This is a genomic window from Stenotrophomonas sp. TWI377 (genome assembly GCF_039674525.1).
Lineage (GTDB): Bacteria > Pseudomonadota > Gammaproteobacteria > Xanthomonadales > Xanthomonadaceae > Stenotrophomonas.
Window position 1 is genome coordinate 1 of sequence record NZ_JBDJNT010000011.1, and the last position, 54,352, is coordinate 54,352.

Sequence of the window (54,352 nt, forward strand, 5' to 3'; positions counted from 1 at the left end):
CCCTTGGTGTTGGGGCGCGGGGGCCTGCAAAACTAACGCCCCGTGCTGGCGCCGGGGGCCCCCCCCCCCCCCCCGCCACTACCCGTCATGACGTGCCGAACGACGGTCGGCCGTGCCCGTGATCGCGTGCTGACCAACGGTCGGCACCTACCGGTGTGGTTGCGCAGGCGTTACGCCAGCGCGCGGGCCTTCAGTTCGCCCTGTTCGTGCACGGTGCCGAAGCGGCCCTTCTCATCGCGTGACACCTGGGCCAGCGCGCACTGCGGGTCGTGGGTGAAGAACAGATGGACGTTACGGGCCAGCTTGTCTTCCAGGAAGCTGCGCTTCTCGTCGATCAGCAGTTCGGCGTTGCGGTCGTAGCCCATGGTGATCGGCACATGCACCCACGAGCGGCCCGGGATCAGGTCCGCACAGAACACCACGCCGCCCCGCGCCTGGCCATCCACCGTCTCCGGCCCGATGATCTCAGCCAGCATCAGGCCGGGCGTGTGCCCGTCGCTGAAGCTGAAACGCACGCTGTCGCCCAGGGTGGTGGAATACGGACCGTCGACGATCTCCAGACGGCCACTGGCCTGCAGCAGGCCGGGCAGTTCCGGGATGAAACTGGCCCGGTCGCGCGGATGCGGATGCAGCGCACGTGCCCAGTGCTCGGCCCCGACCAGGAAGGTCGCATTCGGGAACAACAGTTCCGGCGAGCGCCCTTCGCTCCACGGTGCCAGCAGGCCGCCGGCATGATCGAAATGCAGATGGCTCAGCACCACCACGTCGATGTCTTCGTGCTCGAACCCGGCCTCGCGCAGGGATTCGATCAGCACATGGCTGGGCTCCTGCACGCCGTATCGGTCCCGCAGTTTCGGCTCGAAGAACGCCCCGATCCCGGTTTCGAACAGCACCGTCTTGCCGGCCAGTGGGCTGGCGAGCAGTGCACGGCAGGCCAGTTCGATCCGGTTGAGATCGTCCGGCACTGCCCATTTTTCCCAGACCGCGCGCGGCGCATTACCGAACATCGCGCCGCCGTCGAGTTTCTGCGAGTTACCGCGGATGGACCATAGTTTCATTGGCAAATTATCGTCGCGCCCCTGTTAAATATTCGCTAGCCATCGCCCATGAAAAAACCCCGCCACTGGGACGGGGTTTCTCGTTTCTGCGGTCAATCAGTGCGCCTGGCTGACCGCGGCGCTGCCGACCGGATTGCGCGGGTCGCTGCCACCGCTGAGGACATTGCTGCGGCGGTCCCATTCCACGGTCTGCAGGTTGCCCCAAACATGGCTGGAGCCGCGGCCACCCGCGGCGGTGTCGCCGGGCAGATCGATCCTGTGGCCCATCGCCTGCAGCTGTTTGATGGTGCCCGCATCGAAGGTGCCGCTCTCGGCCTCGATCAGGTCCGGCAGCCACTGGTGGTGGTAGCGCGGCAGCGCGGCGACCTGCTGGGCGGTCAGGCCATCGTCGTAGCCGAGGATGCCCAGCAGCACCATGGTGATGATGCGGCTGCCACCGGGCGTGCCGAGCACCACGACCTTGTCGGCAGACTCCATGAAGGTCGGGGTCATCGAGCTGAGCATGCGCTTGCCCGGCTTGGGCGCATTGGCCGCATAGCCCATCACGCCGAAGGCATTGGGCGTGCCCGGCTTCAGCGCGAAATCGTCCATTTCGTTGTTCAGCAGCACGCCGGTACCCGACGGAATCAGGCCCGAGCCGTACAGCAGGTTCACGGTCTGGGTCGCGCCGACGCGGTTGCCCTCGCGGTCGATGATCGAGAAATGCGTGGTCTCGTCATCTTCCAGCGGGGTCGGGTTGCCCGAGAGCAGATCGCTCGGGGTCGCCTTCTCCGGATGGATGGTGGCACGCAGGCCCTGCGCGTAATCCTTGCTGGTCAGCACCTTCTGCGGGATATCCACGAAGTCCGGATCGCCCAGGAAGAAGGTGCGGTCGCGGTAGGCGCGGCGCATGGCTTCCACCACCAGGTGGGTGCGATGGGCCTGGTCGAGCGATTTCAGGTCCCAGCCTTCCAGGATCTGCAGCATGGCCGCCAGCGCGATGCCGCCGGAAGACGGCGGCGAGGCGGTGGTGATGGTCCAGTCGCGGTACTTGAAGGCGATCGGCTCGCGCAGCTTGACCCGATAGCCGGCCAGTTCCTCGGCGGTCCAATGGCCGCCGGCCTGCTTCACGCCCTTGAGCAGCAGCTTGCCGGTCTCGCCCCGGTAGAAACCATCGAAGCCCTGGTCGGCCAGACGCTCCATGGTCCTGGCCAGTTCCGGCTGGCGGAACAGGTCGCCCTCGGCGATCGGCTTGCCGTTGCGCTCATACACCTCGCGCGTGCCGGGATAGCGCTGCATCACCTCACGCCGGGACTGATAGCCCTTGGACATGCGCGCATACACCGGGAAGCCATCGCGCGCGATGCGCATCGCCGGCGCCAGCGAGGTCTTCAGCGGCAGCTTGCCGTGCTTGGAGGACAGTTCCACCAGCGCTGCCGGCAGGCCCGGGATACCGGCCGACCAGGCGCCATTGACCGAACGGTCGCGGTCCAGCTCGCCTTTCTTGTCCAGGAACGCTTCGGGCGTGGCGGACTGCGGCGCGGTTTCGCGCGCGTCCAGCATCACGTCCTTGCCGGTGGCTGCATCGTGCAGCAGGAAGAACCCGCCGCCACCAAGGCCGGAACTGATCGGCTCGACCACCGCCAGCGTGGCGGACACGGCCACGGCCGCATCGAATGCGTTGCCGCCCTTGGCCAGGATTTCCATGCCGGCTTCGGTGGCCAGGTGATGGCCACTGGCGACGGCTGCGCCGTCAGGATGCTTGGCCAGCGCCACCTGCGGGGATTCCGCAGCCCAGACGCTCGGGCTGACCAGCAGGACGAGCAGCAACCAACGACGCGACAGCGTTCTCATTTGGGCAGAAACTCCGTGACATACAATTCGGGATGATCGCGCTGCAGCCCGTGCAGCTTGGCCAGCAGGGCGTCCTGGGTTTCCGGAATGTCCGGATCGGGATCGATGCATTCGACCGGGCAGACGACCACGCACTGGGGTTCGTCGAAATGCCCCACGCACTCGGTGCAGCGGGCCGGATCGATCACGTAGATGGTTTCACCCATCGAAATGGCCTGATTGGGACAGGCCGGCTCACAGACGTCGCAATTGACGCAGAGCTCATTGATTTTCAGCGACATGGCGTTACTCCACGCCCGCGCCGGCGGATGAGAACCGACCCACGCGGGCGCGCGGGCCGATCATCGGTGACGCCCCTGCGGGCGCCACCCGGGCCGCGCACAAGGCGCAGCCGCCACTGCACGGGTTACTTGGCTTCGACGAAGATGTACTCGGCGCCGGTCGGCTGGATGATCGACTGGACGCGGGCGTTGTCGGCGGCCTTGCCGATGAACACCACGCGCACACCCTTCATCGAGTCCGGCGAGACGTCCTTGAACACGGCCTGGATCATGTCGGCCATCTTGGCCGAGGCCGAAGAACCGAAGGCCAGCATGTTGCCCGGCTGCACGCCACGGCCCACGGCCTGGGTGGCGCTTTCGACCTGACGCTCATACTTGGCCGCGAATTCCGGATCCGATTCCGGGGCAAGGTAGTACAGGTACGGGCTGTTGCTGATGTTGCCCATGTTCTGCACGGCCACGGCCTGCAGGTACTTCTTCCAGCCGGCATCGTCATCGGCAGCCGGGGCGACCAGCGCCTGCTGGGCTTCGACGACCGGTGCGGCCTCTTCCTTCTTGCAGGCGGTGAAGGCCAGCGCGAACGACGCGATCAACATGGCACGCATGGTGTTGTTCATGGAATTCCTCCCTTGGTGATTCTTGGTATGTATGGGTCTGACAGGTACTACGCTTGGCCCGACTTCGCTTCACGGACCTTGCGCAGCGCCTCAAGCACAGCGGACGGCACAAAGCCGGACACGTCGCCGCCCAGACGGGCGATCTCGCGGACCAGCGAAGACGAAATGAAGCTGTGTTGCTCGGCCGGGGTCAGGAACAGCGTCTCGACCTCCGGGATCAGATGGCGGTTCATGCTCGCCATCTGGAATTCGTATTCGAAATCGGACACCGCGCGCAGGCCGCGCAGCAGGATGCCGCCCTGCACCGAGCGCACGAAATGCGCCAGCAGGGTATCGAAACCACGCACTTCCACGTTGCGGTTGTGGCCCAGCGCATCGCGGGCCAGCTGCACACGCTGCTCCAGCGGCAGGGTCGGCCCCTTGGACGGACTCTGCGCCACGCCCACCACCACCTTCTCGAACAAGGGCGCAGCGCGGTTCACCAGATCGATGTGACCGTTGGTGATCGGATCGAAGGTGCCCGGGTACACGGCAATGCGGCGGTTGGCCACGGTCATACGTCAGCTACGCGTGTTGGTCTGGTGAAAGTGTAGCAGTGGCGCGGCGATACAGGGCAAAACGCACCTCCCGGGTCCCCCCCTCGCGGTGCAGCAGCCACGGCGCGGGCATCCTCGGCGCCTGATCGGCCGGGGACTCCACGTACAGCCAGGCATCGGCGGCCAGATGTGACGGCAGCCCGGTGATCACCGCCTCCCACAGCCCATCGGCGAACGGCGGATCGATGAACACGATATCCGCCAGCGCTCCGGCCGGCTGACGCAGCCACTGCAGCGCATCGGCCTGTACCACCGCGATCTGCTCCTGCGCGCCCAACTTGGCGACCGACTCGCGCAACTGGCGGGACAATGCGACATCGCGCTCCACCAGCGTCGCCTGCGCCGCCCCTCGCGACACCGCCTCCAGACCCAGCGCCCCGCTGCCGGCGAACAGATCCAGCACCCGCGCCCCACCCAGCCGCGGCATCAGCCAATTGAACAGCGTCTCCCGCACCCGGTCACTGCTGGGCCGCAGCCCCGGTGACAGCGGCACCGGCAGCTTCGTATTGCGCCACTTGCCCCCGATGATCCGCACCTGGCCCACGGCCCCCGCCGGCTGACGCGGCTTCATGCGTGGCTCCGGAGACAGATGGAAGCGGGATGGGCGAACGGTCGGAAGAGAGTCATGGGCACGGATGGCAGGCGGTTCAGGACGACATTCTAGGCGGTCCGGTCGCTGTCTCTGCCAGGCATCCCGATGCTGGAATGAAATGCAGCCACGCATGGCGTGGCTCTACCTGTCGCACGTCCGACCCACCTTGTAGAGGGTGGCGGGTACGGGGGCCGGGACCGTTGCGCAGCATGGATGCTGCCCACGAGGCCCCATGGATGGGTTCACGCCGCGTCCCGGCCCCCCGTACCCGCCGCCCTCCCACACGGACATGCAGGCGCCGCGCTCCTGCTTGCGATTCAGCCCCCGAGGCTGCCGACACTCTTGAATTCGGGACAATCCACCCCTACCCCTTGAGCCAGCCGCCGCGCCGGGCGCGGCAATGTCCCAAGGAGCAACACGACCCATGACCGTGCAGACCCAAAAAGAAACCCTGGGCTTCCAGACCGAAGTCAAACAGCTGCTGCAGCTGATGATCCACTCGCTGTACTCCAACAAGGAAATCTTCCTTCGCGAGCTCATCTCCAACGCGGCCGACGCCTCGGACAAGCTGCGCTTCGAAGCGCTGACCCAGCCGGCCCTGCTCGAAAACGACGGCGACCTGCGCATCCGCGTCAGTTTCGATGCCACGGCCAACACCCTGACCATCGACGACAACGGCATCGGCATGAGCCGGGATGAAGCGATCGCCCACCTGGGCACCATCGCCAAATCCGGCACCGGCGACTTCCTGCGCCAGCTCTCCGGCGACCAGAAGAAGGACTCCCAGCTGATCGGCCAGTTCGGCGTCGGCTTCTACAGCGCCTTCATCGTCGCCGACCAGGTCGACGTCTATTCCCGTCGCGCCGGCCTGCCCGCCAGCGAGGGCGTGCACTGGTCCTCGCGCGGCGAAGGCGAGTTCGACGTGGAACCCATCGACAAGCCCGAGCGCGGCACCCGCATCGTGCTGCACCTGAAGGACGACCAGCGCGACTTCGCCGACGGCTGGCGCCTGCGCGGCATCATCAAGAAGTACTCCGACCACATCGGCCTGCCGATCCAGATGGTCAAGGAACACCACGGCGACGACGCCCCGGCCGAGGTTGAATGGGAGACCGTCAACCGTGCCAGCGCCCTGTGGACGCGCCCGCGGACCGAGATCAGCGACGCCGAGTACCAGGAGTTCTACAAGCACGCCGCGCACGACCATCAGGATCCGCTGGCGTGGAGCCACAACAAGGTCGAAGGCAAGCTGGAGTACACCTCGCTGCTGTACGTGCCCGGCCATGCGCCGTTCGATCTGTACCACCGTGACGCGCCCAAGGGCCTGAAGCTGTACGTGCAGCGCGTCTTCGTGATGGACCAGGCCGAGCAGTTCCTGCCGCTGTACCTGCGTTTCATCAAGGGCGTGGTGGATTCCAACGACCTGTCGCTGAACGTCTCGCGCGAAATCCTGCAGTCCGGCCCGGTCATCGATTCGATGAAGTCGGCGCTGACCAAGCGCTCGCTGGACATGCTGGAGAAGCTGGCCAAGGACAAGCCGGAGGTCTATGCCGGCTTCTGGAAGCAGTTCGGCCAGGTGCTCAAGGAGGGCCCGGCCGAAGACTATGGCAACCGCGAAAAGATCGCCGGCCTGCTGCGCTTCGCCTCCACCCATGATGCCAGTGGCGAGCCCAGCGTCTCGCTGGCCGACTACGTGGGCCGCATGATCGAGGGCCAGGACAAGATCTACTTCCTGACCGGCGACAGCCACACCCAGGTCAAGGACAGCCCGCACCTGGAAGTGTTCCGCAAGAAGGGCGTGGAAGTGCTGCTGCTCACCGACCGCATCGACGAATGGCTGATGGGGTACCTGACCGAGTTCGATGGCAAGTCGTTCGTCGATGTCGCCCGTGGCGACCTGGACCTGGGCGCGCTGGAAAGCGCCGAAGACAAGCAGGCCCAGGAAGCCGTCGCCAAGGACAAGCAGGCGCTGGTGGACCGCATCAAGACCGCGCTGGGTGATGACGTCGCCGACGTGCGCGTCTCGCACCGCCTGACCGACTCCCCGGCGATCCTGGCGATCGGCGAGCAGGATCTGGGCCTGCAGATGCGCCAGATCCTGGAAGCCAGTGGGCAGAAGGTGCCGGACAGCAAGCCGGTGTTCGAGTTCAACCCTGCCCATCCGCTGATCGCCAAGCTGGATCAGGAAGGCGATGCCGCGCGCTTCGACGACCTGAGCCGCGTGCTGTTCGATCAGGCCGCGCTGGCCGCGGGCGACACGCTGAAGGACCCGGCAGCGTATGTGCGCCGGCTCAACAAGCTGTTGTTGGAGCTGTCGGCGTAAGTCGTGCTGCAGGTGGGTGCCGGCCACGGGTCGGCGCCCGCCGCGGTTGATGGTGCATGGCGCCGCGCGGCGGTCAGCGCGTGCGCTCGGGTCAGGCCCAGCGATCGAGCAAGGTGCCCAGCATCTCGTCCTGACGCCGGATCACGGTGGCGTTGGCGGCAAACGCCAGCGCAGCCTGCTTGGCGGTGAGCAGATCCGCGATGGGCGCGTTGGCATCGTCAGGTGCGGCGACCACGGTGGCGGTGACACCGCCCCCTGCCGTTGCGGCCTGCGCGATCCCCAGCCGCGTGGAATCAGCCACCGGCAATCGCGCCACGTTGGAGACGGCCGCCTGTACGCCCAGCGAAGCGGCACGCATGCCGGCGCTGGCAATGGACATCACGCTCATCGTTCACCGTTTCGCGGTCCCGGCCGCGCCCGCATGGCGCAGCCCTTCACAACCGGTAACGGCCGCATCGGCCATTACTTGAGTCCCGCCCCACCGCACCTGCACGCCCATGGGCATTCGGGGCGCAGTGGTAGCATAGCCCTCTGATTTCAGCGTCTTTTGCCAATGCTCAGCTTCTTCCGTCGCAAAAAGCCCCAGGACGCCCCGCAAGAGGCGGCCAAGACCCAGCATTACTCCGCCGAGGAGTTGGCTGCCGCGTTCCCGCAGGCCAGGACCGAGCCTGCTGCACCGCCGGCGCCTGCGCCGCTGCCGCCCGTGGTGGAAACCCCTGTTCCCGCTCCCGAGCCAGCCGCGCCGGTGGAGCGCGTGATCGCGCCGACCCCAGTGGTTCCCGCGCCGGTCATTCCCGCGCCCGTGGTGGCTGCACCTGTGGTGCCTGCCCCGGTGACCCCGGCGCCGGCAGCCCCTGCACCCGCGGTGGCCGCGCCAGTTGTTCAGGAGCCTATCTCCCCTGCCCCGACGGTAGCTGCACCGGTTCAAGAGCCGCCGCTGGAGGCCCGTGTCGCGCCCGCCGCGCCCACCCCGATTCCGGCCGCTCCCGTGAGCAACCCGGCGCCGGCCGTCGTTGCGCCGTCGGCTGTTCCAGCTCCGATCACTACGGTTGCCCCGGTCGCCCCGACCATCGTGACCGAGCGACCGACCTCCCAGGACATGGCCCCCGCCGCTGCCGGCAAGAGCGGCTGGCGCGAGCGCCTGCGCAACAGCGTGATCGCACGCAGTTTCGGCGGCCTGTTCTCGCGCAATCCCAAGCTCGATGACGACCTGCTCGACGAACTGGAAACCGCGCTGATCACCGCCGATGTCGGCGTCGGCGCGACCACGGCGCTGGTCGAAGGCCTGCGCAAGCGCATGAAGGCGCGCGAGTTCACCGATGCCAATGCGCTGCTCACCGCGCTGCGCGCCGAGCTGATCGCGATCCTGCAGCCGGTCGCCAGGCCGCTGGTCATCGACCGCACCGCCAAGCCGTTCGTGGTGCTCACCGTCGGCGTCAACGGCGTCGGCAAGACCACCACCATCGGCAAGCTGGCCAAGCGCTTCAAGGACGACGGCCACAGCCTGATGCTGGCCGCCGGCGATACCTTCCGTGCCGCTGCCGTCGCGCAGTTGCAGGCCTGGGGCGAACGCAACGGCGTGGCCGTGGTCGCGCAAGGTCAGAACGCCGATGCGGCCTCGGTCGCCTTCGATGCACTGCAGGCCGGCAAGGCACGCGGCACCGAGGTGCTGATCGCCGATACCGCCGGCCGCCTGCATACCCAGGCCGGCCTGATGAACGAGCTCGGCAAGATCCGCCGCGTGCTCGGCAAGATCGATGCCAATGCGCCGCATGAAGTGCTGATGGTCATCGATGGCACCACCGGCCAGAACGCGCTCTCGCAGCTGCGCCAGTTCCACGCGGCGGTCAACGTGACCGGCCTGGTGGTGACCAAGCTGGACGGCACCGCCAAGGGCGGCGTGGTGTTCGCGCTCGCCCGCGAGTTCGGCATTCCGATCCGCTTCTGCGGCATCGGCGAGCGCCCGGAAGACCTGCGCGTGTTCGACCCGGAAGCCTTTGTAGACGCCCTGCTGCCCGAAGCACTCGGCGCCTGATCACCGCCGGGCCAGGCAGCGGCTTCACTTGTAGAGCCACCCCATGGGTGGCTGCTTCACCTCCGTGACCGGTCTCCCCGGCTGCCGATGCAGCCACGCATGGCGTGGCTCCCGTCCTTCTCCGGAATCTGCATGACCCGCCAGCCTACCGCCAGCGCCCCGTTGCCGACCGACGATGTCTTCGTCTCGCGGCTGCTGCACTGGTTCGACGATCACGGCCGGCATGACCTGCCGTGGCAGCACCCGCGCTCGCCGTACCGGGTGTGGCTGTCGGAGATCATGCTGCAGCAGACCCAGGTCAGCACGGTCATCCCGTACTTCCTGAAGTTCCTCGCGGCGTTCCCGACCCTGCCCGACCTGGCCGCCGCCAGCAATGACGCGGTGATGGCGCAGTGGGCGGGATTGGGGTACTACGCCCGTGCACGCAACCTGCATGCCGCCGCGCAGCGCTGCGTGGACCTGCATGGCGGCGAGCTGCCGCGTGATTTCGATGCACTGCATGCGCTGCCGGGCATCGGCCGCAGCACTGCGGGCGCGATCCTCAGCCAGGCCTGGAATGACCGGTTCGCGATTCTCGATGGCAACGTCAAGCGCGTACTGACCCGCTATCACGGCATCGAGGGCTTTCCCGGCCTGCCGGCGATCGAAAAGCAGCTGTGGGCGGTCGCCGAGGCGCACGCAGCGCAGGTGCCTGGCACGCGCATGGTCGATTACACCCAGGCGCAGATGGACCTGGGCGCCAGCGTCTGCAGCCGCAGCAGGCCCGCCTGCGTGATCTGTCCGCTGCAGGCGACCTGCGTTGCCCGTCGTGAAGGCCGCACCGATCAGCTGCCGACGCCCAAACCGGGCAAGACCCTGCCTGAGCGCGAGGCGGTAGCGTTGCTGCTGCGCGACGCACGCGGCCGCGTACTACTGCAGAAACGGCCGGACACCGGCATCTGGGCGCAGTTATGGACCCTGCCCCAGGCCGACAGCGGGATCGCCCTGCAGGACTGGTTCGACGCGCACATCGACGGCTCGCTGGACGACGCCGAGCCGCTGCCGCTGCTGGAGCACACCTTCAGCCACTACCGGTTGCATCTGCAGGTGCTGGTGGCAACCGTACAGGGTGCGCGCGGCAACGATGCAGGGCGGCGCTGGGTCGCCGCCGAGGAACTGGCCACGCTCGGCCTGCCCGCGCCGATCCGCAAGCTGCTGGAAACGGGTGCACCGCCCGCTCAGCCCAAGCGCCGTACAATGCGGCGCGCAGCAACATCCCAAGACAACGAGTAACGCTATGCCCCGCACCGTTTTCTGCCAGTACGAACAACGCGACGCCGCAGGCCTGGACTTCGTGCCCTACCCCGGCGAACTGGGCCAGCGCATCTTCAACCACATCGGCAAGCCGGCGTGGGCCGCGTGGCTGGCGCACCAGACCATGCTGATCAATGAAAACCGGCTGTCGCCGCGCGATCCCAAGCACCGCGCGTTCCTGGAAGAAGAGCTGGTGAAATACCTGTTCAGCGGTGGCGCGGAGAAGCCGGCCGGGTTCGTACCGGAGGCCTGATCGCCGCTGATACCGACCCACGGACGGTATCTACCGCGAGGATGTGGCGACCGCGAGGTTGTGGCGATCGCGGGATCGTGGTGCCCTCGTCGGTATGCCTTGGCCGGCCAGCGGCCGGCACTACGGGGTCGGCGCCTGCTGGCCTTCTTCGCGCTCCTGCACCTGCGCCTGGCGCAGCTCCTGCTCGGACGCCCGCAACGCCTTGGTATCCAGCTTGCGGATGCTGCTGATGAAGCACGGCAGATTCACCGGGCCGGCCGTCGGGTCGCGCACCAGCACCTTGTCAAAGCGTGACGAAACGCGCCCGATCCGGCTGGTCAGGCCGATCGCCGAGGCGTAGTCCAACCCTTGGCACGGTCCGGCCAGATCCAGCAGATAGCCCTCGCTCGGGCGCGTCCAGACCGCCAGCGCACTGTCGCCGAGAGCCGTCCAGCCCGACAGCGAGCCGTACAGCGGCATGTCCTGCTGCGGCGGCCCGGCGTGGGCGCGGTAGAGATCGAGCTTCTGCGCGGTGGATAGGCGGCCGGTACTGGCGCACGCGGCCAGCCCAAGGCACAGGTCCGCGATGGCGAGGGTCTGCTTCATGACGCCTCCTGCTGGGGACTGTGCGCCGATCATGCGCCGCCCGGCGTGGTCCCGGCGAGAGGAACCCGCCGGGTGTTCAGCGCCCAGGCAGGCGCTGCTGCCTGCTCAGACCTCGCTGTGCGCCAGGCTGTGCAGCCGCCCTTCGCGCAACTCCAGCACGCGGTCCAGCTTGCGCGCCAGGGAGCGGTCGTGGGTCACCAGCACCAGGCTGGTGTGGTGCGCGCGGTTGAGCTCGAGCATCAGCTCGAACACGGTCGCGGCGGTCTTGTCATCCAGGTTGCCGGTCGGCTCATCACCGAGCACGCAGGCCGGGCGATTGACCAAGGCGCGGGCGACGGCCGCACGCTGGCGTTCACCGCCGGACAGCTCGCCCGGCTTGTGGTCCAGGCGATGGCCCAGGCCGACCGATTCCAGCAGCGCCTGCGCACGGGTGCGCGCGTCGACCACTTCTTCGCCACCCAGCAGCACCGGCATCATCACGTTTTCCAGCGCGGTGAATTCGGGCAGCAGGTGATGGAACTGGTAGACGAAGCCGAGCGCGCGGTTGCGCAGTTGGCCGCGCTGGCTGTCGGACAGGCCGGACATGCGCTGGCCGGCCACGTAGACCTCGCCCGCCGTCGGCGTATCCAGGCCACCGAGCAGATGCAGCAGGGTGCTTTTGCCGGCGCCGGAAGCGCCGATGATGGCCACGGTCTCGCCGGCCGCCACGCGCAGGTCCAGCCCGTTGAACACGGGGGTCTGCATGCGGCCTTCGGCATAGGTCTTGGCCAGCGCTTCGGCGCGGATGACTTCCTGGCCCAGGGTGAGTGCTTCATTCATAACGCAGGGCCTCCGCCGGCTGGGTACGTGCCGCGCGCCAGGCGGGATACAGGGTGGCAAGGAAGCTCATGACCAGCGCCACGGCGGTGATCACGATGATGTCCGGGGTCTGCATGTCGGTCGGCAGGCCGGTGATGTAGTAAACGTCCTCCGGCAGCAGCTTGACGTTGAACAGCGTCTCGATTGCGCCGAGGATGCGCTCCAGGTTCAAGGTCAGGGTGATGCCACCGATCACGCCGAGCACGGTACCGAAGATGCCGATCAGCGAGCCCTGCACCATGAACACCTGCATGACGCCGCCCGGGGTCAGGCCCAGGGTGCGCAGGATCGCGATGTCGGCCTGCTTGTCGGTGACCAGCATCACCTGCGAGGAGACCAGGTTGAACGCGCCCATGGCGATGATCAGCGAGAGCAGGATGCCCATCACCACCTTCTCCATGCGTAGCGAGTGGTAGAGGTTGGCGTTCTGCTGGGTCCAGTCGCTGACCCGGTAGGCACCGGTCAGGTTGTGGGCCAGATCGACGCCGACCTCCAGCGCCTTGTCCATGTCATGCAGTTTCAGGCGCACACCGGTGACGCCATCGACGCGCAGTACTTTTTCCAGATCGGCCATGTTGGCGTAGGCCACGCCGCGGTCGACCTCGTTGTAACCGGCTTCGAAGATGCCGCTCACGGTGAAGCGTTTCATGCGCGGGATCGCGCCGATCGGCGTGCCCTGCACTTCGGCCAACGTGACCAGCACGGTATCGCCGACGCCGACACCGAGGTAGATCGCCAGTTCCTGGCCGACCAGCAGGTTGTAGCTGCCCGCGGTCAGGCTGTCGAAGCTGCCTTTCTTGACCTTCTGGTTGATCACCGAGACGTTCGGCTCCAGCGCCGGGTCGATGCCCTGCACGATGGCGCCCTGCACGCGGGGACCGCTGAGCATGGCCTGGATTTCGATGTACGGCGCCGCGCCGGCAACCCGCGGATCCTTCTTGGCCACCTCCACCGCATGCGCCCAATCGGCCATCGGGGCGCCGTCGGTGGTGATGGTGGTATGCGCGGTCATCTGCAGCAGGCGATCGCGGATTTCCTTCTGGAAACCGCTCATGACGGCAAGCGTGGTGATCAGCACGGTCACGCCCAGGGCAATGCCGAGGATCGAGGCCATGGAGATGAAGGAGATGAAGCCGTTGCGGCGTTTGGCGCGCAGGTAGCGCAGGCCAATCGAGACAGGTATGGGTTTGAACATGCAGGTACGCCGGACAATTCAGGCTATGGTGCCACTGCAGGGGGTGAACGGGAAATGCAGTGTGCCCGGACGGCTAGTCGCAGTTCACGTGCCTGCCCCGGGGGAAGGGTATCGGGCCAGAACAGGCGCCAATGGCGGCGGCCGTCCTGGCGCCACCCCAGCTGCACCAGCAGCGGGCCGCGGCACCGCATCTGCAGCGCCTCGACCGGCTCGCCATCCACCTGCACCGGGTCTTCGTCCGCCGGAATCACGAAGACGCAGCCCGGGCGGCGCGCATATCGCCACGCCTCCCACCAGGTGCCGGCCATCGCCACCATGCCCAGCGGCACGCCCCACGGCGCGGGCAGATCGGTCGCCCACACTGCCCAGGGCATCACAGCGCCCATGGCGATCAGCGCGCGGCACTGCCAGCGCGAGGGATACCACTCACGCTGGAAGGGCGCGGATCCGGGCGATGAGGGCGGCGGGCGCGGCATGCGGGCACTCCTCGTAACCCATGAACCAGCGCCACAACTTATCGTCCTCGCTCTCGAGCAGGAACAGGAAAACCTCGCGCTCGTCTGTCAGTGCCTGCAGCCAGCAACGGTCCAGATAACGGCCGAACAGCTGGTCCAGCTCGCGCATGCCGCGGCGGCAACGCCAGCGCAGCTTTTTCAGTTCGGTTGCTTCGTCCATTTTCTGCGTTTCCAGATAAGGCAAAGCCACGCATGGCGTGGCTCTACCGTTTCGATCTTTTTCTGCAAAGCCACGCATGGCGTGGCTCTACCGTTTCGATCATTTTCTGCAAAGCCACGCATGGCGTGGCTCTACTGTTTCGATCTTTTTCTGCGAAGCCACGCATGGCGTGGCTCTACAGGACATACGTGGATCAGGCGCGGCGCGCCATCATCAGCTTCTTGATCTCGGCAATGGCCAGCGCCGGGTTCAGGCCCTTCGGGCAGGTCCGCGAGCAGTTCATGATGGTGTGGCAGCGGTACAGCTTGAACGGGTCTTCCAGCTCGTCCAGGCGCGCACCGGTGTCTTCATCGCGCGAGTCGATGATCCAGCGGTAGGCCTGCAGCAGGATGGCCGGGCCCAGGTAACGCTCGCCGTTCCACCAGTAGCTCGGGCAGCTGGTCGAGCAGCAGGCGCACAGGATGCACTCGTACAGGCCATCGAGCTTCTTGCGGTCTTCCGGCGACTGCAGGCGCTCACGATCCGGCGGCGGCGGGGTCTGGGTACGGATCCACGGCTTGATCGAGGCGTACTGCGCGTAGAAGTGGGTCAGGTCCGGCACCAGATCCTTGACCACGCTCATGTGCGGCAGCGGGTAGATCGGCACTTCAGCCTTGCCGCAATCGGCAATCGCGCGGGTGCAGGCCAGCGTGTTGGTGCCGTCGATGTTCATCGCGCACGAACCGCAGATGCCCTCGCGGCACGAACGGCGGAAGGTCAGGGTCGGATCGATCTCGTTCTTGATCTTGATCAGCGCGTCCAGGACCATCGGGCCGCAGGCGTCCAGATCGATCTCATACGTATCGGTGCGCGGATTGCTGTCGTCGTCGGGACTCCAGCGGTAGATCTTGAAGGTGCGGGTGTTCTTCGCACCGGTCTGGGCGGGGAAGTGCTTGCCCTTTCCGATCTTGGAATTCTTGGGGAGGGAAAACTCGGCCATGGCTGTTCTCGTTGGCTCAGGCGGCTCGCGCTGCAGAGCAGGCGCGGGTAGCACGGAAGATGAGGAAGTCGACACCACCGGCCCGCGGCGCACGCACCACCCCACCCGTGCGGGAGGTGGCGGTGGCGAGCGCTGCGTGGACGGAGGTCATGCCGCAGGTCTCTTAGTAAACGCGCGGCTTGGGCGGGACGACGTCCACGTCCTTGCTCAGCGTGTACATGTGGACCGGACGGTAGTCGAACTCGCACTTGCCGTTCTCGTCGACGTTGACCAGCGTGTGCTTCTGCCAGTTGACGTCGTCGCGGTCCGGGAAGTCCTCATGCGCATGCGCGCCGCGGCTTTCCTTGCGCTGTTCGGCCGAGTTGATCGTCGCCACCGCGTTGAGCAGCAGGTTGTTCAGCTCGTAGGTTTCGATCAGGTCCGAGTTCCACACCAGCGAACGGTCGGAGACCTTGACGTCCTGGAAGGAGTCGAAGATCTCGGCCATCTTGGTGCAGCCCTCTTCCAGCGTCTTGCTGGTACGGAACACCGCCGCGTCGTTCTGCATGGTGCGCTGCATGCGATCGCGGATGACCGAGGTCGGGGTGTCGCCGTTGGCGTAACGCAGCTTGTCGAGCAGGCCCAGGGCCTTGTCGCAGGCATCGGACGGCAGGGTCTTGTGCGGTGCCCCGGACTTGATGGTGTCGGCGCAGCGGTTGGCCACCGCACGGCCGAACACGACCAGATCCAGCAGCGAGTTCGAGCCCAGGCGGTTGGCGCCGTGCACGGACACGCAGGCCGCTTCGCCGATGGCGTACAGGCCCGGCACGACCGCATCGGGGTTGTCGCCGACCTTGCGCACGACTTCGCCGTGGTAGTTGGTCGGGATGCCGCCCATGTTGTAGTGCACGGTCGGGATGACCGGGATCGGCTGCTTGTGCACGTCCACGCCGGCGAAGATGCGGGCGCTTTCAGCGATGCCCGGCAGCTTGTCGTCGATCACGCCCGGGCCGAGGTGGGTCAGGTCGAGCAGGATGTGATCCTTGTGCTCGCCGACGCCGCGGCCTTCGCGGATCTCGATGGTCATCGAGCGCGACACCACGTCGCGCGAGGCCAGATCCTTGTAGTGCGGTGCATAGCGCTCCATGAAGCGCTCGCCGTTGCTGTTGCGCAGGATGCCGCCTTCGCCACGCACGCCTTCGGTGATCAGGCAGCCCGCGCCGTAGATACCGGTCGGGTGGAACTGCACGAACTCCATGTCCTGCATCGGCAGGCCGGCACGCATGACCAGACCGCCGCCGTCGCCGGTGCAGGTGTGGGCCGAGGTGGCGCTGAAGTAGGCGCGGCCGTAGCCGCCGGTGGCCAGCACCACGCCATGGGCGCGGAACAGGTGCAGCGAGCCGTCGGCCATGTCCAGCGCGAGCACGCCGCGGCAGACGCCTTCGTCATCGAAGATCAGGTCGAGCGCGAAGTACTCGATCATGAAGCGCGCGTTGTGCGCCAGCGACTGCTGGTACAGCGTGTGCAGCATGGCGTGGCCGGTACGGTCGGCCGCGGCGCAGGTGCGCTGCGCGGACGGGCCTTCGCCGTACTTGGTGGTCATGCCGCCGAACGGGCGCTGGTAGATCTTGCCTTCTTCGGTACGGCTGAACGGCACACCATAGTGTTCCAGTTCGATGATGGCCGGGATCGCTTCGCGGCACATGTACTCGATGGCGTCCTGGTCACCCAGCCAATCCGAGCCCTTGATGGTGTCGAAGAAGTGGTAGCGCCAGTCGTCTTCACCCATGTTGCCCAGCGCGGCGGAAATACCGCCCTGCGCGGCCACGGTGTGCGAACGGGTCGGGAAGACCTTGGTCAGGCAGACCGTCTGCAGGCCCTTGGCGGCAAGACCGAACGTGGCGCGCAGGCCAGCACCGCCGGCGCCGACCACGACCATGTCGTACTTGTGTTCCGTAATCTTGTAAGCGGACATCTAATCTGGATTCCTGTCTTGGTGCCTGGACTCAGGCGACGCCGAGCGCGATGCGGGCGACCGCAAAAACACTGACGATCCCGCCGAGCACGGCGATGAACTTCACCGTGGTCTGCAGCGCCAGGGCCAGCAGCGAATTGTGGATGTAGTCTTCCAGCACGACCTGCAGGCCGAGCTGGGCATGCCAGAACATCGCGACCAGGAAGCCGACCAGCAGCACCGCGTTCCACGGCTTGGACACCGCGTCGGTGGCGGTCACGTAATCGGCGCCGATCAGGCTCAGCACGAACACCAGGAACCAGATGCTCAGGCCGACCAGCGCGGTGGCGGTCAGGCGCTGCATCACGAAGTGCTCGGTGCCGGTCTTGGCGGCGCCCAGGCCACGCACGTTCTTCAGCGGGGTACGGTACTTGTTCATGCGGCCGCTCCCATGAAGACATAGGCCCAGATCAGGGCGGTGATCACCAGGCTGGCGAACACCGAGACCCAGCTGCTGCGCACGAAGGCGGGGATGGAGAAGCCGATCGCGAAGTCCTGCACGATATGGCGGATGCCATTGCACAGGTGGTAGGCGAAGGACCAGGTCCAGGCGAACAGGAAGAGCTTGCCGTACCAGCTACCGGCCTGGCCGGTGAAGCAGTTCCAGGATTCAGGACCCATCATCAGGGCGAGCAGGCCGCCGGCAATGATCAGGGCTCCAACAGACAGAAAGATGCCGGTCGCTCGATGCAGGATCGAGGTGGCCATCTGAATCTGCCAGCGATACACCTGAAGGTGCGGGGAAAGGGGACGTTCTCTGGCGGCCATTCGCTGGGCTCGTTATCTCGGCTGGGCGGCGCAATGCCGCGTTGGCTCAATGCTGATCAAAAATCGATGCAGCGTCCGTTTTTTTCCCAATCTCCGTACCGCACCGGATCAAGTCCGCCGCGGCCGCCGATTTCCAAAGGCACTGCCGGCGTCGCGGGGAGCGGTTGCTCCTCCGGTACCAGCGTGCCTTCAGCTTCAGAATCTGGAGTGGGGGTTGTTTGGCCTATCATGGGTGTTCTCGCAACGCACAAATTTTAGACCCCGTTCACGTGCCTGACAACCTGCCCTCCGATTTCGCCGGCTTTTCGCGCCTTTCCGGTCACCAGCTGCTCAGTCTCAGCGGTGCCGATGCGGCCGCCTTTGCCCATGCCCAATTCTCCAGCGATGTCACCGCCCTGCCCCTGCGGCATTGGCAGTGGAGTGCCTGGCTGACGGCCAAGGGCCGCACCATTGCTGTGTTCCAGCTGTTGCGGCTGGAGGAGGAGCGCATCGTGCTGCTGCTCGCCGACGGCGACGCCGATGCGATTGCGTCGCAGTTGCAGCGTTTTGTATTCCGCCGCAAGGTCCGGATCGAGGTGCGCAACGACCTGGCCGTGGTGGCGAGCTTCACCGCGCCGGAAGCGGCCTCCGGGGCCGCGATTGCGCAACTTGCCGGCGAAAACCTCGAACTGGACCTCGGCAGCGATGTGCTTCCGCGCAGCCTGCGGATCGGCGCGGCCGATGCCGTGGCCGCTGCGGCCGACAGTGCGGATATCGCGCTGGCCTGGCGCCAGTCCGACCTGCGCTACGGGCTGCCGCGACTGGACGCCGATCAGCGCGAGCAGTGGACGCCACAGCAGTTGGGGCTGGACCGCCTGAACGGGTACAGCGTCAAGAAGGGCTGCTACCCGGGCCAGGAAATCGTGGCCCGCACCCATTTCCTGGGCAAGGCCAAGCGCGCCCTGCAGCTGCTGCGGGTCGTGGAGGGCACGACCAGCGGCACGCAGGTACATCAGAACGAGGCGGCGATCGGCACGGTCGCGTCGGTGGCCGGTGACCTGGCCCTGGCGGTACTGCCGCTGGAGATCGCGCCGGAGCCGTTGAGCGTCGGCGGGGTCCAGGCCGCTCACCTGCCCTTGCTGGACGGTCTGGCGCGGTAGACCCGGTAGGCATCGACCGTTGATCGATGCGGCACGCCATGAACGTTGATGGGTGTACGGGGAGCCGGCCAGCGGCCGGCACTACCGGATCTGGTGGCACTGCCGGATCTCGTGGCACTGCCGGATCTGGTGACACTGCCGGATCTCGTGGCACTGCCGGATCTGGTGGCACTGCCGGATCTGGTGGCACTGCCGGATTCGGGCACGGGTAGTGCCGGCCGCTGGCCGGCAACCCCGTAACCCGGCCGCGTGTTACGCGTCGTTCAACCGCTCGCCGGTCTCTGCATCGAAGAAATGCAGGCCCTGCGGGTGGATCGCCACACGGATCGGCTCGCCCACCGAGGGCAACGCCTGCGGCGCCACGCGCATCACCAACGGCTGGCCGCCACTGGTCATGTTGACGAAGATCTCGTTGCCGACCGGCTCGATGCCATCGATCATCGCCTCGAACGCGGTCGCATCCCCGGCGGCGGCCGGCTGCAGATGCTCCGGGCGCACGCCCACGGCGATCGCCTTGCCGACCCACGCCTGATCGATCCGGGCCTGGCCCAGCGGCGCGGTCAGCCCGGTGTCCTGCACGGCATAGCCACTGTCGGTGCGCTGCAGGGTGCCGCGCAGCACGTTCATCGCCGGGCTGCCGAGGAAGCCGGCCACGAACAGGTTGGCCGGACGGTCATACAGCGCCATCGGGGTATCGATCTGCTGGATCACGCCGTCCTTGAGCACCACGATGCGCTGGCCCAGGGTCATCGCTTCCACCTGATCGTGGGTCACGTAGATCATCGTGGTGCCGAGCTTGCGGTGCAGCTGCGCGATTTCCGTACGCACGCTGTGGCGCAGCTTGGCATCCAGGTTGGAGAGCGGCTCATCCAGCAGGAACACCGCCGGCTCACGCACCAGGGCGCGGCCCAGCGCGACGCGCTGGCGCTGGCCGCCGGACATCGCCTTGGGGAGCTTGTCGAGCATGTCGGTCAGACCCAGCGTTTCGGCCGCCTCGCTGACCCGCTTGCTGATCGTCGCCTTGTCGTGGCCGCGCAGCTTCAGGCCGAAGGCCAGGTTCTCGGCCACGGTCATGTGCGGGTAGAGCGCGTAGCTCTGGAACACCATGGCGATGTCACGATCCTTCGGCGCCACGTCGTTGACCACGCGCTCGCCGATGGTCAGCGTGCCGCCACTGATCTCCTCCAGGCCGGCGACCATGCGCAGCAGTGTGGACTTGCCACACCCCGACGGCCCCACCAGCACCATCAATTCACCATCGGCCACTTCGAAGGTCGCGCCCTGCACGGCCACCTGACCGTTGTCGTAGACCTTGCGAACGCCCTGCAACTGCACTTTTGCCATATCACCATTCCAGTCCGCCCGGTCTCCGGGCTGTTATGCGGAACTGCCTTCGGCCCTCCCGATGGCAGGTCGATGGCGTGGTGCCGCATGACGGCGACCACTGCAATCGAATACAGTCTGCGCATTCTGCCATGTAAACGTTTTCACGTGGCACTATCCGATGGTCGGCCGTGATCGGGATGCCGGGGAGGATGCGATATCTCCCACGACACCCGGTCGGCAGGCCATCATGCCGGGCGGAATCCATGGGGCGTGCTGCACCTGCAACAAGCAGACAACGGACCCCGCCCGACCCCCGAGAACATAGACGAGAAGCGATTGACAACGATGTCACCCGGATCTGAAACTCGAGCGATGCACGACACCCTCTTCCTGTTTGGCGCCACAGGTGACCTGGCCCAGCGCTATCTGTTCCCCTCGCTGCTGCGATTGCTGGGCGACGGCCTGCTCCCCGAAGACTTCAAGGTCCGTGCGCTGGCGCTGTCGCCGCACGATACCGAGGCCTTCCGCGAGATCCTGCGCCCGCGCCTGCAGCAGGCCATGCCCATGGCCAGCCAGGACGACATCCACTCGCTGCTGCAGCGCATCGACTACCGTTCGGTGGATCTGCGCAATCCCGAGTCCGTGGCCGAATCGGTCCATGACCTGGTCGACCGCAAGTGCGTGAGCTACCTGGCGATCCCGCCGGGCCTGTACATCTCCACCTGCGAAGGCCTGGCCAAGGGCGGCGCCCTGGCCGCACCGCACCGGCTGATGCTGGAAAAGCCGATCGGCAGCGACAGCGCCAGCGCCGAGGAGATCATCTCCACCATCGGCCAGTGGATCGACGAAGACCGCGTGTTCCGCCTGGATCACTACCTGGGCAAGGCCGCGGTGCAGAACCTGATCGCGCTGCGCTTCGGCAACACGCTGCTCGAGGCGGTGTGGAACCGCAACTACATCGAATCGGTGCATATCCTGGTCGCCGAGAGCGAGGGCGTGGACGGCCGCGATGCGTATTACGCCCGCTCCGGTGCGCTGCGCGACATGGTCCAGAGCCACATCCTGCAGCTGCTGTGCCTGGTCGCGATGGAGCCGCCGGCCTCGCTGGAAGCCGATCGCATCCGCGATGAGAAGGTCAAGGTGCTGCGCGCCCTGCGCCCGCTCGATGCCAAGCACGCCGCGCGTGACAGCGTGCGTGGCCGCTACACCGCCGGCACCATCAATGGCCAGCCCGCGCAGGCCTACCAGCCGCCGGAAGGCAGCGATGTGGAAACCTTCGCCGGCGTCACCGCGCATATCGACAACTGGCGCTGGTCCGGCGTGCCGTTCCATCTGGTCACCGGCAAGCGCCTGGCCGAGCGCACCACCCGCGTGGTGGTCACACTCAAGCCGGTCACCCATTGGCTGTTCGAACGACCGCACCGCGGCAACGCCACCCCGAACCGGATCACCTTCCAGCTGCAGCCGCAGGAAAACATCGAGCTGGGCCTGATGAGTTCGCTGGCCGGCCCGGAATGGGGCGCGCTGGAACTGCACCCGCTGGAACTGGAACTGTCCGTACCCACCGGCCTGCACCGCCGCATCGCCTACGAGCGCCTGTTCCTGGATGCCTTCAACGGCAACCACGCACTGTTCGTGCGTGATGACGAAGTGCGCGCGGCCTGGGCCTGGATCGACAGCGTCAGCGACGCATGGAAGGAAGCCAAGCTGCCGCTGCAGCCCTACCCGGCCGGTGAATGGGGTCCGGAAGAAGCTGCCGGCTTCCTGCCCGCCGATGCCGACGCCGACGCTGCCCGTGGTGGCCAGGCATGACGGTGTTGTCCCAGCCGGTCCTCGTCGCGGATATCGGCGGTACCAACGCTCGCTTCGCGCTCGCCGACACCTCGCTGGCCGCGCCACTGCAGCAGGACAGCATCCGCGAATTCGCCGTCGCTGAGTTCCCTTCACTGGGCGAGGCCGCACGGCACTATCTCGAACAGATCGGCGCGGAAGCCAAGCGCGGCGTGTTCGCCGTGGCCGGCCGCGTGGACGGTGACGAAGCGCGCATCACCAATCACCCGTGGGTGATCTCGCGCATGCGCACCGCGCACATGCTCGGCTTCGATGAGTTGCACCTGATCAACGACTTCGCCGCCCAGGCGATGGCGATCTCGCTGCTGCAGCCGCACGATGTGATCCAGGTCGGCGGCGCGGCGTGGGTGCCGGGCAAGCCGGGCCAGCCGCGCAACTACGCGGTGATCGGCCCCGGCACCGGGCTGGGCGTGGGCGGCTTGATCCTGCGCCACGGCCGCTGCTATCCGCTGGAAACCGAGGGTGGCCACGTCAGCTTCCCGCCCGGGACGCCGGAAGAGATCCGCATCCTGGAAATCCTGTCCGAACAGTTCGGCCGTGTCTCCAACGAGCGCCTGATCTGCGGACCCGGCCTGGTCAACATCCATCGCGCCGTGTGCGAGATGGCCGACATCGATCCGGGCCAGCTGCAGCCGGTGGACGTCACCGCGCGTGCGCTGCATGGCGACCCGCAGGCGATGCGGACCGTGGATGTGTTCTGTGCGGTGTTCGGCGCGATCGCCGGTGACCTGGTGCTGATGCAGGGCGCCTGGGATGGCGTGTTCCTGACCGGCGGCCTGGTGCCGAAGATGCTCGATTCGCTGCAGCACTCCGGCTTCCGCCAGCGCTTTGAACACAAGGGCCGCTTCTCTTCGATCATGTCCAAGGTGCCGTCACTGGCGGTGATGCACCCCAGCCCCGGCCTGCTCGGCGCGGCCGCGTATGCGGCGGATGTGGAACGCGATCTGCCGGGAGGCACCGCATGAATACCCTGGATACGTCCGATCGTTTCACCCTGATCCGCCATGGCGATGCCGATGGCTGGATCGAGGCCGTGGCCGCCGAAATGGCCGCCGAGCTCAACCGCGACATCGCCGAGTTCGGCCGGGCGCGCATGCTGCTCTCCGGCGGCACCACGCCGGCGCCGATCTACCAGGCACTGGCCGAGCTGGACGTTCAATGGGACCGGGTGGAAGTGAGCCTGGTCGATGAGCGCTGGCTCTCGCCGCAGGATCGCGACAGCAATGCATGGCTGGTGAAGGAGAGCTTTCTCACCCGTGCTGAAGGCGCGCATTTCGATCCGCTGGTGCGGGTCGGCAAGCCGCTGCCCGAGTGCGTCTACAGCGCCAACCTGCAGGCCCGGCACAGCCAGCGTCCCTGCGTGAGCGTGCTGGGCATGGGCAATGACGGCCACACCGCCTCGCTGTTCCCGGGTTCGAAGGATTTGACCCGCGCACTGGAAAGCACCCTGCCCTACGCGGCGCTGGATGCCACCGGCTGCCCCGGTGCGAACCAGTGGCCGCTGCGCATCACCCTCACGCCGCACGGCTTGAAGCAGAGCCGCCAGCGCCTGTTGTTGCTGCGTGGCAAGCAGAAGCTGGAAGTGCTCAAGCACGCGCTGGAAAGCAACAATCCGCAGCTGTATCCCATCCTCAACGCGATCGATCTCGACGGCGCGAAACTGCGCGTCCACTGGTGTGACTGAGTTGCCCCGGTGTTGTTCCGTTCGCCTTCTCATAGCCGGTAGCCAATGAGCCTGCATCCCAAACTCCATGCCATCACCGAGCGCATCGTCCAGCGCAGCGTCGCCTCGCGCGCCGCGTACCTGGCCGGTGTCGACGCGGCGCTGCGCGACGGTCCGTTCCGTTCGCGCCTGAGCTGCGGCAACCTTGCCCACGGGTTCGCCGCGTGCGGCCCGACCGACAAGTCGCGCCTGCGCGGCGGCGTGACGCCCAACCTGGGCATCATCACCGCGTACAACGACATGCTCTCGGCGCACCAGCCGTTCGAGCACTACCCGGAGATCCTGCGCGAAACCGCGCGCGAACTCGGCGCGACCGCACAGGTTGCCGGTGGCGTGCCGGCGATGTGCGACGGCGTCACCCAAGGCCGCGGCGGCATGGAGCTGTCGCTGTTCTCGCGCGATGTGATCGCCCAGTCGACCGCGATCGGCCTGAGCCATGACATGTTCGATGCCAGCGTCTACCTCGGCGTCTGCGACAAGATCGTGCCGGGCCTGCTGATCGGTGCGCTCGCTTTCGGCCACCTGCCGGCGATCTTCCTGCCGGCCGGCCCGATGACCCCGGGCATTCCGAACAAGCAGAAGGCCGAAGTGCGCGAGCGCTATGCGGCCGGCCAGGCGACCCGCGAAGAACTGCTGGAAGCCGAAGCCGCCTCGTACCACGGCGCCGGCACCTGCACCTTCTATGGCACCGCCAACTCCAACCAGACCCTGCTCGAGGCGATGGGCGTGCAGATGCCGGGCGCCTCGTTCGTCAATCCGGATACGCCGCTGCGCGATGCACTGACCCGCCAGGCAGCTGTGCGTGCGCTGGAGATCAGCGCGCTGGGCGACGACTTCCGACCGCTCGGCCGCTTGATCGACGAACGCGCGATCGTCAACGCCGTGGTCACCCTGATGGCCACCGGCGGCTCGACCAACCACACCATCCACTGGATCGCAGTGGCGCGTGCGGCCGGCATCGTGCTGACCTGGGACGACATGGACCAGCTCTCGCAGCTGATCCCGCTGCTGGCCCGCGTCTATCCGAACGGCGAAGCCGACGTGAACCGCTTCGCTGCCGCGGGCGGCACCGCGTTCGTGTTCCGTGAGCTGATGGAGGCCGGCCTGATGCACGCCGACCTGCAGACCGTGGCCGAAGGCGGCATGCCGCAGTACGGCCAGGAGCCGGCGTTGCGCGACGGCAAGCTGACCTACATCGACGGTGTGCGCGAGAGCGCCGATCCGGATGTGGTGCGTGGCGTGGCCAATCCGTTCGAATCCCAGGGCGGCCTGCGCCTGCTGCGCGGCAACCTCGGCCGTTCGCTGATCAAGCTGTCGGCGGTGAAGCCGGAGTTCCGCACGATCGAAGCGCCGGCGGTGGTGGTCGATGCGCCGCAGGTCCTCAACAAGCTGCACGCGGCCGGTGTGCTGCCGCACGATTTCGTGGCGGTGGTCCGTTACCAGGGTCCGCGCTCCAACGGCATGCCGGAGCTGCATTCGCTGGCGCCGCTGCTGGGCCTGCTGCAGAACCAGGGCCGTCGCGTGGCGCTGGTTACCGACGGTCGTCTGTCGGGCGCGTCGGGCAAGTTCCCGGCGGCGATCCACATGACCCCGGAAGCCTCGCGCGGCGGGCCGCTGGCACGTGTGCGCGAGGGCGACATCATCCGTCTGGATGGTGAGGCCGGCACGCTGGAGCTGTTGGTGGATGCGGCCGAGTTCGCGGCACGTGAGCCGGCGCCGAACACCGCACCGGCGGCGCATGATCTGGGCCGCAATCTGTTCGCGATGAGCCGCCGCCTGGTGGGTCCGGCCGATCAGGGCGCGATGTCGATTTCGTGCGGGCCGGCGGCCGATGACGGCAGCATCTGGAATTACGATGCGGAGTACGAGCTTGGGCATGATGCCGCGGCGGCGGATGCGCCGCATGAGGGTAAGGACGCGTGAGCTGACGCAAACGCGGCGGCCGGATGTTCTGGTTGAGGCAGCGGGATGGCCCCAACCAGGACGCGCCGTGAACCCATCCATGGGGGCTCGTCAGCGCCATCCATGGCGCTGTAACGGTCCTGGTTGGGGCCATCCCGCTGCCTCCCGACACTTATCGGCGCGTTGTTGGCGTCGTACTTTTTGGAATAAGGATTGAAAACGCATGAGCATCGTCGAGCATCAGAAACGCGCTGAAACCCTGTTGAAGGCCGCCGGCATTCTGCCGGTGGTGACGGTGCATACGCTGGATCAGGCCCGTGCGGTCAGCGCGGCGTTGTTGGAGGGCGGGCTGCCGGCGATCGAGCTGACGCTGCGTACGCCGGTGGCGATGGACGCGCTCGCCATGCTCAAGCGCGAGCTGCCGGATGTGGTGGTGGGTGCGGGCACGGTGTTGACCGTGGAGCAGATGCAGCAGTCGATCGATGCGGGTGCGGATTTCCTGGTCACGCCGGGTACGCCGGCGCACATGGCCGATGCGCTGGCGCAGGCACCGCTGCCGGTGGTGCCGGGTGCGGCCTCGCCGACGGAAATGCTGGCGCTGTATGCGCGCGGCTTCCGGGTGTGCAAGTTGTTCCCGGCCTCGGCCGTGGGTGGGCTGGCGATGATCAAGGGTCTGGCCGGTCCGATCCCGGATCTGAAGCTGTGCCCGACCGGTGGCATCACCGAAGACACGGCAGCCGAGTACCTGGAGCAGAAGAACGTGGTCTGCATCGGCGGTTCGTGGATGGTGCCGGGCGGTTGGATCGAGCGCGGCGAGTGGGACAAGGTGCGCGAGAGTGCGGCCCAGGCCGCGAAGATCGTCGCGCGGGTCCGCGCGCACTGAACGAAAACGCCCGGGCATGCCCGGGCGTTTTTCCATCCGCCGCCAGAAGGCGGGTTACATCGGGCGTGCCGGATCCACCAGGCCGTACTGGCTGGCCATGCGCGCCAGCGCGATGTTGTCGTTGATGCCCATCTTCTCGAACAGGCGGGCCTTGTGCGTATTGACGGTCTTCGCGCTCAGGCTCAGGCGCTTGGCGATGTCTTCCTGGCGCAGGCCCTGGGTGAGCAGCAGCGCCACTTCCAGTTCGCGTGGGGACAGGGTGTCGAACGGTGAATGGTTGCCTTCCACGTTCGACAGCGCCAGGTTCTGCGCGATGCTGTTGCCCAGGTAACGGCGGCCGAGTGCGGCATCACGCACCGCGCGCAGCAGTTCCTGTGCATCGCAGGCCTTGCCGATGTAGCCGGAAGCACCGGCTTCGAGCAGGCGCTTGGGCATCGGACCATCTTCAAGGACGGAGACGATCACCACGCGGGTGCCGTGATCGCCACGGACCACGCGCTCGGTGACTTCCATGCCGCTCACGCCCGGCAGATGCAGATCGCACAGCACGACGTCGGGCCGCAGGCGGCGGATATCCGGCAGCGCATCTTCGCCACTCTCCGCCTCACCGACCACCTCGATGTCGGTTTCATTGGAGAGGATCATCTTCATGCCCGTACGCACCAGGGCATGATCGTCCACCAGATACACTCGAATCGTCATCCGCCAACCTCGTCAAACACTGTGAACGGGGGCAAGCCTAGCCGCGGGATGTGGCGATCACAAGGAACCGGGTTCCCCATCATCGCGTTCTGGTCCGCGCATCACAGACATGCTGTCCTGCCCTCCCCCTGTGCCTCTCACCCTTGCCTGATCCAATGGAGCAGCCTATGGGTGCAGCCCGCTTTCATGCCGCTTTCGGCCAGTTTACCGCCGTATTTGTTTCAGTGGCGATGCCGCCACGGATGGCGGCGGCGGAACATGACCAGGAAGCACCCTACCACCCAGACCAGGGCGGCACACCAGCCGGCCAGGATATCGGAGGGGTAATGCACCCCCAGGTACATGCGCGAGACGCTCACCAGGACCGCGAAAGCAAGCGCGGCAAGGGCCACCGGCCAGCGCCAGCGGGTGTTCCAGGCCAGCAGCACCAGCGTGACGGCCAGGGTCATCGAGCCCATGGCATGGCCGCTGGGGAAGCTGAAGGTGCTCTCCGGGGCGATGGACTCCCACAGGCTGGGCCGGTCGCGCTGGAAGAAGCGCTTGCTGCCCAGGTTCAACAGGGCCGAGCCGGCAAAGCAGATCGCGACGAAACTGGCCTCGCGCCAGCGTTTGCGCCAGGCAAGCAGGCCCACGATCAGCACGTCGGCCGGAATCAGGAACCACTCGTAGCCCAGCTTGGACAGCAGCACGAAGAACCGGTCCAGGCCCGGCGAATGCAGGGCGTGCAGCTTCCACAACAGCAGGTCGTCGAAGTAGATCGCCTCCAGCTCGTGCACTTCATCGGCCAGGGCGACGAAGCCCGCCAACGGCAGCAACACGCCCACGAACAGCAGCACGAAGCGCCAGGCGTTGCGGCCCATCCAGTGGCGGACGCCGGCGGCCGGCTCCGGCGTGGCCAGCACCGTCGGCTTACCCGGCGCTTCGGACATAGGTGCGTTCAACGTACTCATCGATCAGCGTGACGAAGTCCTGGGCGATGTTCTCGCCACGCAGGGTGACCGTCTTTTCGCCATCCACGAACACCGGCGCGGCCGGCGTTTCACCCGTGCCCGGCAGCGAGATGCCGATATTGGCGTGGCGCGATTCACCCGGGCCGTTGACGATGCAGCCCATGACCGCCAGGGTCATGTTCTCCGCACCCGGGTGGCTCACCTTCCACAGCGGCATCTTCTCGCGCACGTGGTTCTGCACGACCTTGGCCAGCTCCTGGAAGAACTCCGAGGTGGTCCGGCCGCAGCCGGGGCAGGCCGTGACCAGCGGGGTGAAGGCGCGCTGCCCGGTGGTCTGCAGCAGCTCTTGGGCAACGATCACTTCGGCCGTGCGCGACTGGCCCGGTTCGGGGGTCAGCGAGATACGGATGGTGTCGCCGATGCCTTCCTGCAGCAGCACCGCCAGCGCCGCCGACGAGGCGACGATGCCCTTGCTGCCGATACCGGCCTCGGTCAGGCCCAGGTGCAGGGCGAAATCCGAGCGCTGGGCCAGGTCGCGGTACACCGCGATCAGCTCCTGCACGCCGCTGACCTTGGCCGACAGCACGATGCGATCGCGCGGCAGGCCCAGTTCCACGGCGGTCTCCGCCGAATCCAGCGCCGAGCGGATCAGCGCTTCACGCAGCACGCGCCCGGCATCCCACGGCTGCGCGCGCTGGCTGTTCTCGTCCATCAGGCGCGCGGCCAGGGACTGGTCCAGCGAGCCCCAGTTGGCGCCGATGCGGACCGGCTTGTTGTAGCGGATCGCAAACTCGATCAGCTGCGCGAACTGCGTGTCTTTCTTCTTGCCGAAGCCGACGTTGCCCGGATTGATCCGGTACTTGGCCAGCGCTTCGGCGCAGGCCGGCTCCTGGGTCAGCAGCTGGTGGCCGTTGTAATGGAAGTCGCCGATCAGGGGGACATCGATCCCCATCATCTGCAGCTTCTCCACGATCCGCGGGATGGCCGCAGCCGACTCGGGATTGTTGACGGTCAACCGCACCATCTCCGAGCCCGCGCGCCACAGTTCGGCGACCTGCTTCACGCTGGAGGCGACATCGGCGGTGTCGGTGTTGGTCATCGACTGCACCACCACGGGATGGCCCCCGCCCACGACCACGCCGCCGATATGGACGGGCTGGGTCTGGCGGCGGGCCCACACGGCGGAGTCGGCGGGTTGGGTCGGTCGGGTCACGGCGTCATGCATCCGCCTATTTTAGCGCGCCCAGCGCACGGGTAGGTGCCCAGCGTTGGTTGGCACTCATGTTCAGCGCCCCGCGCGCGCCGCCTACCCCGGATGCGGCCTATTGTCGCAGGCAGGTCCAGGCCGGAGCGCATACGATGTGCGCACATGACCGGTACCGACGCCCCCTTCCTCCGCACCCTGTGCAGCCTGCGCTGGCTGGCCGTGGCTGGCCAGGCCGCCACGATCCTGGTCGCCACCTGGGTACTGGGCCTGGAGTTGCCGCAGCTGCCGCTTTGGGCCGGCGTGGCTGCACTGGCCCTGTTCAATCTGTATGCGCAACTGCGCGTACACGATGCCGACACCGCACCACTGACCGCGTTCTGCCACATCCTGGTGGATGTCACCGTCTTGACCTGGATGGTCGGCTGGAGCGGCGGGATCGCCAATCCCTTCGGCTCACTCTTCCTGATCCTGATCGCACTGGCTGCGCTCGCCCTGCCCCTGCGCTGGACCCTCGCCGTGGCCGCGGCCTGCCTGATCGGCTATGCAGCAAGCGGCGTGTTCGGCCTGCCGCTGCCGAGCGGCTATTTCACCGGTGCGCAGATGCAGCAGTGGGGCGTGGTCTGCAACTTCCTGCTGTCGGCCACGGTGGTGCTGGTGTTCGCGACCCGACTGGCGATCGCCCTGCGCCAGCGCGAACGCGAGCTGGCCATGCTGCGCGAACGCTTCGTGCGCAATGAGGGCATCGTCGCGCTGGCCACCCATGCCGCCTCGGTGGCGCATGAGCTCAATACCCCGCTGGCGACCATGACCCTGCTCGCCGACGATATCGCCGACCAGACCGAAAGCAGCGAGGTCCGCGATGACGTGGAAACCCTGCGCGAGCTGCTGGTGCAGTGTCGGGAGCGGGTGCTCGCCCTCGCCCGCCCGGCCGCTGGCGATGCGCCCGGCCGCGATGCGGTGACGTTGCCGCAGGTGCTGGAACAGTGGCGGCTGGTGCGTCCGACCATCGCGCTGAAGCGCAATGAGGATGCCCCGCTCACCCTGCCGCTGGACCCGGGCATCGGGCACCTGCTGATGGTGCTGCTCAACAATGCCGCCGACGCGGGTGAGAAGGCCGACCGGCCGCAGGTGGATCTGTCGCTGCGCATCGAGGGCGATGACCTGATCGGCGAAGTGCGCGACTACGGCCACGGCTTCGATGCCCGCCAGGCGGTCCTGCCCGGCACCCTGTTCAACAGCGGCAAGACCGATGGCATGGGCGTGGGCCTGGCCCTGTCCCACGCCACCATCGAACGCCTGGACGGCGAGCTGTGGATGCGCCCGGCCAATGGCGCCGGCACCCGCGTCGGCTTCCGCCTGCCCTTGTCCCCACGGGAGACTTCCGCATGACTGCTTTCACCCCCGCGCCCGGCCAGGCCAGCCATGGCTTGCTGGTCGACGACGACGAACTGTACCTGCGCACGCTGCAGCGCAGCCTGGCCCGCAAAGGGTTGGAAACCGTCACCGCCAGCGACACCGCCTCGGCCCTGCTGCTGGCCCGGCAGCAGCCGCCGGCCTACGCGCTGATCGACCTCAAGCTCGGCACCGAATCCGGCCTGGCGCTGATCCAGCCGCTGCGCGCCCTGCGCGAAGACATGCGGATCCTGCTGGTGACCGGCTATGCCAGCATCGCCACCGCGGTGGAAGCGATCAAGCTCGGCGCGGACGACTATCTGCCCAAGCCGGCCACGGTGCCGATGATCCTGCGTGCGCTCGGCGAAGAAGACGATGGCCCGGCCGACGATGGCGACATGGAGCCGCCGGATGCGATGACCCCGATCAGCCGGCTGCAGTGGGAGCACATCCAGCAGGCGATGCATGAAACCGGCGGCAACGTGTCCGCCGCGGCGCGTCTGCTCGGCATGCACCGGCGCTCGCTGCAGCGCAAGCTGGCCAAGCGCCCCAGCCCGGAACGCGACCCAAGCCGGTAAGGCCGGGCGCGGGCTGGCCGCGCAAACACCGGCCGCAACAACCGGTAGAGCCGACCGTTGGTCGGCTGCTCTTCGCCACATCGACCAACCCCGCGCGCTGCGCGCGATAGCCGACCAACGGTCGGCTCTACCTGCCTTCTTAGTCGGCCCTACCCGCACTGAACCTGCATCGGTAGAGCCGACCGTTGGTCGGCTGCTCAAACACGGGCGCATCAACCGGTAGAGCCGACCGTTGGTCGGCTGCTCTTCACCACACCGATCAACACCGCGCGCTGCGCGCGATAGCCGACCAACGGTCGGCTCTACCTGCCCTTTTAGCCGGCCAACGGTCGGATCTACGCGGTGGTCAGGCGGTCAGCCGGCCCAGCAACTCCAGCGTCACCGGGTCGGTGATCGCATGCGACTGGCCCTGCAGCGCGGGCAGCAACTGGCTGGCCAGCTGCTTGCCCAACTCCACGCCGAACTGGTCGAACGCGTTGATGTTCCAGATCAGCGACTGCACGTACACGGCGTGTTCGTACATCGCGATGAGCGCACCCAGCGAGTGCGGGGTCAGCGCGTCGAGCAGGATCAGCGTGCTCGGGCGGCCACCGGGATACTCGCGGTGCGGATCATCGCTGCCCTGCCCGTTGGCCAGCGCTTCGGTCTGCGCCAGCAGGTTGGCCATCAGCGCCTGGTGGTTGACCACATAGGGATCATCGTTGTGCACGCAGCCGATGAAATCGGCCGGGATCACGCTGGTGCCCTGGTGCAGCGCCTGGAAGAAGCTGTGCTGCACATCGGTGCCCGCCCCGCCCCACCACACCGGCACGGTGTCGCTGGCGACCGGGCTGCCATCGAGCTGCACGCGCTTGCCCAGGCTTTCCATCACCAGCTGCTGCAGGTAGGCCGGCAGCAGCGCCAGGCGCTGGTCGTAGGTCATCACGGCGTGCGTGGCATGGCCGAGCAGGTTGCGGTTCCAGATGTCGGTCAGCGCATGCAGCACCGGCAGGTTCTGCGCGAGCGGTGCGGTCAGCGCGTGTTCGTCCATCTGCGCCGCGCCCTCGAGCAGCTGCTCGAAGCGCGTGAAGCCGATCGCCAGTGCGATCGGGAAACCGACCGCCGACCACAGCGAATAGCGCCCGCCCACCCAATCCCACATCGGCAGTACGCGGCCGGCGGCGATCGAGAAGGCCTTGGCCGCACGCTCCGGATTCGCGCTGACCGCATACAGGCGCTCGCTGCCGCCCAGCCAGTCATGCAGGATCTGCCCGTTGAGCAGTGTTTCCTGGGTGCCGAAGGTCTTGGAGATCAGGATGCCGGCCGTGGTCGCCGGGTCCAGCGTGGCGAGCGTGCGCTGCATCGCGGCACCGTCCACGTTCGACACGAAATGCACGCGGAAGCGCGCCCCGGAGACCGGACGCAGCGCATCGGCGACCAGCCGCGGCCCCAGGTCCGAGCCGCCGATGCCGACGCTGACGATATCGGTGATAGTGGTTGCTTCCAGCGCGGCGATCAGCTCGCCCATCTGCTGGCGCACCTGCGCGGCGGTGGCGAAGGCCTCACCGGCCACCGGTGCGCCGCTGGCGTCCCCACGCAGCGCAGTGTGCAGCGCCGCGCGGCCTTCGGTCACATTGACCGTTTCACCACGGAACAGGCGCTGGAAGCCGCCAGCGACATCGCGCTCGGCGGCCAGCTGCAGCAGTGCGTCCAACGCCGCGCGGTCGTACTTCTGCCGCGCGAAATTGACGTACAACGGACCGACCCGCAGCCCCAGCGATTGTGCGCGGCCCGGTTCGGCGGCGATCAACGAAGGGATGCTCGCGCCACGCAGGCGCTGGGCATGGGAATGAAGCGGGTCGAATCCGTTGTGCTGTGTCATGCGGCCTGTGTCGGGATCGTGTCGTTGGTGTGGGAGATCTGGTTCTTGCCGTCCACATATACCAACTTCGGCTTGAAGCTGTCAGCTTCTTCTTCGCTCATGCTGGCGAAGGCCGCGATGATGATGATGTCGCCCACCTGCACGTGGCGCGCGGCGCCACCGTTGAGCGACACCACGCCGCTGCCGGCTTCGGCACGGATGGCATAGGTCGAGAAACGCGCACCGTTGGTCACATCCCAGATGTGTACCTGCTCGAACTCACGGATGCCGGTCGCAGCCAGCAGGTTGTCATCGATGGCGATGGAACCTTCGTAGTTCAGCTCGGAGTGAGTGACGGTGGCGCGGTGGATCTTGGTCTTCAGCAGGGACAGATGCATGGCAACGGGGAAACGGTAAAGGAAAGGGAAATTCTAGCACCCGGGGGCCCAGCGGCAGGGCGCGCCGGTCGCGGGAGGGGGCTGCCCACCGTTCAGCATCTTCAGGCCGCCCCGCCGCCCCGTTAGAGCCACCCCATGGGTGGCTGCACGTCCGGCATCGCCCAGCAGCCACCCATGGGGTGGCCCTACCCGGCGGGGCGCAGCCCTCAGAACTCCAGGTTGTCGATCAACCGGGTATTGCCGATCCGCGCGGCGATCAGCGCTACGCGGGTGCCGTCGTTGGCGTCGGCCGGCTCGGAGAGGTCCGGCAGGCGCACCACGGCGTAGTCGACCTGGAAGCCCGCCGCCTGCAGTGCGGCGGCCGCCTCGGCCTCGATCAGGCTGCGGCTCTTGCCCGCAATGAAGCCTTCGCGCATGCCCAGCAGCACCTGGTGGATGGTGGTCGAGACCGGGCGCTGCTCGGCGTTGAGATACTGGTTGCGCGAGCTCATCGCCAGACCGTCGTCTTCGCGCACGATGTCGCCCCCGACGATCTGGATCGGGAAGGCCAGGTCTTCCACCATCTGGCGGATCACCGCCAGCTGCTGGTAGTCCTTCTTGCCGAAGGCCGCCACATCCGGCTGCACCTGGTTGAACAGGCGCGAGACCACGGTGCAGACGCCATCGAAATGGCCCGGGCGGTGCGCGCCTTCGAGCAGGCCGCTGATGCCGGGCACATTGACGCTGGCCGCCAGTTCGACACCGAACGGGTACATCGACTCAACCGTGGGCAGCCACAGCACATCGCACCCGGCCTGCTCCAGGCCGGTGGTGTCGGCTTCGGGCGTGCGCGGGTAGCGGGTGAAGTCCTCGTTCGGGCCGAACTGGGTCGGGTTGACGAAGACGCTGGAGACCACGCGATCGGCGTACTGCCGGGCCAGCGTGACCAGTGAATAATGCCCTGCGTGCAGGTTGCCCATGGTCGGGACCAGCGCGACGCGCAGGCCCTCGCGCTTCCAGCCGTTGACGACGGCGCGCAGACGGGACAGTTCGGTGACGGTTTCGATCATGAGGCGTAGGCGTGTTCTGCGTCGGGGAAGGAGCCGTCGCGCACGGCGTCGGCGTAGGCACGGACCGCACCGGCAACCGACCCGCCTTCGGCAAGGAAATCCTTGACGAACTTGGGACGGCGATGGCCGCTGTCCAGACCGAGGAAATCATGCAGCACCAGCACCTGGCCATCGCACTGCGGGCCGGCGCCGATGCCGATGGTGGGCACGCTGATGTCCGCGGTGACCTGGGCAGCCACCGGCGTGGGCACGCATTCGAGCACGACCAGGCTGGCGCCGGCGGCGACCGCGGCCTTGGCATCATCGCGCAGCTGCTGGGCGGCGTCGCCACGGCCCTGCACGCGATAACCGCCCAGGCGCAGCACCGACTGCGGGGTCAGGCCCAGGTGCGAACAGACCGGAATCTCGCGCTCGACCAGGTAACGGATGATGTCCAGCTTGAAGCCGGCACCTTCGATCTTGACCATCTCCGCACCGGCCTGCAGCAGGCGCAGCGAGGCATCCAGCGCGCGCTCCGGGGTAGCGTCGGCGCCGAACGGCAGATCCGCCACCAGCAGCGCGCGTTGCAGGACACGGGCCACGGCGCGGGTGTGATAGACCATGTCGTCGGTGGTCACCGGCAGGGTCGAGTCATGCCCCTGCACCACCATGCCCAGCGAGTCGCCGATCAGGATCAGGTCCACGCCGTTGGCGTCGAAGCTGCGGGCGAACCCGGCATCGTAGGCGGTCAACATCACCAGCTTCTGTCCGTTGCGCTTGGCCTCGGCCAACGCGGGCACGGTCCAGGGCTTGCTGTCTGCGTGGGTACTCATGAGCTGATAACCGGTGGCGATAAGCCCCGCATTATCCTCCTATTGAAGCGATCCCGCAGGCCTCGACCCGCATCACAGCATCCCGCACGCGGCCGTGCCCGGGAATGAGGGCGTCGGGCGCGATCTCGGCCAGCGGCAGCAGCGCGAACGCGCGCTCATGCAGATAGGGATGCGGTACCTGCAGCTGCGGCAGATCGATGACCTCCTCGCCGTACAGCAGCACGTCCAGATCCAGTGCACGCGGCCCCCAGTGCACGGCAGGATCCCGTACGCGGCCGAAGCGGCACTCAATCTCCAGCAGCGCAGCCAGCAGATCCGGTGCGGGCAACCGGGTCTCCAGCACGGCGGCGGCGTTGACGAACGCCGGCTGATCCAGGTTGCCCCACGCCGGCGTGCTGTACAGCTGCGAGCGCGCCCGCAGTGTGGTCTGCGGCAGGGCCGCCAGCGCCTGGAACGCATCGCGCAGGGTCTGCGCGGCGTCCCCGAGATTGGCGCCCAATCCGATACAGGCCAGGGTCACGGCTTACTCGCCTGCCACTCCACCGGGACGACGACGGCGGCGGCGACGCTTGCGCGGTGCACCGTCTTCGCCCTCACCGTCGGCCTGGGCGGCATCCAGCGCCGAATCCAGCTCGGTACCGGACTGCAGCTGGGCCTCGCGCCAGAACGCCACGTCGGCTTCATGCTCGCTGGAGGCGACCTGGCGCAGGACCAGGAAATCGTAGGCGGCGCGGAAGCGCGGATGGGTCAGGGTCCGGATCACGCGCTTGCGCTGGCGCGAGCTAAAGCGCCCCTGCAGCAGCCAGATCTCCTGCATCGGCAGCGAGAAACGGCGCGGCAGGGCGATCGTGGTGAGCTGGTGCAGGGTTACGCGGTCCGCCGCACGGCGCTGCGCCTCTTCCAGTGCGACGCCCTGCTTCTGCAGGCTGGCCAGGGCGCGGCAGAACGCCGGCCACAGCAGCAGCGCGAACAGGAACGACGGCGACACCGGCTCGTCATTGGCCACACGCAGATCGGTGTTGTGCAGACCTTCGATGACCATGCGGCGCAACGCACCACTGCGATTGCTGCGCAGGGCCGCGGCGCTTTCCGGGAACATGACATCGAGCAGGCCGTACCGCTCCAGGCCCTCGAAGCTGGCCACACCGTGCCCGGACAGGAACAGCTTGAGCACTTCCTCGAACAGACGCGCCGGGGCGGCCTCGGCCAGCAGGTTGGCCAGGCGCGGCAGCGGTTCGGCGGTCGCCTCTTCGATCTGGAAGCCCAGCTTGGCCGCCAGGCGCACCGCGCGCAGCATGCGTACCGGGTCTTCCTGGTAACGCTGCTCGGGGTCGCCGATCAGCTTCATCAGGCGTGCCTGCACGTCTTCAAAGCCACCGGTGTAATCGCGCACCGAGAAATCCTCGATCGCGTAGTACAGGGCGTTGCAGGTGAAGTCGCGGCGGATCGCGTCGTCTTCGATGCTGCCGTACACGTTGTCGCGCACGAGCATGCCGTTTTCCATCTCACGGTCGCCGCTGCCATCGTCGATGTTGGCGCGGAAGGTGGCGACCTCGATGATCTCGCGGCCGAACACCACGTGCGCCAGGCGGAAACGGCGGCCGATCAGCCGGCAGTTGCGGAACAACTGCTTGACCTGCTCGGGCGTCGCGTCGGTGGCGACGTCGAAATCCTTGGGGTGGCCGTTCACCAGCAGATCGCGGACGGCGCCGCCGACCAGGTAACCGGCAAACCCGGAATCACGCAGCCGGTACAGAACGCGCAGGGCGTTGGGGCTGATGTCCTTGCGGGAGATGTTGTGCTGATCGCGCGGGATCACGCGCAGGCTGAACGGTGATGTAGCAGAGGAATTGATGTTGGCGCTTCCGGTTGAGTTTTCGGGATTGCCCAATGGCATCTAGGTCCATATACTAGCGCGCTGCGCAGTTCGCGACAAAGCCTGCTCCCTTCGTCTAATGGTTAGGACGTGGCCCTCTCAAGGCTAAAACAGGGGTTCGAGTCCCCTAGGGAGCACCAGTCGCGGTGCAGAAAGCCAAAAACCCCGCCACGGCGGGGTTTTTTGCGTTCAGGGTCAGGGCGTGCGGCGCCTGCCCTGCCAGGCCCGGCTCGGGGAGTGCACCCCCCGACCCGGCAAAGCGCCCCGCGACGAGGATGTCGGAAGCGGCGCTCACCCCTCCATCTGCTCCAGTTCCTTGCCCTTGGTCTCCTTGACGAAGCGCAGCACGAAGAACACCGACAGCACCGCGGCCACCGTATAGATGCCGTAGGCCCCGGCCAGGCCGATGCTGCCCAGCAGGACCGGGAAGGACACGGTGATGGCGAAGTTGGCCGTCCACTGCGCCGCGCCGGCCACCGCCAGCCCCGAGCCGCGGATCTGGTTGGGGAACATCTCGCCCAGCATCACCCACATCACCGGGCCCCAGGACATGTTGAAGAAGATCACGTAGACATTCGCCGCCACCAGCGCCAGCACGCCCATGCTGTCGGACAGCTGCAGCTTGCCGCCGGCATCCAGCGAGCCGCTGGCGAAGGCAAGGGTGACCAGCGCCAGCGAGATCGCCATGCCGACCGAGCCGACCCACAGCAGCGGCTTGCGGCCGATGCGGTCGATCAGCACCACGGTGACCAGGCAGGCACCGATGCTCAGCGCACCGGACAGCACATTGATCAGCAGCGCGTCGTTCTCCGAGAAGCCCACCGCCTGCCACAGCACCGCGCCGTAATAGAAGACGACGTTGATGCCGACCAGTTGCTGGAACACCGCCAGGCCGATGCCGATCCAGACGATCGGGCGCAGTTTGCCGGTGGTCTTGCTGATCAGGTCCGAGAAGGTCGGGCGGTGCTGGTCCTGGGACAGCGAACCCTCGATCTCGGTGATCTTCGCCTGGGCCTCGGCCGGCCCGTACAGACGGGTCAGTACCGCCAGGGCCTGGTCACGGCGCCCTTTGACCACCAGGAAGCGCGGGCTTTCCGGGATCACCAGCAGCAGGCACAGGAACAGCAGCGAGGGAATGGCCTGCATCCAGAACATCCAGCGCCATGCCGCCTGGCCCAGCCACAGGGACTCCGTGGAGGCGCCGGCCGCCTTGGCCAGCAGGTAGTTGCTGAGGAAGGCACAGAACAACCCGCTGATGATCGCGATCTGCTGCACCGTGGCCAACCGGCCGCGGTACCGGGCCGAGGCCACCTCGGCAATGTAGGCCGGCGACATCACGCTGGCCGCGCCGACCGCGAACCCGCCGATCACCCGGGCGATGATGAACACCGTGGAGCTGTGCGCCGCACCGGCCCCCAGGGCCGAGAACAGGAACATCACCGCCGCGATGATCAGCACGCCGCGGCGGCCGAGCCGGTCGCCCAGGCGGCCGGCGAAGAACGCACCGATCGCGCAGCCGAGCAGCATCGAGGCGACCTCGAAGCCGATCCCGGCCGAGCTGGACTGGAACGTGTCCTTGAGGCCATCGACGGTGCCGTTGATCACGCCGCTGTCGAACCCGAACAGGAAGCCACCGATGGTGGCCACGCAGCTGATCAGGATGATGAAGCCGGTGTTCTCGCCGCTGCCGGCACGTGTACTGCTGAGCGAAGCACTGGTCATGGGAAACCCTGGGTTGAAGGGACGCTGCGCACGACCGCAGCAGGGACGGATGGCGCAGGTTCTCATACCTTCCGCGCCGGCTGGGCGGCGGCGGGTGGTCCCGGACCTGGCGGCGGCCCGCGGCGGCGTGCGCGCATCGCCGCGCTCGACCACCGGTTGATCACCGACGCCCTCCACTGCGACCATGCCCGCCTGGCCGCCCTGCCCACTCCCGGGCGTGGCGCGGCATTGTCGAGGAGCGCCTGCCCATGCCCATGTTCGTTCGCCCGATCGCCCCATCCCGCTGTGGCGCCACGCCGATGGTGCGGATGCCCACCGGTGCGTCGCAATGAGCCTCGAACGCGCGCCGGCCACGCTGGCGGTGGACAGCCGCTGCACCCACGGCGAGGGCGTGCTCTGGTGCGACCGGCGGCAGAGCCTGCTCTGGATCGACATCGCCGAACGTCGGCTGTGGCAGCACACGCCGGCCAGCGGCAGCACGCGCCACTGGGTGTTGCCGGACCGCCCCGGCTGCATCGGGTTGTTCGACGATGGCACGCTGCTGGTCGCATTGGTCAGTTCGCTGCACCGCGCCGACCTGGCTGCCGCCACCGACGATGCGCTGCCGCTGCAGTGGCTGGCCGATGTGGACCCACACAACGCATACACGCGCAGCAACGATGGCCGCGCCGACCGTCACGGCAACTTCGTGTTCGGCACGATGAACGAACACCCGGCGCGCGCCGCCGATGGCCGTTTCTATCAGTACTCCAGCCGCCACGGCCTGCGCACACTGCCGCTGCCGGGCATCGTGATTCCCAACGCGATCAGCTTCAGCCTGGATGGCCGCACGCTGTACTGGTGCGATTCGGTGACGCCACAGATCATGGCCTGCGATTACGACCCCGAGCGCGCCAGCACCGCCAACGTGCGTGTGTTCGCCACGTTGGCCAACCGCGCTGCCGAGCCCGACGGGTCGGCGGTGGACGCCGACGGGCGGGTCTGGAACGCGCAATGGCGCGCCAGCCAGGTGAGCTGCTATGGCGCCGACGGCACACTGCTGCAGGTGCAGCCGGTGCCGGTCAAGAACCCCACCTGCGTTGCCTTCGGCGGCCCCGACCTGCGCACCTTGTACGTGATCAGTTCGCAGCTGGACCACACGCCCGAGGCGCTGGCCGCAAGCCCGCATGCGGGCAGCCTGTTCAGCGCGCGCCAGGACCACCCCGGTCTGCCGGAGAGCCGGGTCCACGTGGCCTGACCGGTTGCGGGCCGGGCATGCACCGGGCGGTTGGCCAGCGGTGGCGCACGTTGACAGGGAAGCGCCGCGCATCACCCGCAACGCCTTGTTGCACAAGGGCCACCCGCACTTGATCAGGTATCGAGGCGCGCTGTCTGAGCACGCCACGCCAGCATTCAGCCACAACCTGTTCTAGAATTGGTCGGCTTAACGCCGGATTTCCCCATGCCTTTCGTCGTCACCGAAAACTGCATCAAGTGCAAACACACCGATTGCGTGGAAGTGTGCCCCGTGGATTGCTTCCACGAAGGTCCCAACTTCCTGGTGATCGACCCGGATGAGTGCATCGATTGCACCCTGTGCGAACCGGAGTGCCCGGTCAACGCGATCTTCCCCGAAGACGACGTGCCCGCCGGGCAGGAAGCGTTCGTCGCCCTGAACGCCGAGCTGGCCAAGGCCTGGCCGGTGCTGACCGTGCGCAAGGACCCGCCCGCCGATGCCGGCGAATGGGACGGCAAGCCGGACAAGCTGCCCCTTCTGGAACGCTGAGCCGCGGCATGTCGCAAACGAAAAAGGGCGCCTAGGGCGCCCTTTTTGTTTCCCCAACCGGATCCCCGGTAGTGCCGGCCGCTGGCCGGCTGCCCTTCGCCCCAACGCCGTCAGCGTCAGAGCCGGGCAAGCACGCGATGCATGCCTGCCCGGCCAGCAACCGGACCTACCGCAGGCCTCCTTACGGGGCCAGCTTCGCCTTCAGCTCACCCAGCAGCTTGGTCGGGGCCGCCGCGGTGGCCGGCAGGCCACGCGGGTCGACGGCCGACACATAAGCGCCGGCATCGACGGCGACCACGCGGACCAGGAAGTCGCTGCCTTCGAAGGCCACGTCGTAGGAACCCAGCAGCTGGGCCTTGCTGGCGATCTTCACGCCTTCAACGGTCTCCAGGGCGGTACCGACCTTGGCGAACACCTCTTCCTTGGTGCCCGGCACGGTGAAGCCGGCATTGTTGGCGGCCGCCGGGTTCGCGGCCGGGGCCGGGCGCGCCGCCTGCGAGGCCAGCGAGGAGCTGGTGGCAGCGGTAGCGGCAGCCTGGCCGGCCGGGACGTTCAGATCCGGCGGCACTTCCAGCGGGCGCACTTCCGGGGCCAGGGCGTAGTCGCCCTTGGCGCCGCGCTTGAAGCAACCGGTGGTGCCGACGAGGGTGGCGGTAGCCAGGATCGCGAAGGACAGCACGCGGAAGGCGGAAACGGATTGACGCATGGGAATCTCCTGGGTGACCACTGACATCAGTGGTTGGATAGTGCTTCCAGCGCACCGATATCGGTGGCCAGGTGTTCGGCAGCGGCGTGATGGGCCGCGGACAAGGGCAGCAGCGGCAGGCGCAGGCCATCACCAATGCCGATCCGGCGCAGCAGGTCCTTCACCGGGATCGGGTTGGACTCCACGCCGCAGAATTCATGGAACGGCTCGAGACGGGCATCCCACGACTCGGTCGCCTCGCGTTCCCCGGCTGCCGCCAGGTCGCACATCCGGCGGTAGGCGCCCGGCAGGGCGTTGGAGCCCACCGAGATCAGGCCGTCCACGCCGGACAGGATCGAACGCGCGGCCGTACCGTCGTCACCGCTGAGGATGGCGAAGTCCGGCGAACGCAGCGCCAGCAGGGCATTGACGCGGCCCACATCGCCGACCGCCTCCTTGATGCCCACGATGTTCGGGTGCCGCGCCAGTTCGGCCACGGTCTCGGGCAGCATGTCGCAGCCGGTACGGCCGGGCACGTTGTACAGGATGACCGGCAGGCCGCCCTGGTCGGCCACCGCGCGGTAATGCGCGATCAGGCCGGCCTGGGTCGGGCGCACGTACGGCGGGGTCACCACCAGCGCATGGGTCGCGCCGCTGGCAGCCGCACGACGGGTCTGCTCGATCGTTTTGGCCGTCCCCGACAGGCCGGTCCCGGCCAGTACCGGGATGCGTCCGGCGACGGTTTTGACCGCACTGCGCAGCAGCTGGTCGTATTCGTCGTCGGACAGGGCAGCGGCTTCACCGGTCGAACCGGCCACCACCACCCCGTGAACACCACCCTCCAGTTGCAGGTGCAGCAGGCGCTGCCAACCGTCGGGATCCAATGCGCCGTTCGCCTGGAAGGGCGTCGCCAGCGCGGTGATGAGACCGGAAAGGGACAAGGACATCGTGCTCGGAAGAAAGGGGGCACCAGGCCTGCGTAAACGCCGGCCAGATGTACGTTGCATGTTACTTGCGGGTCGAAAGCGCGGGCAAGTATGCTGGACTCCGGCGAACGTGCCGTCGCCGGCCGTTCAGACTCACCTTGCATCACCCGGAACCCTCTTGACCGACACCACGCCGCGGCCTGCGCCGACCGAAAACCACCTCCTGATCAACGCCTATACGACGCATCCGGAGTCCCCCCTGCTGCCTGTGACCCGGCGTATCGCCGACAGTGGCTGCAATCTGGTCGATGCCCGCCTGGCCACGGTCGGGCGCGACGTGTCCGTCACCGCCCTGGCCACCGGCTCGTGGGACTCGGTGGCCAAGCTGGAGGCGATGCTGACCCGGCTGGAGCGCGAGGAAGGCCTGAAGCTGGTCTGGTACCGCACCGGTGCCAAACAGGCGCAGTCCAACCTGCTGCCCTACATCGTGGAAGTGATCGCCGCCGACAAGCCGGGGATCCTGTTCCAGCTGGCCGATTTCTTCGACCGCCAGGGCATCACCATCGAAAACCTGCAGAGCACGCGTTACCGCGCGATGCAGACCGGTGCGGAAATGTTCTCCGCGCAGGTCACGATCGGGGTGCCGGCCAACATGCACATTGCCGCGCTGCGTGATGATTTCCTCGAGTTCTGCGATCACCTCAACCTCGATGCGATCATGGACCCGATGAAATTCTGATGCTTCGCGCGTTCGTCACGGGCGCGCGGGGTTTCATGCAGTTGTAGTAGATCTACCCCAGGATCCGGAAAGGAACCCATGAACGACGGCGACACCCTGGACAGCACCACCCTCGCACTGCCGCTGGCGTTGTCCGGCGGCGAGACCACCACCCTCGGCGATCTGGCCGGCCAGTGGCTGGTGCTGTACTTCTACCCCAAGGACAGCACCCCGGGCTGCACCACCGAGGGCATCGATTTCAACGCACTGCTCCCGCAGTTCACGAAGGCCGGCGCCCGCGTCTTCGGGGTCTCCCGCGATTCGGTCAAATCCCACGACAATTTCTGCGCCAAGCAGGGCTTCGCCTTCCCGCTGATCAGCGATGGCGATGAAGCGCTGTGCACCGCGTTCGACGTGATCAAGCTGAAGAACATGTACGGCAAGCAGGTGCGTGGCATCGAGCGCAGCACCTTCCTCATTTCGCCGGACAGTCGTATCGTGCAGGTGTGGCGCAAGGTCAAAGTGGCCGGCCACGCAGACACCGTCCTTGAAGCCCTGAAGGCCGCGAAAACCCAGTGATCAATCCGGCACCCCCAATGGTCATCACCCTGCCCCGCAGGTCGTGATGGCTTGTCCCTGTTCTGCCACCAGGAATTGACGATGACCCGAGGCAAGCGCATCTACGTACTGGATACCAACGTGCTCATGCACGATCCGACCGCGCTGTTCAAGTTCGAGGAGCATGATGTCTACCTGCCGATGCAGGTGATCGAAGAGCTGGACAACGGCAAGAAGGGCACCACCGAGGCCAGCCGCAACGCGCGCCAGGTCAGCCGCTTCCTCAATGAGCTGGTGCAGGCCTCGGGCCTGGACAACCTGGCCGACGGCATCCCGCTGCAACGGCCGAACGGGCTGCAGCTGCGCGGCAAGCAGAGCGTAGGCCTGCTGCGATTCCAGACCAGTCATTTCGATGCGGGCAAGAGCTTCGGCGCGGTGATTCCGGACAACGCCATCCTCGGCGCGATCCTGGCGCTGAAGGAACAGGTGCCCGAGATTCCGGTGGTGTTCGTCTCCAAGGACATCAACCTGCGGATCAAGGCCGCGATTGCCGGCATCGTCTCGGAGGATTACGAGAACGACCGCGCACTGGACGATTTCAGCCTGCTCTACACCGGCGCCACCGAACTGCCGGAAGACTTCTGGAAGAAGCACACCGACAACCTGCGCAGCTGGAGCGACAAGGGCCGCACCAGTTACGAAATCATCGCCAGCGAAGACGAGAGCTGGCACCCCAACCAGTACGCCTACCTGCCGGGCGACGATGAAGTCGAACTGCGCGTGGCCAAGGTGGACGGCGACAAGATCACGTTGTCGCTGGTCAACGATTTCCGCCACGGCAGCCATGCGGTGTGGGGCATCAGCGCGCGCAACCGCGAGCAGAACTTCGCGCTCAATGCGTTGATGGACCCGGAGATCGATTTCGTCACCCTGCTCGGGACCGCCGGCACCGGCAAGACGCTGCTCGCGCTGGCCGCCGGCCTGGCCCAGACCATGGACCAGCAGCGCTACCGCGAGATCATCATGACCCGCGCCACGGTCAGCGTCGGCGAGGACATCGGCTTCCTCCCCGGTACCGAGGAAGAGAAGATGACCCCATGGATGGGCGCGCTGACCGACAACCTGGAAGTGCTCACGCATACCCAGGAAGGCGGCGCATGGGGCCGGGCGGCGACCAACGACCTGATCGCCAGCCGGATCAAGATCCGCTCGCTGAACTTCATGCGCGGGCGCACGTTCCTGTCGCGCTATCTGATCCTGGATGAAGCGCAGAATCTCACCCCCAAGCAGATGAAGACCCTGATCACCCGTGCCGGCCCGGGCACCAAGATCGTCTGCCTGGGCAACGTCGAACAGATCGATACCCCGTACCTGACCGAGACCACCTCGGGCCTGACCTACGCGGTGGACCGTTTCAAGAACTGGCCGCACAGCGCGCACGTGACGCTGCGCCGTGGCGAGCGTTCGCGCCTGGCCGATTACGCCTCGGAGGTGTTGTGAGCCGTTCCCTGTCCCGTGCCGTCCTGCCGCTGGCGCTTGCTGCGCTGGCGGCCGCCTGCACGCCTGCCAATACGCGGCCGGGCGCCAGCGTCCCGACCGCGATCAAGACCGGCCAGTCCTGGGTGGTGACGCGACCGATCGTCGCCGCCCAGGTCCTCGATACGTGCTCGCGCGACAGCCCCGGTCGCGAGGCCGGGCGGGTCACCGGTTACTGGGCCCCCAGCCGCAAGGACGTGGAGCAGCTCGAGGCCGCCTTGCCGACTTTGGAGGCGCAGGTGCCCAAGGCCGCCGATTTCGATCGCCAGTACGTCGGCATCGAAATGAACGCGCGCAAGCTGATCTACCTCAACGCCTTCCATCTGCCTGACGATGCCGATATCGATCCCGCGCGCGATGCGATCCGGGTCTGCGATGGGGGCGCGCAGTTCTGGGGCGCGGTGTTCGATCCGGCCAGCGGCCGTTTTTCGGATGTGCAGTTCAACGGCCCGCCCGCGGGTCGTTGATCGCGCCGTGACCACCACCACGCACGCCGGATGAGCATCCGGCTGCCCACCTGGGTCTGGATCGGGGCGATCGCCCTGTCCTGCGTCGCCGGGATGGTCAACGTGGTCGGCTTTCTCGGCTTCGAACACCAGGCCGTGAGCCACATGACCGGCACCACCAGCCAGCTCGGGATGGCACTGGCACAGCACGACTGGCGCGTGGTCGGGCACCTGTGGGGACTGCTGATCGCGTTCTGCGTGGGCGCCACGCTCAGCGGCGTGATCATCCAGGACAGCGGCCTGCAGCTGGGCCGACGCTATGGCGTGGTGCTGGCGCTGGAATCGCTGTTGCTGCTGGTCGCGATCCCGTTGTTCAAACAGCAGCAGATCTGGGGCGCACTGGCCGCGGCGATGGCCTGCGGCCTGCAGAACGCGATGGCAACCACCTTCAGTGGCGCCGTGGTGCGCACCACCCACCTCAGCGGCATGTTCACCGACCTGGGGATCGGCCTGGGCCACCTGCTGCGCGGGCTGCCACTGCCAATCCGACGGCTGACCCTGAGCGGGTTGATCGTCAGCGGCTTCCTGGCAGGTGGCGTGATCGGCGCCCTGTTGTTCCTGCGCTTCGGCTACGACGCCCTGCTCGCCCCGGCACTACTGACCGGCGGCACCGGGCTGGGCTATGTGCTGTACCGGCAGTGGGCATTGCTGCGGGCGCGCTGACAGCGCGACAGCAATGCCGCGACAAACATTGCACAATCGGGATATGACGCCTTCCAGCCCCGTTTCCGCCTTGACCATCGCCGGTTCCGATTCCGGCGGTGGTGCCGGCATCCAAGCCGACCTGAAGGCCTTTGCCGCCCACCGCGTGCATGGCCTGTCCGCGATCGCCGCGCTGACGGCGCAGAACACCCGCGGTGTTACCGCCGTGCACGTGCCGCCACTGGACTTCCTGCAGGCGCAGATTGATGCCTGCTTCGCCGATTTCGATATCCATGCGGTGAAGCTGGGCATGCTGGCCAACGCCGAGGTGATCGGACTGGTCGCCGACGCACTGGAAAAGCACCGCCCACCGCACGTGGTGCTCGACCCTGTGATGGTCGCCACCAGCGGCGCCAGGCTGCTCGAAGCCAGCGCGCTGGAGGCGATGCGCACGCGCCTGATCCCGCTGGCCACGCTGCTGACGCCCAACACCCCCGAAGCCGAGCTGCTGCTCGGGCGCCGCATCGTCACCGCCGAGGATGCCGAGGATGCCGCCGACGCGCTGCTTGAACTGGGCGCCGGCGCAGTCCTGCTCAAGGGCGGGCATCTGGACGAAGGCAGCCGCGTGATCGATCGCTACTTCGACGGCGTGACCCGCGAAGAATTCATCCATACCCGCCTGCCGGTGGATGCGCACGGCACCGGCTGCACGCTGGCCTCGGCCATCGCCGCGCAGCTGTGCCAAGGGCTGTCATTGCCCAACGCCTGCGAAGCGGCCATCGACTACGTCGCACGCGGCCTGCAGAGCGGTTATTACCCGGGCCGCAGCGATGTGCTGGTGATCGACCATTTCGGCGCGGCACGCCCGGCATGATCGACGCCTCGCCTCTGCCCGTGCAGGCCGAGGACGGCCATCGCTTCGAACTGCTGGCGCGCGTGCCCACACAGCCGCGCGCCTGTCTGCTGTGGTTGCCTGCGCTGGGCGTGGCCGCGCGCCATTACCTGCCCTTCGCCGAGGCGCTGGCCGCACGCGGCGTCGCGGTGTACCTGCACGAGTGGCGTGGCAACGGCAGCAGCAGCCTGCGCCCGTCGCGCACGCAGGACTGGGGCTATCGCGAAATCCTCACGCAGGACCTGCCTGCGAGCCTGGCGCGGTTGCCTGACGAGGGGCTGACGCCACTGATCATCGGCGGCCACAGTCTTGGCGGTCAGCTGGCCTGCTGCTTCGCCGGGCTGCATCCACAGCGGTTCGCGCGGGTGTGGCTGGTCGCCAGCGGCACGCCGTACTGGCGCACCTTCCCGGCCCCGCGCGGCTGGACGCTGCCGCTGGTATATCGCTTCCTGCCCTGGCTGGCCCAGCGCCAAGGGGTGCTGCACGGCAAGAAGCTCGGCTTTGGTGGCACCGAGGCGCGCGGGTTGATCCGCGACTGGTCGCGCGTGGGCCTCAACAATCACTACGCGGCCGCTGGCATGGCGACCGACCTGGAGGCCGCGATGCGCGATCTGCGCGGCCAGGCGGCCGCCGTGGTGATGGACCACGACTGGTTGGCACCGACGGGCTCGATGCAGGGCGTGCTGGCCAAGATGCCGGGCATGCGTGCGCAGCTCAGCGTGGTCAGTGCGCAGATGCTGGGTGCGCGTGCCGATCACTTCGCCTGGATGAAAACGCCGGAAGCCGTGGTGGAGCAGCTTCTTCGTTCATTTGAATGAAGACCTTCACAAAAACCGTTGACGAATGCGACGCCGATCCGCATAATTCCGCTCCTGTTGACGCGCCCGTAGCTCAGTTGGATAGAGTACCTGGCTACGAACCAGGCGGTCGGGAGTTCGAATCTCTCCGGGCGCACCATCAACAGGGTATCGATTTCGCCGTCGGTATCAGCAGTAAAAATTCGATGTAAATGCGCCCGTAGCTCAGTTGGATAGAGTACCTGGCTACGAACCAGGCGGTCGGGAGTTCGAATCTCTCCGGGCGCACCATTACATCGAACGGCAAGCTTGCTTGCCTTCCCGTCGAACGTGGCAACACGCGCGGCAGGACACACAACCAGACAATGCAAATGCGCCCGTAGCTCAGTTGGATAGAGTACCTGGCTACGAACCAGGCGGTCGGGAGTTCGAATCTCTCCGGGCGCACCATTGCATCGACGAAAACAGCAGCCATCGGTTGCTGTTTTTTTTTGCGTGGGTGCCGGCTGTCACCCGGTAGTGCCGGCCGCTGGCCGGCTCTCATGAATGCTGGACGATCGCGTGGAGCCGGCCAGCGGCCGGCACTACCAGGAGGTCATCCCTGCGGTGCGTGGGCCTGGGCTGCCTGCATCGCCATCAGATCCGCTTCGCCCGGCAGTTCCGGCGCCGGGCAGCCACCACCGGCATGGGCGTCGTGCGCCAGCCAGTCATCCACCACACCGCCCAGCAGATCCACGCGCAGCGGCAGGGTGATGTGGTCTTCGCCCCGCATCTCGATGTAGTGCACGCGCGGGCTGGCGGCGGCCAGGCGACGGCCCTGCCCGACCGGCACATGCTGATCGTCCTGGCCGTGCAGCAGCAGCACGCAGGTACGGCTGTCGGCCAGCGCGCGGGTGACATCGACGCGGTCCAGGTCCAGATCCAGGCGCTGGCTGGCCGCGGCGATCACCTGGTCGATATCCTGCCCACCGTAGCGCCAGCGCCCATAGGCGGCCATGGCCTGCGCCTTCCACGCGGTCGGCTGCAGCGACATCAGGTGCGGGATCATGCTGCGGATCGCATCGCCGGCATTGGCGAAGGATTCCATCGCCACCACGCCGGTGACCTGGTCGCCGAGCTTGTCGGCGGTGAACAGCGCGGTGGCGGCGCCGTAGGAAACGCCGAACAGATACAGCGGCCCGACCACCTCCCCGCGTGCCTTCAGCGCAGCGATGACATCGACCACATCATCCGATTCGAACGTCCCGTAACCGGACGGGCCGGCGCCGGAATGCCCATGATTGCGCAGGTCGATGGTGACCACGCGATAGCCTGACTGCGCCAACTGCAGCGACCACGGCAGCATCGCATCACCGTTCATCATCCAGCCGTGCAGCAGCACCACCGTGCCGCGCGGTGCCTTCGGCTGGAACGGGTGCGGCAGGTCCAGCGCCATGCCGGTACGCAGCGGCTCGCCGTTGTCATGGTGCTGGGGCAGGTACTGGTAATGCAGCCCGTACTGACCCGGGTCGAACGCACGCCAGAAGATCGGCACGCCGGCGCGGCCGGTCACGAGACCGTGCCGGTTGGGCACACTCTCAACCGCTTCGGCGATGCGCGGCATGTCCAGCAGCGTGGATACGCCGCCGGGCGCGATCAGCCGATCACTCAACGAGGTCGAGGCGGCGGTGGAGGTCAAGGAGGAGCAGGCAGCCAGCCACAGGCCAGCCCCGGCCAGCAGCAACAGCAGCAAGCGCTTCATGGGCAGAATCGGAAAAACCAGACGAGTCGCGCAGGGTACTGATCACGTCAGCGCCGCTCTATCGCATCCAGATGACCATCCGATGACAGCCAAGCCAGCATTCAGCTTGAACGGACGGGCAGCGGCATCGCCGCAGGCCCCTGCCCGGCCTGCGATCAGCCCAGCCAGCCTTCCATGGTGGGCCACCAGCCATCCAGCACCTCCGGGCGCTGCATGCGCTCGCGCCACCATTTCAGCGCGGCCCCCTCCTCGCCAGTCCGCCAGGCCAGCCAGAACGTCTCGTCCGGCTTGGGCTCCTCAACCTGCCTGATCACCAGCCGGCCCTGCGCCACCGCCCGCTGTACGTACGGCTCGGGCAGGAAACCGAAACCAAGCCCGGCACATTGCAGGCGGAACTTGCTGACCATGTCCGGCACGGTGACGGTCTCCTGCCCCATCAGCAGCCCGACCGTGCGCGGCAGCAGCCGCCGCGCCGAATCGGCCACGGCGATCGCGCAGTGGGCGGCCAACGACTCACGGCCCAGCGGCTCGGACGCGGCCGCCAGCGGATGCGAGGGCGCCACCGCGAACACGAAACGCACCACGCCCATCGGCTCGACCACATAGCCCCCGCCGCTGGGGCCCTCGCCCGCCGCGCCGACCAGCAGGTCCGCGCGCCGGTCCAGCAGCGCCTCCCAGGTACCCGACAGCGATTCACTGATCAGCCGTATCCGGGTCTGTTCGGCCACCGCAGTGAACGCGCGCACGTCCTCGGCCAGCAACGCCGGCACGAACATCGAGTCGACCGCCACGGTCAGCTCGGCCTCCCAGCCGGAGGCAACCCGCCGCACCCGCATCTCCAGCTCCCGCGCCGCCCGCAGCAGATGGCGCCCCTCTTCCAGCAGCGCCTCCCCGGCCGGGGTCAGGTGCGCACGCGGCCCGACCCGGTCGAACAGCTGCACGCCCAGGTCCTCCTCCAGCTTGGAGACGGTGTAGGAAATGGTCGAAGGCACCTTGTGCAGGGCCTTGCCGGCCGCGGCGAACGAGCCCCGGCGGTCGATGGCATCGAGGATCTGCAGGGCGTCGAGGCTGAGCTTGAGCATTCGAATTTTTCGATGATGGCTTGCAAAACTATCCGTTTTTCAAGCCGGCGGAGCAAGCGGATACTGGCCGCAACAGGAAAGGGGACGGCAGCGACCGACCCGGACCCCCATCGAAACCATCGAACACCCAGGAGATTCCCATGCTACAGATCCGCAAGAGCAACACGCGTGGCAAGGCCGACCATGGCTGGCTGAACTCCATGCACACCTTCTCCTTCGCCAACTATTACGACCCGCGCTACGTCAGCTTCGGCCCGCTGCGGGTGATCAACGAAGACCGCGTCCAGGGTGGCCAGGGCTTCGGCACGCACAGCCACAGCAACATGGAGATCATCTCCTACGTGCTCGGCGGCGCGCTGGAACACAAGGATTCGATGGGCACCGGCTCGGTGCTGCGCTACGGCGACGTGCAGCGCATGAGCGCCGGCAGCGGCGTCAGCCACAGCGAGTTCAACCACTCGGCCAGTGAGCCGGTGCACTTCCTGCAGATCTGGCTGTTCCCCGATCAGGAGAACATCACCCCGAGCTACCAGGAAACGCATTTCGCCCCGGAGACCAAGCGCGGTCAGCTGCGCCTGATCGCCTCACGCGATGGCCGTGACGGCTCGCTGCTGATCCACCAGGACGCCAACATCTACGCCACGATCCTGGACGGCGACGACCGCGTCAACCTGCCACTGGCCCCGCGCCGCGGTGCCTACGTGCAGGTCGCCCGCGGGCAGCTGCAGGTCAACGACATCACCCTGGCGACCGGCGATGCGCTGCAGGTCAGTGACGAGGCGCAGCTGACGCTGGAAAACGCCAACGACGCGGAAGTCATCGTGTTCGAGCTGGCGCTGTAAACATCCGGCCGCAAACGCAGACACCCCGGTTGCCCGGGGTGTCGTTCGTTTTGGATCAGAACCTGTAGTTGAGGGTCAGGCGCACGTTGCGCGGCTCGCCCCAGGTGTAGGTGCTGTACCAGCTGAAGATCGTGTAGTAGTGCTTGTCCAGCAGGTTGTTGACGTTGAGCGTTGCCGAGAGCTGGTCGTTGAACTGGTAACGCGCCATGGCATCGAGCAGCCAGTAGGGCTCGGTGCGGTGGAGCTGGCTACCGCCGGTGGCCGGGTTGGTGATGGTGCCGAACGTGCTCCCCTGCCAGCGCGCGCCCCCGCCAACGCTCCAGCCGTCAGCCACACCGGTGAGGCGGTAACTGGTGTGCACGCTGAACTGATCTTCCGGCTCCAGCGTGGAGACCTTGGTGGACTGCTGGCGCGCGATCTTGTGCGCGTAGCCGCCCTGGATCTGCCAGCCCGGCGCAAGCTGGCCGGACACCTCCAGCTCATAGCCCTTGGTGCGCACCCCCATCAGGCCTTCATAGGCAATCCCGCCACTCGGCGTCCTGCCGCCGGTCGGCTGTGCGTAGTTGTCCTGCTCCAGCTGGAACACCGCCGCACTGGCGTTGAGGCGACCGTCGTAGAACTCCGCCTTCAGGCCCGCTTCGTAGCTGCGCCCTTCCAGCGGATCCAGCACCCGGCCCTGTTCGTCCTGGTTGCCCTGCGGCTTGAAGATGGTGCTGTAGCTGGCGAAGACGGAAAAGTTGCGGTTGAGGTCGTACACCAGGCCGGCGTACGGCACGACCACACCGCTCTCGTCGGTATCCGGCGATTTGTAGTTGGCGATGCGGCTGCCGACGATCAGCTTGAGCGGATCGGCCAGGTCGAAACGGCCCACCACATAGGCACCGCTTTCGCGGGTGACCTGATTGTCACCGTAGCCCCACTGCCAATCCGGCTCGGGCACATCGCCGGTCCAGGCGTAGTAGTCGGCAACGCTGCTGACATAGCCCGGCTGCGGCGAGTAGCCATTGTTGACCCAGCGCTTGCGCGACACGCTGCCACCGACGACCAGCTCGTGCTGGCGGCCGAACCACTCGAACTTGCCACTGACGTACAGATCGGCCGCGTTGCTGGTGGTCTTGCCGATGTACTGGCCCAGCCACATGCTCACGCCTTCACCGGTGACCGGATCCGGATTGCCACCGGCCGCCGCGCCCAGCGAGGCGTCATAGCCGTTGACCTGGTGATTGAGCTGCAGCTTGGCGACCCAGTCATTGCCGAAGGTGTGCTCCAGCGTCGCGAAGCCGGTACGGGCGTACTGGCCCCAGCGGCTCCAGCGCGCGCCGTTGTTGAACGAGCGCGGCATGTCGTTGAAGTTGCCTGCACTGTCCAGCAGGGGAATACCGCCCCAGCTGGAGCCTTCCGGATCGCTGTCCTGGTAATCGGCACCGACGGTCAGCAGCGTGCTCTCGCCGAGGTCGGCTTCCAGGATGCCGTAGAACACCTCATTGCTGCGCTGGTAGTGGTCGACATTGGAGTGCTTGTCCTGGTAGGCGCCGACCACGCGGCCGCGCACGCGGCCACTCTCAGTCAGCGGCCCGCCGACATCGACTTCGGCGCGGTAGCTGTCCCACGAACCGACACCCAGCGTGGCACTGCCGGCCAGCTCCCGGGTGGGTTTCTTGCGCACCAGGTTGATGGTCGCACCCGGATCGCCCATGCCGGTCAGCAGGCCGGTGGCGCCCTTGAGCACTTCCACGCGATCGTAGATGGCCATGTCGCTGAGCGTGTTGCCGGCCGAGTACGCCGAATCGCGCGCCATCGGGATGCCGTCGTACTGGAAGTTCTGTACCGCGAAGCCGCGCGCGTAGTACTCGGTGCGCTCGCTGTCGTAGGTGACGATACTCACACCCGGCGTGACCTTCATGACGTCATCGATGCCGTTGAGGCCGAAGTCGTTCATTTCCTGCCGCGTGATCACGCTGATCGACTGCGGCGTCTGGCGCGGGCTGAGCACCAGGCGGGTGGCCGTGGCGATCGTACCGGGCGTGTAGGAATCACTGCCTTCGGTCACGGTGCCGAGCTGGTTGGCGGTAACCTGCACGGTCTGCAGGGTCTGTGCGCCGTCCTTGGCAGGGGCGTCCCCCGCCGGCACCTCTTCGGCCTGCACGGCCGAGGCGGACAGGGCCAGGCCCAGCACGCAGGCCATCGCCTGCATCAGCGGGGAGCGCGAGGGAAAAGCGCGACGGCGACCCGAATGGATCGGGGCAACACGGAACGGAACGACGGACACGGCAATGCCTCCAGGCAGGAAGGGACTCCTCTGGCGGCGGCTGGAGGGAACGAATGGGCGGCATGATGCCGCATCCCGGCCGCCAGTGGAAGATGGCGCGACCGTTGAG

At 67.0% G+C, this 54,352-nt stretch carries 56 protein-coding genes and 4 tRNA genes; 27 read left to right on the top strand and 33 right to left on the bottom strand.

Features of this window, described 5'->3' with window-relative positions:
- Positions 1 to 170: 170 nt before the first annotated feature.
- The 6 genes from ABE546_RS10805 to rsmD form a co-directional block, all read right to left on the bottom strand.
- Complete coding sequence (locus ABE546_RS10805) at positions 171 to 1,058, bottom strand: MBL fold metallo-hydrolase (RefSeq protein ID WP_313211496.1); 888 nt, start codon at positions 1,056 to 1,058, stop codon at positions 171 to 173.
- A 96-nt stretch (positions 1,059 to 1,154) separates the two neighbouring features.
- Positions 1,155 to 2,891 carry a gamma-glutamyltransferase gene (ggt, locus tag ABE546_RS10810; RefSeq protein WP_313217933.1) on the bottom strand — a complete coding sequence of 579 codons (1,737 nt, stop codon included), beginning with the start codon at positions 2,889 to 2,891 and terminating at the stop codon, positions 1,155 to 1,157.
- On the bottom strand, positions 2,888 to 3,172 hold the full coding sequence (locus tag ABE546_RS10815) for a YfhL family 4Fe-4S dicluster ferredoxin (RefSeq protein ID WP_070427136.1): 285 nt from the start codon (positions 3,170 to 3,172) through the stop codon (positions 2,888 to 2,890). The genes ggt and ABE546_RS10815 overlap by 4 nt, the downstream gene beginning before the upstream one ends.
- Before the next feature lie 125 nt (positions 3,173 to 3,297).
- Positions 3,298 to 3,789 carry a hypothetical protein gene (locus tag ABE546_RS10820; RefSeq protein WP_019183240.1) on the bottom strand — a complete coding sequence of 164 codons (492 nt, stop codon included), beginning with the start codon at positions 3,787 to 3,789 and terminating at the stop codon, positions 3,298 to 3,300.
- Between the two features lie 47 nt (positions 3,790 to 3,836).
- Positions 3,837 to 4,346 (bottom strand): pantetheine-phosphate adenylyltransferase, encoded by a 510-nt coding sequence (coaD, locus tag ABE546_RS10825; protein WP_313211488.1) that lies wholly within the window; start codon positions 4,344 to 4,346, stop codon positions 3,837 to 3,839.
- Between the two features lie 7 nt (positions 4,347 to 4,353).
- The gene (rsmD, locus tag ABE546_RS10830) at positions 4,354 to 4,956 is read right to left on the bottom strand and encodes a 16S rRNA (guanine(966)-N(2))-methyltransferase RsmD (RefSeq protein WP_313211486.1); all 603 of its coding nucleotides are present in this window, start codon (positions 4,954 to 4,956) and stop codon (positions 4,354 to 4,356) included.
- Positions 4,957 to 5,401: 445 nt separating this feature from the next.
- On the opposite strand from rsmD, the gene htpG reads away from it, so the two are divergent.
- Positions 5,402 to 7,300 (top strand): molecular chaperone HtpG, encoded by a 1,899-nt coding sequence (htpG, locus tag ABE546_RS10835; RefSeq protein ID WP_346463670.1) that lies wholly within the window; start codon positions 5,402 to 5,404, stop codon positions 7,298 to 7,300.
- Positions 7,301 to 7,391: 91 nt separating this feature from the next.
- Here the strand turns inward: htpG and ABE546_RS10840 are convergent, their stop codons facing one another.
- Positions 7,392 to 7,688, bottom strand: a complete 297-nt coding sequence (locus ABE546_RS10840; RefSeq protein WP_313211481.1) for a hypothetical protein — start codon at positions 7,686 to 7,688, stop codon at positions 7,392 to 7,394.
- 165 nt (positions 7,689 to 7,853) lie between these two features.
- On the opposite strand from ABE546_RS10840, the gene ftsY reads away from it, so the two are divergent.
- From ftsY to ABE546_RS10855, 3 genes are all read left to right on the top strand, one after another.
- On the top strand, positions 7,854 to 9,335 hold the full coding sequence (gene ftsY, locus ABE546_RS10845) for a signal recognition particle-docking protein FtsY (protein ID WP_346463671.1): 1,482 nt from the start codon (positions 7,854 to 7,856) through the stop codon (positions 9,333 to 9,335).
- A 132-nt stretch (positions 9,336 to 9,467) separates the two neighbouring features.
- The gene (gene mutY, locus ABE546_RS10850) at positions 9,468 to 10,607 is read left to right on the top strand and encodes an A/G-specific adenine glycosylase (RefSeq protein ID WP_346463673.1); all 1,140 of its coding nucleotides are present in this window, start codon (positions 9,468 to 9,470) and stop codon (positions 10,605 to 10,607) included.
- Positions 10,608 to 10,611: 4 nt separating this feature from the next.
- Positions 10,612 to 10,881: an oxidative damage protection protein gene (locus ABE546_RS10855; protein ID WP_346463675.1), complete on the top strand. Its 270-nt coding sequence runs from the start codon at positions 10,612 to 10,614 to the stop codon at positions 10,879 to 10,881.
- Positions 10,882 to 11,001: 120 nt separating this feature from the next.
- Here ABE546_RS10855 and ABE546_RS10860 read toward each other — a convergent pair whose 3' ends face one another.
- From ABE546_RS10860 to ABE546_RS10905, 10 genes are all read right to left on the bottom strand, one after another.
- Entirely contained in the window at positions 11,002 to 11,466 is a 465-nt protein-coding gene (locus ABE546_RS10860; RefSeq protein ID WP_346463677.1) for a DUF6491 family protein, read from the bottom strand.
- 105 nt (positions 11,467 to 11,571) lie between these two features.
- Positions 11,572 to 12,285: a lipoprotein-releasing ABC transporter ATP-binding protein LolD gene (lolD, locus tag ABE546_RS10865; protein ID WP_121041874.1), complete on the bottom strand. Its 714-nt coding sequence runs from the start codon at positions 12,283 to 12,285 to the stop codon at positions 11,572 to 11,574.
- A complete protein-coding gene (locus ABE546_RS10870; RefSeq protein WP_346463678.1) occupies positions 12,278 to 13,519 on the bottom strand; it encodes a lipoprotein-releasing ABC transporter permease subunit in 1,242 nt (413 codons plus the stop codon). Before ABE546_RS10870 ends, lolD begins: the two co-directional genes overlap by 8 nt.
- Before the next feature lie 23 nt (positions 13,520 to 13,542).
- The gene (locus ABE546_RS10875; RefSeq protein ID WP_346463680.1) at positions 13,543 to 13,995 is read right to left on the bottom strand and encodes a hypothetical protein; all 453 of its coding nucleotides are present in this window, start codon (positions 13,993 to 13,995) and stop codon (positions 13,543 to 13,545) included.
- Positions 13,946 to 14,194: a succinate dehydrogenase assembly factor 2 gene (locus ABE546_RS10880; RefSeq protein ID WP_346463682.1), complete on the bottom strand. Its 249-nt coding sequence runs from the start codon at positions 14,192 to 14,194 to the stop codon at positions 13,946 to 13,948. The genes ABE546_RS10875 and ABE546_RS10880 overlap by 50 nt, the downstream gene beginning before the upstream one ends.
- A gap of 193 nt (positions 14,195 to 14,387) precedes the next feature.
- Positions 14,388 to 15,173 carry a succinate dehydrogenase iron-sulfur subunit gene (locus ABE546_RS10885; protein ID WP_088432210.1) on the bottom strand — a complete coding sequence of 262 codons (786 nt, stop codon included), beginning with the start codon at positions 15,171 to 15,173 and terminating at the stop codon, positions 14,388 to 14,390.
- 163 nt (positions 15,174 to 15,336) lie between these two features.
- The gene (gene sdhA / locus ABE546_RS10890; RefSeq protein ID WP_121041870.1) at positions 15,337 to 17,127 is read right to left on the bottom strand and encodes a succinate dehydrogenase flavoprotein subunit; all 1,791 of its coding nucleotides are present in this window, start codon (positions 17,125 to 17,127) and stop codon (positions 15,337 to 15,339) included.
- A gap of 31 nt (positions 17,128 to 17,158) precedes the next feature.
- Positions 17,159 to 17,545, bottom strand: a complete 387-nt coding sequence (gene sdhD, locus ABE546_RS10895) for a succinate dehydrogenase, hydrophobic membrane anchor protein (RefSeq protein ID WP_313211466.1) — start codon at positions 17,543 to 17,545, stop codon at positions 17,159 to 17,161.
- Entirely contained in the window at positions 17,542 to 17,934 is a 393-nt protein-coding gene (sdhC, locus tag ABE546_RS10900) for a succinate dehydrogenase, cytochrome b556 subunit (protein WP_313211464.1), read from the bottom strand. The genes sdhD and sdhC overlap by 4 nt, the downstream gene beginning before the upstream one ends.
- Before the next feature lie 56 nt (positions 17,935 to 17,990).
- Positions 17,991 to 18,164, bottom strand: a complete 174-nt coding sequence (locus tag ABE546_RS10905) for a DUF1674 domain-containing protein (RefSeq protein ID WP_102788321.1) — start codon at positions 18,162 to 18,164, stop codon at positions 17,991 to 17,993.
- 39 nt (positions 18,165 to 18,203) lie between these two features.
- On the opposite strand from ABE546_RS10905, the gene ABE546_RS10910 reads away from it, so the two are divergent.
- Positions 18,204 to 19,073: a folate-binding protein gene (locus ABE546_RS10910; protein ID WP_346463684.1), complete on the top strand. Its 870-nt coding sequence runs from the start codon at positions 18,204 to 18,206 to the stop codon at positions 19,071 to 19,073.
- Positions 19,074 to 19,121: 48 nt separating this feature from the next.
- The gene (locus ABE546_RS10915) at positions 19,122 to 19,313 is read left to right on the top strand and encodes a hypothetical protein (protein ID WP_346463686.1); all 192 of its coding nucleotides are present in this window, start codon (positions 19,122 to 19,124) and stop codon (positions 19,311 to 19,313) included.
- A gap of 12 nt (positions 19,314 to 19,325) precedes the next feature.
- Here the strand turns inward: ABE546_RS10915 and ugpC are convergent, their stop codons facing one another.
- Positions 19,326 to 20,417: a sn-glycerol-3-phosphate ABC transporter ATP-binding protein UgpC gene (ugpC, locus tag ABE546_RS10920; protein ID WP_313211458.1), complete on the bottom strand. Its 1,092-nt coding sequence runs from the start codon at positions 20,415 to 20,417 to the stop codon at positions 19,326 to 19,328.
- A gap of 354 nt (positions 20,418 to 20,771) precedes the next feature.
- Between ugpC and zwf the strand changes: the two genes are divergently transcribed.
- From zwf to ABE546_RS10945, 5 genes are all read left to right on the top strand, one after another.
- Entirely contained in the window at positions 20,772 to 22,211 is a 1,440-nt protein-coding gene (gene zwf / locus ABE546_RS10925; protein WP_313211456.1) for a glucose-6-phosphate dehydrogenase, read from the top strand.
- Positions 22,208 to 23,215 carry a glucokinase gene (glk, locus tag ABE546_RS10930; RefSeq protein WP_313217922.1) on the top strand — a complete coding sequence of 336 codons (1,008 nt, stop codon included), beginning with the start codon at positions 22,208 to 22,210 and terminating at the stop codon, positions 23,213 to 23,215. Before zwf ends, glk begins: the two co-directional genes overlap by 4 nt.
- Positions 23,212 to 23,934 carry a 6-phosphogluconolactonase gene (gene pgl / locus ABE546_RS10935; RefSeq protein WP_313211452.1) on the top strand — a complete coding sequence of 241 codons (723 nt, stop codon included), beginning with the start codon at positions 23,212 to 23,214 and terminating at the stop codon, positions 23,932 to 23,934. Before glk ends, pgl begins: the two co-directional genes overlap by 4 nt.
- Before the next feature lie 45 nt (positions 23,935 to 23,979).
- Positions 23,980 to 25,896, top strand: a complete 1,917-nt coding sequence (gene edd / locus ABE546_RS10940) for a phosphogluconate dehydratase (RefSeq protein ID WP_346463688.1) — start codon at positions 23,980 to 23,982, stop codon at positions 25,894 to 25,896.
- Positions 25,897 to 26,098: 202 nt separating this feature from the next.
- On the top strand, positions 26,099 to 26,758 hold the full coding sequence (locus tag ABE546_RS10945; protein WP_346463690.1) for a bifunctional 4-hydroxy-2-oxoglutarate aldolase/2-dehydro-3-deoxy-phosphogluconate aldolase: 660 nt from the start codon (positions 26,099 to 26,101) through the stop codon (positions 26,756 to 26,758).
- Between the two features lie 54 nt (positions 26,759 to 26,812).
- Here the strand turns inward: ABE546_RS10945 and ABE546_RS10950 are convergent, their stop codons facing one another.
- The 3 genes from ABE546_RS10950 to ispG form a co-directional block, all read right to left on the bottom strand.
- Positions 26,813 to 27,460: a response regulator gene (locus ABE546_RS10950; protein WP_019183265.1), complete on the bottom strand. Its 648-nt coding sequence runs from the start codon at positions 27,458 to 27,460 to the stop codon at positions 26,813 to 26,815.
- Between the two features lie 221 nt (positions 27,461 to 27,681).
- Positions 27,682 to 28,389, bottom strand: a complete 708-nt coding sequence (locus ABE546_RS10955; RefSeq protein ID WP_313217916.1) for a phosphatase PAP2 family protein — start codon at positions 28,387 to 28,389, stop codon at positions 27,682 to 27,684.
- The gene (gene ispG / locus ABE546_RS10960; protein ID WP_313217914.1) at positions 28,370 to 29,635 is read right to left on the bottom strand and encodes a flavodoxin-dependent (E)-4-hydroxy-3-methylbut-2-enyl-diphosphate synthase; all 1,266 of its coding nucleotides are present in this window, start codon (positions 29,633 to 29,635) and stop codon (positions 28,370 to 28,372) included. The genes ABE546_RS10955 and ispG overlap by 20 nt, the downstream gene beginning before the upstream one ends.
- 144 nt (positions 29,636 to 29,779) lie before the next feature.
- Here ispG and ABE546_RS10965 point away from each other — a divergent pair, with 144 nt between their 5' ends.
- Positions 29,780 to 31,006, top strand: a complete 1,227-nt coding sequence (locus tag ABE546_RS10965) for an ATP-binding protein (RefSeq protein WP_313212903.1) — start codon at positions 29,780 to 29,782, stop codon at positions 31,004 to 31,006.
- Entirely contained in the window at positions 31,003 to 31,587 is a 585-nt protein-coding gene (locus ABE546_RS10970; protein ID WP_019183269.1) for a response regulator transcription factor, read from the top strand. Before ABE546_RS10965 ends, ABE546_RS10970 begins: the two co-directional genes overlap by 4 nt.
- 346 nt (positions 31,588 to 31,933) lie before the next feature.
- On the opposite strand, the gene pgi is transcribed toward ABE546_RS10970, so the two are convergent.
- The 6 genes from pgi to pcnB form a co-directional block, all read right to left on the bottom strand.
- Entirely contained in the window at positions 31,934 to 33,448 is a 1,515-nt protein-coding gene (gene pgi / locus ABE546_RS10975) for a glucose-6-phosphate isomerase (RefSeq protein WP_346463692.1), read from the bottom strand.
- Positions 33,445 to 33,825, bottom strand: a complete 381-nt coding sequence (gene panD, locus ABE546_RS10980; protein WP_019183273.1) for an aspartate 1-decarboxylase — start codon at positions 33,823 to 33,825, stop codon at positions 33,445 to 33,447. Before panD ends, pgi begins: the two co-directional genes overlap by 4 nt.
- Positions 33,826 to 34,031: 206 nt before the next feature.
- Positions 34,032 to 34,874, bottom strand: a complete 843-nt coding sequence (gene panC / locus ABE546_RS10985; RefSeq protein WP_019183274.1) for a pantoate--beta-alanine ligase — start codon at positions 34,872 to 34,874, stop codon at positions 34,032 to 34,034.
- Positions 34,871 to 35,686 (bottom strand): 3-methyl-2-oxobutanoate hydroxymethyltransferase, encoded by an 816-nt coding sequence (gene panB / locus ABE546_RS10990; RefSeq protein ID WP_121041839.1) that lies wholly within the window; start codon positions 35,684 to 35,686, stop codon positions 34,871 to 34,873. Before panB ends, panC begins: the two co-directional genes overlap by 4 nt.
- Positions 35,687 to 35,717: 31 nt before the next feature.
- Positions 35,718 to 36,206 carry a 2-amino-4-hydroxy-6-hydroxymethyldihydropteridine diphosphokinase gene (gene folK, locus ABE546_RS10995; RefSeq protein WP_346463694.1) on the bottom strand — a complete coding sequence of 163 codons (489 nt, stop codon included), beginning with the start codon at positions 36,204 to 36,206 and terminating at the stop codon, positions 35,718 to 35,720.
- Between the two features lie 3 nt (positions 36,207 to 36,209).
- The gene (pcnB, locus tag ABE546_RS11000; RefSeq protein ID WP_346463758.1) at positions 36,210 to 37,577 is read right to left on the bottom strand and encodes a polynucleotide adenylyltransferase PcnB; all 1,368 of its coding nucleotides are present in this window, start codon (positions 37,575 to 37,577) and stop codon (positions 36,210 to 36,212) included.
- Positions 37,578 to 37,627: 50 nt separating this feature from the next.
- On the opposite strand from pcnB, the gene ABE546_RS11005 reads away from it, so the two are divergent.
- A tRNA-Glu gene (locus ABE546_RS11005) sits at positions 37,628 to 37,702 on the top strand.
- A 151-nt stretch (positions 37,703 to 37,853) separates the two neighbouring features.
- Here the strand turns inward: ABE546_RS11005 and ABE546_RS11010 are convergent.
- The gene (locus ABE546_RS11010; protein WP_346463696.1) at positions 37,854 to 39,284 is read right to left on the bottom strand and encodes a sugar porter family MFS transporter; all 1,431 of its coding nucleotides are present in this window, start codon (positions 39,282 to 39,284) and stop codon (positions 37,854 to 37,856) included.
- 328 nt (positions 39,285 to 39,612) lie between these two features.
- Between ABE546_RS11010 and ABE546_RS11015 the strand changes: the two genes are divergently transcribed.
- Both ABE546_RS11015 and fdxA read left to right on the top strand, forming a co-directional pair.
- The gene (locus ABE546_RS11015) at positions 39,613 to 40,521 is read left to right on the top strand and encodes an SMP-30/gluconolactonase/LRE family protein (protein WP_141058678.1); all 909 of its coding nucleotides are present in this window, start codon (positions 39,613 to 39,615) and stop codon (positions 40,519 to 40,521) included.
- A 204-nt stretch (positions 40,522 to 40,725) separates the two neighbouring features.
- The gene (fdxA, locus tag ABE546_RS11020) at positions 40,726 to 41,049 is read left to right on the top strand and encodes a ferredoxin FdxA (RefSeq protein ID WP_137189155.1); all 324 of its coding nucleotides are present in this window, start codon (positions 40,726 to 40,728) and stop codon (positions 41,047 to 41,049) included.
- Positions 41,050 to 41,230: 181 nt separating this feature from the next.
- Here fdxA and ABE546_RS11025 read toward each other — a convergent pair whose 3' ends face one another.
- Positions 41,231 to 41,755 (bottom strand): hypothetical protein, encoded by a 525-nt coding sequence (locus ABE546_RS11025; protein ID WP_313212562.1) that lies wholly within the window; start codon positions 41,753 to 41,755, stop codon positions 41,231 to 41,233.
- A 26-nt stretch (positions 41,756 to 41,781) separates the two neighbouring features.
- A complete protein-coding gene (dapA, locus tag ABE546_RS11030) occupies positions 41,782 to 42,675 on the bottom strand; it encodes a 4-hydroxy-tetrahydrodipicolinate synthase (protein WP_313212567.1) in 894 nt (297 codons plus the stop codon).
- A 163-nt stretch (positions 42,676 to 42,838) separates the two neighbouring features.
- Between dapA and ABE546_RS11035 the strand changes: the two genes are divergently transcribed.
- From ABE546_RS11035 to ABE546_RS11080, 10 genes are all read left to right on the top strand, one after another.
- Positions 42,839 to 43,399 (top strand): glycine cleavage system protein R, encoded by a 561-nt coding sequence (locus ABE546_RS11035; protein WP_019183297.1) that lies wholly within the window; start codon positions 42,839 to 42,841, stop codon positions 43,397 to 43,399.
- A gap of 78 nt (positions 43,400 to 43,477) precedes the next feature.
- Positions 43,478 to 43,957, top strand: coding sequence for a peroxiredoxin (locus ABE546_RS11040; protein ID WP_176989669.1), 480 nt, complete (start codon positions 43,478 to 43,480; stop codon positions 43,955 to 43,957).
- A gap of 81 nt (positions 43,958 to 44,038) precedes the next feature.
- Positions 44,039 to 45,436, top strand: coding sequence for a PhoH family protein (locus ABE546_RS11045; protein WP_313212561.1), 1,398 nt, complete (start codon positions 44,039 to 44,041; stop codon positions 45,434 to 45,436).
- A 23-nt stretch (positions 45,437 to 45,459) separates the two neighbouring features.
- On the top strand, positions 45,460 to 45,939 hold the full coding sequence (locus ABE546_RS11050; RefSeq protein WP_346463760.1) for a hypothetical protein: 480 nt from the start codon (positions 45,460 to 45,462) through the stop codon (positions 45,937 to 45,939).
- A gap of 30 nt (positions 45,940 to 45,969) precedes the next feature.
- Positions 45,970 to 46,641, top strand: a complete 672-nt coding sequence (locus tag ABE546_RS11055) for a YoaK family protein (protein WP_346463698.1) — start codon at positions 45,970 to 45,972, stop codon at positions 46,639 to 46,641.
- A 43-nt stretch (positions 46,642 to 46,684) separates the two neighbouring features.
- On the top strand, positions 46,685 to 47,494 hold the full coding sequence (thiD, locus tag ABE546_RS11060; RefSeq protein WP_346463700.1) for a bifunctional hydroxymethylpyrimidine kinase/phosphomethylpyrimidine kinase: 810 nt from the start codon (positions 46,685 to 46,687) through the stop codon (positions 47,492 to 47,494).
- The gene (locus tag ABE546_RS11065; RefSeq protein WP_346463702.1) at positions 47,491 to 48,330 is read left to right on the top strand and encodes an alpha/beta fold hydrolase; all 840 of its coding nucleotides are present in this window, start codon (positions 47,491 to 47,493) and stop codon (positions 48,328 to 48,330) included. Before thiD ends, ABE546_RS11065 begins: the two co-directional genes overlap by 4 nt.
- A 62-nt stretch (positions 48,331 to 48,392) precedes the next feature.
- Positions 48,393 to 48,469 (top strand) — tRNA-Arg (locus ABE546_RS11070).
- A gap of 54 nt (positions 48,470 to 48,523) precedes the next feature.
- Positions 48,524 to 48,600: transfer RNA gene (locus ABE546_RS11075), tRNA-Arg, on the top strand.
- A gap of 82 nt (positions 48,601 to 48,682) precedes the next feature.
- Positions 48,683 to 48,759, top strand: a tRNA-Arg gene (locus ABE546_RS11080).
- 145 nt (positions 48,760 to 48,904) lie between these two features.
- Here the strand turns inward: ABE546_RS11080 and ABE546_RS11085 are convergent.
- Both ABE546_RS11085 and ABE546_RS11090 read right to left on the bottom strand, forming a co-directional pair.
- A complete protein-coding gene (locus ABE546_RS11085) occupies positions 48,905 to 50,050 on the bottom strand; it encodes an alpha/beta fold hydrolase (protein WP_346463704.1) in 1,146 nt (381 codons plus the stop codon).
- A 155-nt stretch (positions 50,051 to 50,205) separates the two neighbouring features.
- A complete protein-coding gene (locus ABE546_RS11090; protein ID WP_346463706.1) occupies positions 50,206 to 51,132 on the bottom strand; it encodes a LysR family transcriptional regulator in 927 nt (308 codons plus the stop codon).
- Between the two features lie 140 nt (positions 51,133 to 51,272).
- Here ABE546_RS11090 and ABE546_RS11095 point away from each other — a divergent pair, with 140 nt between their 5' ends.
- Positions 51,273 to 51,974, top strand: a complete 702-nt coding sequence (locus ABE546_RS11095) for a pirin family protein (protein ID WP_346463708.1) — start codon at positions 51,273 to 51,275, stop codon at positions 51,972 to 51,974.
- Positions 51,975 to 52,029: 55 nt separating this feature from the next.
- Here ABE546_RS11095 and ABE546_RS11100 read toward each other — a convergent pair whose 3' ends face one another.
- Positions 52,030 to 54,168 carry a TonB-dependent siderophore receptor gene (locus tag ABE546_RS11100; RefSeq protein ID WP_346463762.1) on the bottom strand — a complete coding sequence of 713 codons (2,139 nt, stop codon included), beginning with the start codon at positions 54,166 to 54,168 and terminating at the stop codon, positions 52,030 to 52,032.
- Between the last annotated feature and the right edge of the window lie 184 nt (positions 54,169 to 54,352).

Bases quoted from the DNA above. Each gene is read 5' to 3' on its own strand.
- ABE546_RS10880 (WP_346463682.1), bottom strand. From the start codon at position 14,194: ATGGACGAAGCAACCGAACTGAAAAAGCTGCGCTGGCGTTGCCGCCGC.
- rsmD (WP_313211486.1), bottom strand. From the start codon at position 4,956: ATGAAGCCGCGTCAGCCGGCGGGGGCCGTGGGCCAGGTGCGGATCATC.
- ABE546_RS11015 (WP_141058678.1), top strand. From the start codon at position 39,613: ATGAGCCTCGAACGCGCGCCGGCCACGCTGGCGGTGGACAGCCGCTGC.
- glk (WP_313217922.1), top strand. From the start codon at position 22,208: ATGACGGTGTTGTCCCAGCCGGTCCTCGTCGCGGATATCGGCGGTACC.
- ABE546_RS11095 (WP_346463708.1), top strand. From the start codon at position 51,273: ATGCTACAGATCCGCAAGAGCAACACGCGTGGCAAGGCCGACCATGGC.
- panC (WP_019183274.1), bottom strand. From the start codon at position 34,874: ATGATCGAAACCGTCACCGAACTGTCCCGTCTGCGCGCCGTCGTCAAC.
- pgl (WP_313211452.1), top strand. From the start codon at position 23,212: ATGAATACCCTGGATACGTCCGATCGTTTCACCCTGATCCGCCATGGC.
- ABE546_RS10840 (WP_313211481.1), bottom strand. From the start codon at position 7,688: ATGAGCGTGATGTCCATTGCCAGCGCCGGCATGCGTGCCGCTTCGCTG.
- ABE546_RS11010 (WP_346463696.1), bottom strand. From the start codon at position 39,284: ATGACCAGTGCTTCGCTCAGCAGTACACGTGCCGGCAGCGGCGAGAAC.
- mutY (WP_346463673.1), top strand. From the start codon at position 9,468: ATGACCCGCCAGCCTACCGCCAGCGCCCCGTTGCCGACCGACGATGTC.
- htpG (WP_346463670.1), top strand. From the start codon at position 5,402: ATGACCGTGCAGACCCAAAAAGAAACCCTGGGCTTCCAGACCGAAGTC.
- ugpC (WP_313211458.1), bottom strand. From the start codon at position 20,417: ATGGCAAAAGTGCAGTTGCAGGGCGTTCGCAAGGTCTACGACAACGGT.
- ABE546_RS11100 (WP_346463762.1), bottom strand. From the start codon at position 54,168: ATGCAGGCGATGGCCTGCGTGCTGGGCCTGGCCCTGTCCGCCTCGGCC.
- ABE546_RS10915 (WP_346463686.1), top strand. From the start codon at position 19,122: ATGGGTGTACGGGGAGCCGGCCAGCGGCCGGCACTACCGGATCTGGTG.
- panB (WP_121041839.1), bottom strand. From the start codon at position 35,686: ATGAGTACCCACGCAGACAGCAAGCCCTGGACCGTGCCCGCGTTGGCC.
- coaD (WP_313211488.1), bottom strand. From the start codon at position 4,346: ATGACCGTGGCCAACCGCCGCATTGCCGTGTACCCGGGCACCTTCGAT.
- ABE546_RS10950 (WP_019183265.1), bottom strand. From the start codon at position 27,460: ATGACGATTCGAGTGTATCTGGTGGACGATCATGCCCTGGTGCGTACG.
- ispG (WP_313217914.1), bottom strand. From the start codon at position 29,635: ATGCATGACGCCGTGACCCGACCGACCCAACCCGCCGACTCCGCCGTG.
- ABE546_RS10955 (WP_313217916.1), bottom strand. From the start codon at position 28,389: ATGTCCGAAGCGCCGGGTAAGCCGACGGTGCTGGCCACGCCGGAGCCG.
- ABE546_RS11085 (WP_346463704.1), bottom strand. From the start codon at position 50,050: ATGAAGCGCTTGCTGCTGTTGCTGCTGGCCGGGGCTGGCCTGTGGCTG.
- ftsY (WP_346463671.1), top strand. From the start codon at position 7,854: ATGCTCAGCTTCTTCCGTCGCAAAAAGCCCCAGGACGCCCCGCAAGAG.
- ABE546_RS10970 (WP_019183269.1), top strand. From the start codon at position 31,003: ATGACTGCTTTCACCCCCGCGCCCGGCCAGGCCAGCCATGGCTTGCTG.
- zwf (WP_313211456.1), top strand. From the start codon at position 20,772: ATGCACGACACCCTCTTCCTGTTTGGCGCCACAGGTGACCTGGCCCAG.
- ABE546_RS10905 (WP_102788321.1), bottom strand. From the start codon at position 18,164: ATGATAGGCCAAACAACCCCCACTCCAGATTCTGAAGCTGAAGGCACG.
- ABE546_RS11040 (WP_176989669.1), top strand. From the start codon at position 43,478: ATGAACGACGGCGACACCCTGGACAGCACCACCCTCGCACTGCCGCTG.
- sdhD (WP_313211466.1), bottom strand. From the start codon at position 17,545: ATGAACAAGTACCGTACCCCGCTGAAGAACGTGCGTGGCCTGGGCGCC.
- lolD (WP_121041874.1), bottom strand. From the start codon at position 12,285: ATGAATGAAGCACTCACCCTGGGCCAGGAAGTCATCCGCGCCGAAGCG.
- ABE546_RS10805 (WP_313211496.1), bottom strand. From the start codon at position 1,058: ATGAAACTATGGTCCATCCGCGGTAACTCGCAGAAACTCGACGGCGGC.
- ABE546_RS11065 (WP_346463702.1), top strand. From the start codon at position 47,491: ATGATCGACGCCTCGCCTCTGCCCGTGCAGGCCGAGGACGGCCATCGC.
- ABE546_RS10945 (WP_346463690.1), top strand. From the start codon at position 26,099: ATGAGCATCGTCGAGCATCAGAAACGCGCTGAAACCCTGTTGAAGGCC.
- ABE546_RS10965 (WP_313212903.1), top strand. From the start codon at position 29,780: ATGACCGGTACCGACGCCCCCTTCCTCCGCACCCTGTGCAGCCTGCGC.
- fdxA (WP_137189155.1), top strand. From the start codon at position 40,726: ATGCCTTTCGTCGTCACCGAAAACTGCATCAAGTGCAAACACACCGAT.
- sdhA (WP_121041870.1), bottom strand. From the start codon at position 17,127: ATGTCCGCTTACAAGATTACGGAACACAAGTACGACATGGTCGTGGTC.
- thiD (WP_346463700.1), top strand. From the start codon at position 46,685: ATGACGCCTTCCAGCCCCGTTTCCGCCTTGACCATCGCCGGTTCCGAT.
- ABE546_RS11090 (WP_346463706.1), bottom strand. From the start codon at position 51,132: ATGCTCAAGCTCAGCCTCGACGCCCTGCAGATCCTCGATGCCATCGAC.
- panD (WP_019183273.1), bottom strand. From the start codon at position 33,825: ATGCATCTGTCCCTGCTGAAGACCAAGATCCACCGCGCCACCGTCACT.
- ABE546_RS10885 (WP_088432210.1), bottom strand. From the start codon at position 15,173: ATGGCCGAGTTTTCCCTCCCCAAGAATTCCAAGATCGGAAAGGGCAAG.
- ABE546_RS10860 (WP_346463677.1), bottom strand. From the start codon at position 11,466: ATGAAGCAGACCCTCGCCATCGCGGACCTGTGCCTTGGGCTGGCCGCG.
- ABE546_RS10820 (WP_019183240.1), bottom strand. From the start codon at position 3,789: ATGAACAACACCATGCGTGCCATGTTGATCGCGTCGTTCGCGCTGGCC.
- ABE546_RS10875 (WP_346463680.1), bottom strand. From the start codon at position 13,995: ATGCCGCGCCCGCCGCCCTCATCGCCCGGATCCGCGCCCTTCCAGCGT.
- sdhC (WP_313211464.1), bottom strand. From the start codon at position 17,934: ATGGCCGCCAGAGAACGTCCCCTTTCCCCGCACCTTCAGGTGTATCGC.
- pgi (WP_346463692.1), bottom strand. From the start codon at position 33,448: ATGACACAGCACAACGGATTCGACCCGCTTCATTCCCATGCCCAGCGC.
- ABE546_RS10870 (WP_346463678.1), bottom strand. From the start codon at position 13,519: ATGTTCAAACCCATACCTGTCTCGATTGGCCTGCGCTACCTGCGCGCC.
- ABE546_RS10815 (WP_070427136.1), bottom strand. From the start codon at position 3,172: ATGTCGCTGAAAATCAATGAGCTCTGCGTCAATTGCGACGTCTGTGAG.
- ggt (WP_313217933.1), bottom strand. From the start codon at position 2,891: ATGAGAACGCTGTCGCGTCGTTGGTTGCTGCTCGTCCTGCTGGTCAGC.
- ABE546_RS11025 (WP_313212562.1), bottom strand. From the start codon at position 41,755: ATGCGTCAATCCGTTTCCGCCTTCCGCGTGCTGTCCTTCGCGATCCTG.
- ABE546_RS11055 (WP_346463698.1), top strand. From the start codon at position 45,970: ATGAGCATCCGGCTGCCCACCTGGGTCTGGATCGGGGCGATCGCCCTG.
- ABE546_RS11045 (WP_313212561.1), top strand. From the start codon at position 44,039: ATGACCCGAGGCAAGCGCATCTACGTACTGGATACCAACGTGCTCATG.
- ABE546_RS10855 (WP_346463675.1), top strand. From the start codon at position 10,612: ATGCCCCGCACCGTTTTCTGCCAGTACGAACAACGCGACGCCGCAGGC.
- edd (WP_346463688.1), top strand. From the start codon at position 23,980: ATGAGCCTGCATCCCAAACTCCATGCCATCACCGAGCGCATCGTCCAG.